We start from the raw sequence: 57,671 nt of genomic DNA on the forward strand, positions 1-57,671 counted from the left end.
AGGATCAACCATGCAATTTCCAAAAGCCTTATTACATTCATCATTCTTTCTACCTTTATTTTTATCTTTTTGTATTGCTGAAGAAAATGGGGCGTATGCGAGCGTGGGTTTTGAATATTCTATCAGTCATGCCATCCAACACAACAACCCCTTTTTGAATCAAGAACGCATTAAAACCATTTCTAACGCTCAAAATAAAATTAATAAGCTCAATCAAGTCAAAAATGAAATCACCAGCATGCAAAACACCTTTAACTACATCAACAACGCTTTAAAAAACAACTCCAAATTAACCCCCACTGAAATCCAAGCCGAGAAATACTACCTCCAATCCACCTTTGAAAATATTGGAAAAATAGTGATGATTAGCGGTGGCGTTTCATCTAACCCCCAATTAGTCCAAGCGTTAGAAAAAATACAAGAACCCACCACTAACCCTTTAGAATTTGAAAAAAACTTAAAAAATTTAGAATTGCAATTCACCCAATCCCAAAACAACATGCTTTCTTCTTTATCTTCTCAAACCGCTGCAATTTCAAATTCCCTAAACGCGCTGGATCCCAACTCTTATTCTAAAAACATTTCAAGCATGTATGGGGTAGCTTTGAGCGTAGGTTATAAGCATTTCTTCACCAAGAAAAAAAATCAAGGGTTGCGCTATTACTTGTTCTATGACTATGGTTACACTAATTTTGGTTTTGTGGGTAACGGCTTTGATGGTTTAGGCAAAATGAACAACCACCTCTATGGGCTTGGAATAGATTATCTTTATAATTTCATTGATAATTCACAAAAACATTCTAGCGTGGGTTTTTATGCGGGCTTTGCTTTAGCGGGGAGTTCGTGGGTAGGGAGTGGTTTGAGCATGTGGGTGAGCCAAACGGATTTTATCAACAATTATTTGACGAATTATCAGGCCAAAATGCACACGAGTTTTTTCCAGATCCCTTTGAATTTTGGGGTTCGTGTGAATGTCAATAGGCATAACGGATTTGAAATGGGCTTGAAAATCCCTTTAGCGGTCAATTCTTTTTATGAAACGCATGGCAAAGGGTTGAACACTTCTTTGTTTTTTAAACGCCTTGTCATGTTTAATGTGAGTTATGTTTATAGTTTTTAGGGGGTTATGGGAACAGACACCCCTTAAATGTTAGCACACCGCAACCTTTGAATTTTAAAAACTCTTTAGTTTTTTTGCCTCAAATGATGGACGCTCTCGCCCCCAAGACCATAATTATTAGAATCCACCTCATCTATAATGACCACAACAGAAGCCTTGTTTTTGTTTAACACCTTAACCATCAAATCTGAAACCTCTTCAATCAATTGCTGTTTTTGCTCGTTTGTTGGCCCTCCATTTTCTGGCACAAGTTTGATATTGATAAGCGGCATATTTATTCCTTAAAATTGAGATAACGCATGATAGCGTTTTTATTTAAACGCTTGATGAGCACTTTTTCATATTAAACCCTCTTTTAAAAAACAATAAAAGCCCTTTTAGTGGCTTTCAAGTCAAGTTAAGTTTGATATACTAACAAAATGAATACTTATAAAAACAGCTTGAATCACTTTTTAAATTTAGTGGATTGTTTAGAAAAAATCCCCAATGTGGGTAAAAAGTCCGCCTTTAAAATGGCGTATCATTTGGGTTTAGAAAACCCCTATCTGGCGCTCAAAATCACGCACGCTTTAGAGAATGCCCTAGAAAACCTTAAAACATGCGCATCTTGTAACGCGCTCAGTGAGAGTGAGGTTTGTGAGATTTGCTCTGATGAGAGCCGACAAAATTCTCAGCTTTGCATGGTTTTACACCCAAGAGATGTGTTTATTTTAGAAGATTTAAAGGATTTTTTAGGGCGCTATTACGTGTTAAATTCTATAGAAGAAGTGGATTTTAACGCCCTAGAAAAACGCCTGATTGAAGAAAACATTAAAGAAATCATTTTTGCTTTCCCTCCCACTTTGGCTAATGATTCTTTAATGCTTTATATTGAAGATAAATTACAGCATTTCCATCTCACTTTCACTAAAATCGCTCAAGGCGTGCCTACTGGAGTGAATTTTGAAAACATTGACTCAGTTTCGCTCTCAAGGGCGTTTAATTCAAGGATCAAAGCATGAATTTACATTTTATGCCCCTATTGCATGCTTATAACCATGCGAGCATTGATTTTCATTTCAATTCTAGCGCTAGGGATTTTTGCGTGCATGAAGTGCCTTTGTATGAATTCAGTAACACAGGCGAACATGCCGTTATTCAAGTGAGGAAAAGCGGTTTAAGCACTTTAGAAATGCTTCAAATTTTTTCTCAAATTTTAGGGGTAAAAATCGCTGAATTGGGTTATGCGGGCTTGAAAGATAAAAACGCGCTGACGACTCAATTCATCTCACTCCCTAAAAAATACGCCCCTTTATTAGAAAAAAATACGAGCAACTTTCAAGAAAGAAACCTTAAAATCCTGTCTTTGAATTACCATCATAATAAAATCAAATTAGGGCATTTGAAAGGGAATCGCTTTTTTATGCGTTTTAAAAAAATGACTCCCCTAAACGCTCAAAAAACGGAGCAGGTTTTAGAACAAATCGCACAGTTTGGCATGCCTAATTATTTTGGATCGCAACGCTTCGGGAAGTTCAATGACAACCACCAAGAGGGTTTAAAAATCTTACAAAATCAAACGAAATTCGCCCGTCAAAAATTAAACGCTTTTTTAATTTCAAGCTATCAAAGTTATTTGTTTAACGCGCTTTTAAGCAAACGATTAGAAATCAGTAAAATCATTAGCGCTTTTAGCCTAAAAGAAAATTTAGAATTTTTTAAACAAAAAAATTTAAGTATCAATTCAAACACCCTAAAAGCCCTTAAAAACCAAGCCCACCCCTTTAAAATCTTAGAAGGCGATGTGATGCGCCATTACCCTTATGGGAAGTTTTTTGATGCTTTAGAATTAGAAAAAGAGAGCGAAAGGTTTTTGAAAAAAGAAGCTGTGCCTACGGGGTTACTAGACGGCAAAAAAGCTCTTTATGCGAAAAATTTGAGTTTAGAAATTGAAAAAGAATTCCAGAATAACCTTTTAAGTAGCCATGCTAAAACGCTAGGATCTAGGCGGTTTTTTTGGGTGTTTGCAGAAAATGTAACTTCTCAATATATAAAAGAAAAAGCGCAATTTGAATTAGGATTTTACTTGCCTAAAGGGAGTTATGCGAGCGCGTTGCTCAAAGAAATCAAGCATGAGAAAGGAGAGAATAATGACGAATTTTGAAAAAATTATCGCGCAAAACAGACTCAAAACGAACGCGGTTTTAACCACTTATTGCGTGATTTTTGCTTTTATTGGGTTGTTGGTGGATGTTATTAGAATTAATGCTAATGATTTAAGAATAGCTCTTTTTAAACTCATGACTTTTCAAATTTTTCCTACAATTACCATTATCATGTTTTTAGCGGCTTTTGTCATTATTGTTGTTTGTATCCAAAATTTCAGCTCTATCATGTTAAGCGGTGATGAATACAAGCTTATTGATAAAAGTAAGGTTTTAAGCTCTAAAGAAAATCAAATCCATCGCCTTTTGTTAGAGCTTTTAGAAGAGGCTAAGCTTCATTTTGAACCTAAACTTTATATCATTAACGCCCCTTACATGAACGCTTTTGCGAGCGGGTGGAATGAATCTAACTCCCTTATCGCTCTTACAAGCGCTTTAATAGAAAGGTTGGATAGAGATGAATTAAAAGCCGTGATCGCTCATGAGCTCAGCCATATCAGGCACAACGACATTCGCTTGACCATGTGCGTGGGGATTTTAAGCAATATCATGCTGTTAGTGGCTAATTTTAGCGTGTATTTTTTCATGGGGAACCGCAAGAATAGTGGGGCGAATTTAGCCCGAATGATTTTATTACTCTTACAGATCGTTTTGCCTTTTTTAACGCTTATTTTGCAAATGTATTTGAGCCGCACACGAGAATACATGGCCGATAGCGGGGCGGCGTTTTTAATGCATGACAATAAGCCCATGATTAGAGCTTTACAAAAAATTTCTGACGATTATAAAGAAAACGATTATAAAGATACAGATAGAAATAGCACCCGATCGGCGGCTTATCTTTTTAGTGCTGAAATGTTTAGCACCCACCCTAGCATTAAAAATCGTATCCAATCTTTATCAAGGTGCGTCATTTAAATGGAAAATTTTTTCAACCAATTTTTTGAAAACATCGGCGAAGACAAGAACAGAGAAGGCTTGAAAGAGACGCCTAAAAGGGTTCAAGAATTATGGAAATTCTTGTATAAAGGCTATAAAGAAGATCCTAGAGTGGCTTTAAAAAGCGCGTATTTTCAAGGCGTTTGCGATGAAATGATAGTGGCTCAAAACATTGAATTTTACTCCACTTGCGAACACCATTTGCTCCCTTTTTTGGGGAATATCAGTTTAGGATACATTCCTAAGGAAAAGATTGTAGGCATTAGCGCGATCGCTAAACTCATTGAAATTTATAGCAAACGCTTGCAAATCCAAGAAAGGCTGACCACTCAAATTGCAGAAACCTTTGATGAAATCATAGAGCCAAGGGGCGTGATTGTGGTTTGTGAAGCCAAGCATTTGTGCATGAGCATGCAGGGGGTGCAAAAGCAAAATGCGATCATTAAAACAAGCGTTCTAAGAGGCCTCTTTAAAAAAGACCCTAAAACCAGAGCTGAATTTATGCAACTCTTAAAATCTTAGGTTATAATTCTAGGCATGAATAGCCCTAATTTATCCTTTTACTATAATGAGTGCGAGCGTTTTGAAAGCTTTTTAAACCGCCATCATTTACACCTTGAAAGCTTCCACCCTCATTTGGAAAAAGCCTTTTTTGAAATGGTGCTTAATGGGGGTAAAAGGTTCCGCCCTAAGCTTTTTTTAGCCGTGCTTTGTGCGTTAGTGGGTCAAAAGGATTATTTTAACCAACAAACAGAATATTTTAAAATCGCTTTAAGCATTGAATGCTTGCACACTTATTCGCTCATTCATGACGATTTGCCATGCATGGATAATGCCGCTTTAAGGAGAAACCACCCCACTTTACACGCCAAATACGATGAAACCACAGCCGTTTTAATCGGCGATGCGCTCAACACTTACTCTTTTGAATTGCTTTCAAATTCTTTATTAGAAAGCCATATTATTGTGGAATTGATCAAAATCTTAAGCGTTAATGGGGGGATTAAAGGCATGATCTTAGGGCAGGCTTTGGATTGCTATTTTGAAAACACGCCCTTAAATTTAGAACAGCTCACTTTCTTACACGAGCATAAAACCGCTAAATTGATTAGTGCAAGCTTGATGATGGGGCTTGTTGCGAGCGGTATTAAAGATGAAGAGCTTTTTAAATGGCTTCAGGCTTTTGGGTTAAAAACGGGTCTTTGTTTTCAAGTGTTAGACGATATTATAGACGTTACACAAGATGAAGAAGAAAGCGGTAAAACCACGCATTTAGACGGCGCTAAAAACAGCTTTGTGAATTTATTGGGGCTAGAGAAGGCAAGCGGTTACGCTCAAACTTTAAAAACAGAGGTTTTAAACGATTTAGACCTATTAAAACCCGCTTATCCTTTATTGCAAGAAAATTTAAACGCGTTATTGAACACTCTATTTAAAGGCAAGACATGAAAAAAATTTTACTCACTAATGATGATGGCTACCATGCAAAAGGCATTAAAGCTTTAGAACAGGCTTTAGAAGAAATGGCAGAAATCTATGTGGTCGCCCCCAAGCATGAAAAAAGCGCATGCTCGCAATGCATCACGATCACCGCACCTTTAAGAGCGGAGAAAATTAAGGGCAAAGAAGGCAGGCATTATAGGATTGATGATGGCACGCCAAGCGATTGCGTGTATCTGGCGATCAATGAGCTTTTTAAACATGTTTGTTTTGATTTAGTGATTTCAGGGATCAATCTTGGATCTAACATGGGCGAAGACACGATTTATTCTGGAACGGTGGCCGGAGCGATTGAAGGCACTATTCAGGGCGTGCCTTCCATTGCGATTTCTCAAATCCTTTCTCCTAAAAATAAAAACGCTCCCCTAAGTTTTGATCTGGCTCAAAAGATCATCCAGGATTTAGTCCAAAACATTTTCAAAAACGGCTACCCTTTAAAAGGGCGCAAACTCCTGAATGTGAATGTCCCTAATTGCTCCTTACAAGAATATAAGGGCGAACGCATCACCCCTAAAGGCTACCGGTTGTATAAAAAAGAAGTGCACAAACGAACAGACCCCAAGAATGAAAGCTATTTTTGGCTAGGGCTACACCCTTTAGAATGGCAAAAGCGCGAAAATGAAGACAGGCTCTCTGATTTTGACGCTATCGCTTCAAACCATGTTTCTATCACGCCTTTAAATTTAGACTTGACCAGTTATGATGATTTGAAAAGCTTGGAATCTTGGCATGAGGGAATGTTAAAGTGAGTAAAAATCACCGCTTGGCTTTTTTAGGGCTAATTGTTGGGGTTCTATTCTTCTTTAGTGCGTGTCAGCACCGCTTGCGCATGGGGTATTATTCAGAAGTTACAGGGGATTATTTGTTCAACTATAATTCCACTATCGTGGTGGCTTATGACAGAAGCGATGCGATGACTTCTTATTATATCAATGTGATTGTTTATGAATTGCAAAAATTAGGCTTTTACAATGTCTTCACGCAAGCGGAATTCCCGCTAGATAAAGCCAAAAATGTGATCTATGCGCGCATTGTCCGTAACATCTCAGCCGTGCCGTTTTACCAATACAATTACCAACTGATCGATCAAGTCAATAAACCTTGTTATTTTCTTGGGGGGCAGTTTTATTGCTCTCAAACCCCTACCGATTACTACGCTATCAATGGCTTTAGCGAGCAAATTTTAATGAGCGCTAATTCGCATTTCATTTTGGATTGGTATGATGTGGTGCTGCAAAAACGGGTTTTATATGTAGATGGGAGCGTGAGCGGGAGGACTTGCGGCTATCAAATGCTTTATAGGGATTTGATTAAAAGCACGATCAAGCGCATTGATTTTAACCGCCCTGAACGCTACTACTATAATTTAAGACTGCCTCTCTATCAGCCATGTTATAGGCAATGAGCAATGGTTATCAGACGATTGTATAAATTTTGCGCTAGCCATGTGGTGCGCAATTGCTCTTCTTTAAAATGCGCTCAAAATATCCATGGGCATAATTATGAAGTGGAAGTCTTTATTGAAACCAACCGCTTAGACAGCGCGAACATGGCGTTAGATTTTGGGCTGATGCAACAAGAGATGCAAGTTTTCATTGAGTCGTTTGATCATGCCCATCATTTTTGGGACAAAGAAAGCGATGAGTTCCAGCGTTTTATAGAAAATCATTGCGTTCGTTATGTGAAATGCTCGTTTAATTTGAGCGCGGAGAGTTACGCTCTCATGTTTTTATACTACCTGACAAGGATTTTACAAAAAAGCGTTTTTTCTAATAACGAAGGGGAGTTAAGAGTCTCTAGCGTGCGCGTGCATGAGACTAAAAACGGCTATGCGGAAAGCTTTTTAAAAGATTTAGAAAACCCACACTTTAAATCTTTAGTGCATCAAAATTGCGTCTCTTTCTCGCAGGGCATTCAAAATTTGTGGCAAGATAAGGATTTTTTCAATAAAATCATCAGCGATGAAAAGCAATGCTTTTTCCACGCTAAACCCTTACATCAGATCCCATGAAACTCCCGGTCGTTGAGAGCTTTTTTTCCTTACAAGGTGAAGGAAAAAGGATAGGCAAGCCCAGTCTTTTTTTACGCTTAGGAGGGTGTAACCTTTCATGTAAGGGCTTTAATTGTAAAACCTTATTGCATGATGAAATTCTAACAGGTTGCGACAGTTTGTATGCGGTGCATCCTAAATTCAAAGAAACTTGGGATTATTACAATGAGCCTGAATCTTTGATTGAACGATTAGAGGGTTTAGCCCCTAATTATGAGAATTTTGATTTCATTCTTACAGGCGGGGAGCCAAGCTTGTATTTTAATAACCCTATTTTAATCAGCGTTTTAGAGCATTTTTATCGCAAAAAAATCCCTTTATTTGTAGAGAGTAATGGCTCTATTTTTTTTGAATTTAGCCCCATTTTAAAAGAATTGCATTTCACCCTAAGCGTCAAACTCTCTTTTTCTTTAGAGAAAGAAAGCAAGCGGATCCATCTTAAAGCCTTGCAAAATATCTTAAATAACGCTAAAAGCACGCATTTTAAATTTGTATTAGAGAGTCAAAACGCTATTCAATCCATCGTAGAAATCCAAAACCTTTTGAAACGACTCTCCTTAAAAAATAATGAAATCTTTTTAATGCCCTTAGGCACAACGAATAAGGAGCTAGACAAAAACCTCAAAACCCTAGCCCCCCTAGCCATAGAGCATGGTTTCAGGCTGAGCGATAGGCTCCATATCCGCTTGTGGAACAATCAAAAAGGGTTTTAAAAAATTAATCATGACCATCAAAGTTTTTTCGCCAAAATACCCTACTGAATTAGAAGAATTTTATGCTGAGCGCATCGCTGATAACCCTTTAGGGTTTATCCAACGCTTGGATCTTTTGCCCAGCATTAGCGGGTTCGTTCAAAAATTGCACGAGCATGGCGGGGAATTTTTTGGAATGAGAAAGGATAAAAAGCTCATTGGGATCTGCGGGCTTAATCCTATCAATCAAACAGAAGCAGAGCTGTGCAAATTCCACATAAATAGTGCTTATCAATCCCAAGGGTTGGGTCAAAAACTCTATGAGAGCGTGGAGCGATACGCTTTTGTTAAAGGCTATACTAAAATCTCTCTGCATGTAAGCAAAAGCCAAATCAAGGCATGCAACCTCTATCAAAAGCTGGGTTTTAGGTGCATCAAAGAAGAGGATTGCGTGGTTGAGTTGGGCGGAGAGACTTTGATTTTTTCTACTCTTTTTATGGAAAAGATTCTGTCTTAATTAGCGCATCAATTTGAAACGCACCCAAGCGATAATTTTAACTACCAAACTTTCATTAACACAGCCTAATTAATGCTAAATTAGCTCTAAAACAAACGCTTGTTTTAAAATTTTGTTTTTCAAGCGCTTCGCAAAGTTTTAGAAGCCCTATTTTAGGGGTTAACGCTAAAATAGGCTATCAAAACTACTTTAATGATTTCATAGGGTTGGCTTATTATGGCATCATCAAATACAATTACGCTAAAGCGAGCAGTGAGAAAGTCCAGCAATTGAGCTATGGTGGGGGGATAGATTTATTGTTGGATTTCATCACCACTTACTCCAATAAAAATAACCCTACAGGCATTCAAACCAAAAGGAATTTTTCATCATCTTTTGGCATCTTTGGGTTAGGGGGTTTTCTAAAAACCCACCAGTGCTATCGGCTAAGTTTTGATTGAATGACTCAAAGGTTTGTGCTCATGTTATGGGCGGCACTTCGTGTTGGGTGTTGGATTGGTTGTAAATTGGCGCCATTAAAAGCGATACGATAAAAGCAATTAAAGCAACCACAAAAATATAAAAGCTTAGACCATAACTTTGCAAACTTTCAGGTGCCGCTATAGCTTTTGCGTTTAACCAGCTTGAAAGTTGAGGGGTAAAGCCAGCGGTTATAGCATAGGCTATGTTATAAGCGAAGGAAATCCCACTAAAACGGATTCTAGCGCTAAACACATCGCTCATAAAAATAGGGCAAAAATTCATAATACCCGCGCAAAAGCAAGCTAAAAAGTATAAAACTATGGTATTTACTAAACTTGGCGCGTTAGAATAAAATTCTCTAAAGAATAAAAAGCCAAAAAAGGCAAAGGCCACACTAAAAGCCATGCAAACTTTGTGCGGTTTGATTTTATCGGCCAAAAACCCGGTTAAAATAATAGAACTTACAATACCAACAAGTCCTAAAATTTGAAAATAGGTTTTTTCAAAAGGAGTGAAATTAAAATTAGGATGCATGAGGGTAAAATTGGGGACAAAAAGGATAAAAATCAAAATACAAGCGGTTAAAACCCAAGTGATAAACATGGAGATTGATAGGCCAAAGAGAGAGCTTTTAAACACCTCTTTAAGCGGGAACTTGACTAAGGCATTGTCCTGCTTCATTTGCTGAAAAACAGGAGTTTCTTCTAAAAAGCGTCTCAGATAGACAGAAATGATGCCAAAAATCCCTCCAAGCCCAAAAGCAACCCTCCAAGCCCAATCCTCAACAACAGGCTTGTCAAAAACCGTATAAATCCCAATATAAACCAAACTCCCAAGCAAAATCCCAGAAACTACAGAAGCGGTTAAAAAACCGATATAAGTGTTTTTTTGGCCTTGCGGAGCATGTTCATGGACAAAAACCCAAGCGCCAGGCAATTCACCACCCACAGCAACGCCTTGACAAATCCTAACAAACACCAAAAAAACAGGTGCTATGTAACCAAGATAATGAGCGTTTTTTAGGCTAATCCCCATGCTATCAACGCCAAAACCCACAAAATGATTAAAAGTTGGCATCAAAGCGAGCGCAAAGGTTGGGATCACCATCAATAAAATGGAGAGCATGAACATGTTTTTACGACCGAATCTATCCCCAAAGTGGGCCATCACTATGCCGCCAAGCGGGCGCGCCAGATAACCTGCAGCAAAGATACCATAAGTGTTGATTTCAGACCAAATAGGGCTGAGCGTGCTCGGGAAAAAGTGTTTGGCAATGATACTCGTAAAAAATACAAAGATGATAAAATCATAAAATTCTAAAGTCCCCCCAAGCGAAGATAACCCTAAGGTTCTTATCTCTTTTTTGCCTAAATGTTTTATGGATTATCCTTTCACTAAGGCTATCGCCCTTTTAAATTTTTCATTTTGAAACTAAGATGGATAAGATTGATTTGATATAACCACCTTAATGGCATTTTTTAGATAATAAGCGTTAAATGAAATTTGATTAGCGTTCAAAAAGTGAATCATTTTATCTTTTTTATCATTAAGCATGACTTAAACGAGTCTAAATTTTGTTTTACCCATTTTGTCAAAACGCTTTACCCGATTATACCAGCTAAAAAAAACACTCCTATGAAGACTTGGGTAATAACGCTTCCTTTAATTTTTCAATGATGGCTTTTTCTCTTGTTTTGCGGAATTCCTTTATATTTTCCCATTCTAATTTTAGGGTAGGGTCAATATAATTTCTTTTTTTATACTCTTCTATGGCTTGCTCATTTTTATATTCTTCTTTGAGCCACGCTTCAGGGTCTTTATCCTTTTTGGCGCTATTTTCTTTGCCTTCTAAAAGCTGGAGGTTGTATAAATGGTTCCCACATTCATAGAAATCTTTATCCAATTTTTTATTTCTCTCTTTAAACTTGGACTTTGGATAAATATGGTCTATATGAAAAGTGGTGGTTTTATGGTTCAGATTGGGGTATAAGATTCGTAAAATAGGAAAGACTCTAGCATCGCTACTAGAATACATCATGTCTTCTATAGCATCGTTAGTGATTTTTAAAGGGGTTGTTTCATGTCGGGATAAATTGTGGTTGAATTCTTCAAAGGTTCGCACTCCTTTGATGCTATGAGCGATGATGCTTAATTTTGTATCCGTTGAAGGAGTAAAATAACTCGTGATTTGAGCGTTGCGGACAAATTTTAGGGCTTGTTCTTCATCGTTTTTATCCATTTTTGGATTTAAAAAATAAAAATAGGCTAAACTGGATAGAATATAAGCTGAACCCAGATAGCCGGCATAACCAGAAGTTTCTAATAGTTTTGCAGCGTCACAGATGCTTTCTGTAATTTTTTCCCAATTTTCTTCAATCTCTTTGACATTATTTTTATTAAAATTTTTTAATTCAAAAGTCGTGTCTTTACCAATGAGAAGCAAGCAAGTTTTTAGCACCTGGTCTTGCCCCACATTTGGAAAGCCTTTGTCTTTTAAAGCATCCACTAACGCATTCATTTTTGTTCTAATATCGCTTGAAAAGCTTGCTGTCAAAATAGACATCAATAAATCCGAATAGCTTAACTTTTCCCCGCCGCTATTGACACGGATAAAGATATTCAAAACTTTATTAAGATTTTTTTCTGTTTCTTCAAAAAATGAAATGAGTTGTTTGTTGTGAAAAGCGTCTTTTAGCTTTTCCAGTAAGTCCAATTCAATTCTTTTTTAAACCATGTTCGCTCACATAATCTAAAACACCATTTTCCAACTCTAAAATATCCCCCACCTTAAACCAAAAATGCTTTTTATCGTTTTCAGGCGTTTTGGCATGGAATTCAAACTGGTAATTGTCTTCTGGATTGTCCATGTTTGGCTGGTGCTTCAAATTCAAATACAAACGCTTCTCTTCATAAGCGTTAGGGTTGTTGATTTTAGCGTTCTTTTTCTTAAGCGTTCTAGTGCCTTTAAGCCCGATGTAAAGCGAGGTTAAGCGCTGTTGACCATCTAGGCAAATATACAAATCATCACGCTTGATTTGTTCAATACGGATTTTTTCATTGTGAGGCTTTCGCTCATCGTAATTTGTAATGAATTGATAGAGTTGGAAATTGAGTTTATCGCTATCTTGTTCATCGCTCTTGGCTATATCCTCTTTTTGTAATTTCCAAAATAAAAAAGAGCCAATAGGATAGCCCCTAAGAATGGAGTCAAACAATTGCTCTATCTTTTTGTCATCGGCTTTTTTGAGCCACACATATTCACGCTGAATGTCAGGCAAAAAATAACGAATGTTCAATTCATCTACCACATCTTTAATGCTCTTATCCAAAAACACACCCATGAGAACTCCTTATTTTTATTCAGGCTATATTATCATCAAATATTAAAAAAAATTAGATTAAAGCCAACTTAATTTAAGATTTTTTCCACGCGCTTTTGGACCGCTTCTAAAACCAAGCAAAAAAGCCAGTAAATCAAAGCGGCTTCCAAGTAAATAGGCAGAAAGTCATAACTGGCGTTCGCTTTTTGCTGCGCGATTCTAAAAACCTCTGCGATCGTTACCACAGAAGCTAAAGAAGTTTCTTTAAAAAGGCTGATGAAAGTGTTACTCAGGCTTGGCGTGGCGACTTTGAGCGCTTGAAAAAAGATGACATGCCAAAAGGTTTGCAAGTAATTCAAGCCCAAACTCAAGCTTGAATCCCATTGATCTTTAGGGACAGAAAGAAAGCTAGCCCTCAAAGTCTCTGAAGCGTATGCTCCTACATTAAAAGAAAACGCAATAATGCCTGCCGGGATTGGATCAATATAAACCCCAAGGGCGGGCAAACCATAAAACACCACCACAATTTGGACCAATAAAGGCGTGCCTCTAATGAGCGAGACATAGAAATTCACGCCCGCTAATAAAGCCTTATGAATGAAACGTTTAGGGGGCACGATTTTAATGAGAGTCACAAAAACAGCAATGAATAAGCCCAAAACAAAAGAGATGATCGCTAAAGGCAAAGAAATGCAAAAAGCGGCTTTTAGCATGGGGTAGAAAGCCTCTAATAATAATTCCAAACGCTCCTTGCTCAAATCTAAAGACTCAAAAAACAAAGACAAATTACGGCTGGCTGACATCTTTTCCAAAAAATTGTTCGCCTAAGCGTTTTAAAACCCCTTTATCTATCAATCTTTGCACCGCCTGGTTGATAAGCTCTAAGGCTTTTTCTTGGTGCTTGTTGATGACAAAGGAAGCGCCCCCATCTTTTTCTTTGGACTCCCATGCGATTTTAAAGGGGTTGTTTTTGTGGGTGTTTAGGTAGTTTAAGATCGCTAAAGAACTATTTAAAGTCAAATCGGCTCGTTTTTGCGCCACTAACAACAAGGCTTGCGCCATAGAATCCACCGAAACGATTTGAGCGTCGTATTTGGAAGCGATTTCCCCATAAGTGGAGCTTAAAGTGTTAGCCGCTCTCAAACCCTTAATGTCTTTGATGTCTTTAATGCGGTTTTCATCTTTTCTAACTAACATGATTGTGCCTGAATAGCTATAAGGCAAGCTTTTATCAAAAGCCGCCTGGCGTTTTTTAGTCGTCAAACTCACTTGATTAGCGACCATATCAAAACGCCCCGATTTCAAGCCCGTAAGCATAATATCCCATGAAGTTTCGTGGAATTTGATTTTCACGCCAAGCTCTTTAGCCAACTCCCTGGCCACTTCCACATCATAGCCGGTGAGCTTGCCTTCTTTATTGTGGTAAGTGAAAGGGGGGTAAATGCCTTCTGTGCCAACGCTGATCGTTTCTTTATTGATAAGCCTTTCATACAAGCTAGAAGCGTTCAAAAAACCCTTAAAAAAGCTTATCACCAGTAAAAAGAGAAATAAAACTTTTTTCATTTTTTAATCAATCCTAATCATTATTTTTCGCGCATTCTAGCGCAAAATAAAAATTTTACATGGTTTGATTTTAAATATAGACGCGCTCCAAGCGTTTGGATAGGGTGCTGATGGTTTCATAAGAAATGGTGTTTAAAAGGGTAGCGATTTCGCTTGCATCGTTAGCCTTAGCGCTTTTATCCCCAAACAAAATGGCCTCATCGCCCTCTTTGGCTTGAATATTATTGAGTTTGACAAAACATTGATCCATGCACACCTTGCCAATAAGGGGGGCTAATTGGTTATTGATCGCTACTTGAATGCGATTGCCTAAAGCGCGCACTAACCCGTCCGCATACCCTAGGGCTAAAACACCCACTAAAGTCTCTTCATTGGTATAAAAATGCTCGCCATAGCCAATAAATTCACCCTTTTTAACGCTTCTGATTTGAACGATTTGGGCTTTTAAACTGATAACATTTTTTAAGATGGTTGGGCATGATTCTTTCATTCCATTAGAAGGGTAAAAACCATAGAGCATGATGCCTGGGCGGTAGAGGTTTAACAAACGATTTTCATTCCCGTTACACAAAGAAAGGATACCGGCGGAATTGTAGGCATGGCGGTATTGAAACTCTATTTTTTGTTCTAAAAGCTGCTCTAAAAAAGCGTTAAAGGCTTTCATTTGGTTTTTAGCATGGGTTTTAATCTTAGCATCAGCGTTGCTTAAATGCGTGAATATCCCCTCTATTTCCAAGCCCTTTAAAGCGCGGATTTTTTTAATGATTTCTATGCTTTTAAAATTAGGCTCTAGTCCCAAGCGGTGCATGCCGGTATCAATTTTGAGGTGCACTTTTAAGCGTTTTTGAGATTTTAAAGCCATTTGAGAAAAAACTTCCGCTTGTTCAAGGCTAAAAATCATAGCGCTCAAATCGTTATCAATCAGCATGGGAGCGTTAGAATTAGGGCTATAGCCTAAAATCAAAATGGGGGTTTTAGAAAAATGAGAGCGCAACTCTAAAGCTTCATCTAAGGCCGCTACCCCTAAATAATTAGCCCCTTCTTGTAAGAAAATTTCACTCGCTTTAATTGCGCCTGCCCCATAAGCGTTCGCCTTGACAACCGCCATGATGTGGGCGTCTTTAGGGACAATACTTTTGACTGCACTAAAATTATGCCTTAAAGAAGCGGTATTCACTTCTACAAAACTCGCCCTTTTTAACATGCCATCTTACTTGTTAGAATACTTGCTAAAATACCAACGAGTTTCAGAATAAACCACTTTATGCAATAAAATCAAAGCGATCAAATTAGGGATAGCCATAAGCCCGTTAGAAAGATCCGCTAAATTCCACACAAAATCAATTTTAGCCATAGCCCCCACCATCACGCTCGCTAAAAAGATCAAGCGGTAATATTTCACTTTTTTTTCACCAAAGGCGTATTCAGTGCATTTTTCCCCATAATAAGCCCAACCAATAATCGTAGAGTAGGCAAAAAAGATCATGGTTAAAAAAATCACCACCGTCCCTAATGAGCCTAGAAAATACTCCGTGCTTTTTAGAGTGAGCAAATTAGCGCTTAATTTTTCCCCATTAGGGAGCAAAGTGTTGTATTCTGGCGCCATTAAAATCACGCTCGCTGTTGCCGAACACACTATTAAGGTTACAATAAAAGTTTGGAGCATGGACACTAAGGCTTGGCGCACCGGGTGGCGCGTTTGAGCGCTTGCGGCAATAATGGCTGAGCTCCCCAACCCCGCTTCATTAGAATACAATCCCCTAGCCACGCCCGTTTTTATCATTGTCGCTACCAAAGCGCCGCTCGCTCCGCCCACAACGGGTTTAGGGTTAAAGGCTTCTTCAAAAATAAGCTTGATCGCTTGAACGGCCAAATCAAAATGGCTGACAATGATATAAATAATAGCGATCAAATATAAAAGCACCATCACAGGAGCTAAGTAAGAAGTGAATTTACCAATGGATTTAATCCCCCCTATGACAATGAAAGCGGTTAAAATCGTGAGCAATAAGCCTGAAACCCAAGTGGGCAAGTTCGCTTGTTCGCTCAAAATGGAAGAAACCGCATTAGATTGCGTCATGTTACCGGTGCCAATGCTTGCAATAATCGTAAAAATCGCAAACGCCATGGCGAGTTTGGGCATGTTAAGGCCGTTTTTGATGTAATACATAGGCCCTCCGTTGTATCCAAACGCCCCTTTTTCCCTGTATTTCACCGCTAAAATCCCCTCAGAATACTTAGTCGCCATGCCAACAAGCCCAGTAACCCACATCCAAAACACCGCTCCTGGTCCTGCAATGCTGATAGCAGTCGCTACGCCCACGATACTCCCAATGCCTACAGTCGCCCCTAAAGAGAGCATGAGAGCGGAAAATTGCGAAATGTCGCCCTTAGATTGGGACTCTTTGTCAAAAAGGATTTTGATCGCATAAAAAATCTTACTGAATTGCAAACCCCTAAGATAGAAGGTTAAAAACAAGCCGGTGCCTACTAATAAAATTTGCATGGGAATCCCCCACACAAAATTAGATAACAAACGCACCACCAAATCAATCGTTTCCATAAAAACTCCTCAATAAACTAGGGTTTAAAAAAGAAATTCCTTAATCCCTAAAAAAGGCAGAAAAAAGCATAATATCGGCATTTTTTTCATTCGCTCCGTCTTGGCTTAAATCAGCGATGATTTTACCAATGGCCGGACCAAAAGTGATACCAAGCCACCCCAGCCCTGTCGCATGGATTAAGTTTTTATAGCGTTTGTCAAACCCTAAATAAGGAATGTCATTAGGGGTTAAGGGTCTGAAACCGCACCACTCTATGGCGTCTTTCATTTCAAAAGGCTGCGTGAAAGCGGCTAAATTCTTTTTCATGTTAGCGATTTGCTCTTTATCAATGAGGGCGTTGTTGGTGTTTAATTCCAGTTTAGAAGTGATCCTAACGGTGTCTCTTCGTGGGGTCATTGCCATGAAAATATCCGCAAATAAAGAAGAGGTTTTGGGCTTTAATTCTTCAGGCATTTTAAAGGTGATGCTATAGCCTTTAGCCCCCATCATTAAAAAATCGTTCTTGGTTTTTTTAATGAGAGCGGGGTTAGCCCCGGTGGCTAGAATAATCTTTTCTGCTTGGATTTTTTCCTTATGCGTGATAACGCCATCAATGAGGTTGTTTTTAAACTCAAAATCGATCACTTCTTCATTATAAAGAAACTCCACGCCCGCATTTTGTAAATATTCTTGCAAAGAGCACACCACTTCGCCCGGATCCACATGCGCGTTTTCGGTTAAAAGCACGCTCCCACAGATATTGTCATTAACAACGGGCATGTATTCTTTGGTCTCTTTAGCACTAAGGATTTTATAAGCACCGCTGTCATCGCAAGTTTTAAGCTTTTTTTCAAAACTTTCTTCTAGAGTGTAGATCATTAAAAGCCCGTCTTCTTTATACCAAAAGTCCATGCCGTCTTTTAGCATTTGATGATACATATCAACACTCAGCCACCCGTAGCGTTCAAACAACGCCATGGTGCGGTGCGTGGATTTGGCGTTCGCGCTTTTTACAAATTTTAAAATCCATTGATAGAGCTTTAAATTAAGCCCAAAATGGAATTTTAAAGGGGCTTGGTTTTTGAGCATGAGCTTTAGGGTGTCTAACACCACACCAGGGCATGAGAGTGGGGCTTTTTTAAACGCAGAAATAAGCCCGGCATTCCCAAAAGAAGTGCCGTTTGCACCATCGCTTTTTTCAATCACGCAAACCTTATGCCCTAATTTATGCATAGAATACGCACAAGAAAGCCCTACAATCCCACCGCCTATGACCACGACTTCTTTTTTCATGCTGATAGTCCCTTTAATAGAATTACTTAATGGCTATCGCTTCAATTTCTACTAAAGCGTCTTTAGGCAATTTAGCCACTTGAAAGGTCGCTCTAACCGGATAAGGCTCTGTAAAATAACTCCCATAAATTTCATTCACCACCGAAAAATCGTCTAAACTTTTCAATAAAATAGTCGTTTTAACCACGCTATCCATCCCTAACCCTGCTTCTTTTAAAATCGCTTTGATATTTTCCATTGACTGCGTGGTTTGAGAATGAATGTCCGCGCCTTTAAATTCGCCGGTGCTCGCATCAATGCCTAATTGCCCAGAGACAAAAACAAGATCGTTAGTAGCGATAGCTTGAGAGTAAGGGCCTATCGCTTTTGGGGCTAGCGTTGAATGGATGACTTCTTTCATGATTGAAACTCCTATGATGATGTGTTATGTCAGCTATTATTATGCAATCAAATTAATAAAGAAATAAAAAATGAGTGCAAAACGCCATGAATTTTCATCTTATTATAAGGTATTGTATATTTTTTACCCATATTTAGAAATTCTTAAACGGGTTTTGTTTGAATGGAAACTCAAAACATTATTGTTCATTTTTTAAATAAAAGGGGTTTTGGCTGTTTTTGATTGGTTTTAAAATCAGTTTTGAAATTTTTCATAAGCCCTTGACTTTTATTATTGAGTTTAGATACAATAACAATCGTCTTTTTGAATAAAGAGTGCGGGAATAGCTCAGTGGTAGAGCACGACCTTGCCAAGGTCGGGGCCGCGGGTTCGATCCCCGTTTCCCGCTCCATATTTTGATTTAACTTCTAGAGCATGGTTTCTATTTAGTTTGCCCAGGTGGTGGAATTGGTAGACACAAGGGACTTAAAATCCCTCGGTAGCAATACCGTGCCGGTTCAAGTCCGGCTTTGGGCACCATCATTGCAAATTAAACCAAATTAAATTAAACATGGTTTAATTTTGTTATCTCAATAGACGCACTATTGTTAAATTTAAGGCGACATAGCCAAGTGGTAAGGCATGGGTCTGCAAAACCTTGATTCCCCGGTTCGAATCCGGGTGTCGCCTCCATAATTGTAGTCATTTAGGGACTTTTATGAAAATAGCGGGAGATGGCTGAGTGGTTGAAAGCGGCGGTCTTGAAAACCGTTGAGGGTCATACCTCCGGGGGTTCGAATCCCTCTCTCCCGGCCACTTGATTAAAATCTTTTAAGCGATTTGTTTTGGCAAATTCATCTCTTCTTTTAACAAAGAATTTTGTGAATATTGATTGTCTCTTTTAATTGAAATTTAAAGATTAGTTTAAAGGATTTTATTCGGTGGGATTGTCAGCATCAAGCCTTATTGTTCCTTTTAGTGTTATTTTAATGGTGGTTTTCACTAAAAGAGTCGCGCTCTCGTTGTTTGTAGGCATTTTAGTAAGCGCTGTTTTAATGCATTCTTTACACCTTTCCCAACTTGTAGAATATATTTATCATAAAATCACTTCCGTTTTTTACACTTATGAGCCAATAAAAGGGCTTCATTTCAATCTGTCTAATCTCTATGTTTTTGGGTTTTTAATCTTTTTAGGCGTCTTAAGCCAAGTGATTTTAAAATCCGGTAGCGTGCAAAACTTTGTCAAAAAAGCCAAAAAATACTCAAAAAACGCCAAAACCCCTGAATTTATCGCCTTTTTTTCAGGCATCATTATTTTTGTAGATGATTATTTTAACGCTCTGACCGTGGGGCAAATCTCAAAGTCTTTAAACGACGCTCATAACTCCACACGAGAGCGCTTGGCTTATATTATAGACTCCACTTCAGCGCCGGTGTGCTTACTAGTCCCCATTTCTAGTTGGGGGGCATATATTATGGGGATCATGAATAACGACAGCTCGCCCTTATTAAAAGATAGTTTTTCAGTGCTTGTGCAAAGCTTAAGCAGTAATTATTATGCGATTTTTGCGCTCATTGCAGTCTTTCTCACTATTTTGTGGCAAATCAACCTCCCTAGCATGAGAAAGTATCAAAACATAGGCGTGAAGGATTTTTATAGCGAACAAGAAGAAAGCTCTTCAAAACTAGCCCCCTTGAGTTTGTTACCCCTTTCTATTTTATTATTGATTGTGTCCATTTCATCATTGATTTTTTATACCGCAGTGATCTTAAAAAACACTGATGCGAGCTTTTCGCTCTTTTATGGAGGGCTGTTTTCGCTCATTGTCACTTATCTTTTAGCTTATGAGTTTTTAGAAAAAGGGAGCTTTTTTAAACTCATGTTGGATGGCTTTAAGAGTGTGGGGCCGGCGATACTGGTTTTAACGCTCGCTTGGGCTATTGGGCCTGTGATTAGAGATGACGCTCAAACAGGGCTTTACTTGGCCGACATTAGCAAGGGGTTTTTAAATAGTGGGGGAGGCGTGTATATGCCTTTAATCTTTTTTTTAATCTCTGGGTTTATCGCCTTTTCTACCGGCACAAGCTGGGGAGCGTTTGCGATCATGCTTCCCATTGGAGCGGGCATGGCCAATGAAAGCGATATTATTTTGATCGTTTCAGCGATCCTCTCAGGCGCGGTTTATGGCGATCACACAAGCCCCATTTCTGACACGACTATACTATCGGCTGCAGGGGCAGGGTGTTCGGTGCAAAGCCATTTCATCACACAACTCCCTTATGCGACCATTGCGATGCTTTGCAGCGCGGTGAGTTTGGGGGTGGCAAGTTTTATGCATTCGCGCTCGCTCGCTCTTTTAATCGGTGTGGCTTTGCTTGTGGGGGTGTTTTATCTTTTAAAAAGGTTTTATGGTGAAAATCTAAAAACTTGAATATTGACTGAAATAAAGCTTAAAAATCCCATTTTTTAAAATTAAAATAAGGTTTTAGCGATTCACATTTGACTAAAAAAGAATCTTATTTTATTACCAATCAATTAAAAAAAGTTATTCAAAAATAACCATCAATTATAAAAATCTCCACAAATCTCTAAAGAGTAACGCTTTTTAAAAAAATACATTTTTTTTAATTTTTTAATCAACCATTAAGGTGTTTTAAGTTAAATTTCCTTATCTGTGAAACGGATAATGTTATATCTTAAGGAAAGAAAATGGGGTTAGGACACTAATAAGTTTAGGGATTTTGTTAAGCGTTTTGAGTGGCGATGATCTGAGATTGTATTCAAAACCTTTAGTCTATTCGGCTGGAAGTGGGATTATTGGGATTGATATTGACAAACGGACATTTTACAAACGAGCGTTCGCTTTCACGATGAAATCGTTGTTCGGTGAAAACTTGCTTCTGTTTGTCAAATTGAAGCGTTCTGCGTTAACGAGCAAACACATGAAAGGGCCTTTGGAAAACCGCCACCATCATTCTTTCACTAAAAATTATGAAAAAGCGATCAATGGTTGTCAAAAGTATTTTCATATCAAATTGCCTGAAGGCGCTCCTAGCAACTTCAAATCAGGCTCATACATGGCCACTATGGTGGTGCGTTTTTGAGGCGTTGTTTGGGGTATTTTTTAATACCCTTATTGTCTTTTAAAAATACAAATTTATTTTTTAGCCTTTTTTTAAATCTTCTTAGGACTCTTCATGTTGATTGAGTGGAGTGTTTTCAAGATATGGATAAAAATTCGTAGAAGAAAAATAAAAAGGCTCTGTTTTCATCAAATACGGGTTACTAAAACTTTTTATGGTGGGTTATAGCGTATTTTGGCTTTAGTTGTTTCTTTTAGGACTAGTTTTATCAAGGTTTAAAGGATCAGTCTCTTTTCTCTCATTATTTGGTGCTAAAAACGACTCCATTAGCCCGTTCCTTGAATTTTTTGTAAAACAAAACCCCCTACAAAAACGCTTCTAGTTTATAAGCTTTTTTATGCTCTTGTTTCAAATCCATGTAAGCGTTTAAAAGCATGTATTCTTCAAAGGATAAAACCGCTAGATGCTCCTTAGCGAGATCATTCATTTCTAATTCTAACAACACGAATAAAAAGGCTTTTTGCGCCTTATCGTCTTCTTGGCTTAAAACCTCAAAAAACTGGAACCATTGATCGGGGACAAGAAATTTTTGCGCTTTTTGTGCGAGCTTTAAATAATCATTCTTGTCATAACCCACCTTTTTGCAAAGCTCTGAAATTTTTAAAGTGTCTGTGTTTAAAGATTTTTCAAAAAAGGCTTTTAAAAAAGACTTCACGCACTCTTTATCCAAGTTCTCTTGCATCGCATTCAAAGCCTTTAAAACCTCTTTTTTGTTGCCTTTTTGGGCGATTTCTATAAAAGCGTAGCGGCGTAATTCCAAAGGGATTTGCGCGTTTGTTAAAACTTCAAAGGCGTTTTTTAAATCGTTATGAATGAAAGCTTTCAAACGTTTAGAAAAATAAGCATGCTCATAAGCTAGCGAATGCTTAGCGTGATCTTTAGGCTCAAGGGTGTTGTTTTCTATATTGTGGTAATGCTTAAAAAGGTTGTCCACTTTTTCGCACCCGCTATTTGGCGTGTTTAAATCAGCCTTTAAATCATAGCGGGCTAAGATTTGAGAGAGGTTTTTAGCGAGATCGCTTTTAAATTTCGTTTTTAAAAAAGTCTTTTGAGTGTCTTGGGATAGGATTTGTTTGAGCAATTTGTCAAAATCCCTTTTTTCATGGTATAAGCGGATTTTATGGCTGAGGTTGTGCTTGAATAAAAAAACCCATGAAAAAAAAGCGAACATGCCTAAAACGCCCATAAGCCATACCGCAATGGGAAAATTGAAGCTGTAGCTCCCTAAATTAAAGGCGTAAGCTTGCGGATCAATACTATAAACAAACACACCAAAACCCACAATGAACAAAAATGTAAAGATAATGTAAAAACGCATGCGCACCTCCTATTTATGGTATGGATGCTTAAAAATAATGCTTAAAGCCCTATAGATTTGCTCGCATAAGACAATCTTAGCCACTTCATGGCTAAAAGTCATCTCGCTCAAACTCCAAGCTTGACAATCCTTTAAAAAATTTTCTTCAAACCCATACGCTCCAGCGATAAAAAAATTAATATTAAGATGATTTTCTAACATTTTACTAAACGCAAAGCTATCGCCCCTTTGAGCTTTAGGGTGTAAGGCAATATTTTTTGCCTTAGGGTTTAAATACGGCTCAAAGGCTAGAGAATAGCTTTTTTGAGCGAGTTCTTTAGAAACTTTTTGAGCGTTGGCGGTATTTTTAGGGAATAAATCCACTAATTCCAGCTCGCAATCAAATTGCCTGCATTGCTTTTGATAGATTTTCACTAACTCTAAAGGCGAGCTTTTAGCGATAGAATACACCACGCAACGCATCAATATTAAAACTTTAAAAAATCTTTGAAGTCTTATGCGTCATCATAGCGATCAAATCGCTCAAAGTTTTTTTCAAATCCTTCCTGTGCACAATCATATCAATCAAGCCATGCTCTAATAAAAATTCCGCTGTTTGGAAGCCCTCAGGCAAATCCGCCCCTATAGTTTGCTTAATCACTCTAGGTCCTGCAAAACCTATCATCGCCCCAGGCTCTGCGATAATGAGATCCCCTAAAAAAGCAAAAGACGCGCTAACGCCCCCATAAGTGGGATCGCTTAAGAGCGAAATGAAAGGGAGTTTGGCCTCACTCAATCGGTTCAAAGCCGCGCTCGTTTTAGCCATTTGCATGAGCGAATAAGTGGATTCTTGCATCCTAGCCCCCCCACTCGCTGAAACAATCAATAACGCTTCTCTTTTAGCGACCGCACGATTGATCGCTCTTACAATCTTTTCGCCTTCCACAGAGCCTAAACTCCCCCCCATAAAGCTAAAATCAAACACCACGATCTGCAAAGGCATGCGGTTGATTTTAGCCTCACCGCTGATCACTGAGCTTGGGCGGTTAGTCCTTTTTTCGTATTTTTTAATGCGTTGTTTATAGCTCTCTTTATCCACGAAATTCAAAGGATCATTAGGCCGTAAATGCTTGTCAAACTCTTCAAAACTCCCCACATCGCACAGAAATTCAATCCTTTCAGCCGCGTTCATGCGGAAATGGTAATGGCATTTCAAACACACGCTGTATTTACTAAACACTTCTTTATGATACATTAATGCATAACATTTAGGGCATTTCACCCAATGGCTTGGCTGTTCTTCCTTACTTGGTGCTGTCCGCAATTTATTGATCTTAAAATTTTTAAAGAAATCTGCAAATCCCATGTTTTTCCTTAATTTTGCAGTTTTATTAGGATTATATCCAAGTTTTGCTTATAATAAACAAAATTAGCTTAAGAGTAGTGATGCAAGGGTTTCTTTTACAAACACAAAGCATAAGAGATGAAGATTTGATCGTGCGCGTTTTAACCAAAAACCAGCTCAAAACCCTCTATCGTTTCTACGGCAAACGCCATAGTGTGCTGAATGTGGGGCGTAAAATTGATTTTGAAGAAGAAAACGATGATAAATTTTTACCCAAGTTAAGGAATATTTTGCATTTAGGCTATATTTGGGAAAGAGAAATGGAGCGCTTGTTTTTTTGGCAACGCTTTTGCGCTCTCTTGTTCAAGCATTTAGAGGGCGTGCATTCTTTGGATAGTGTCTATTTTGACACTTTAGATGATGGGGCTAACAAACTCTCCAAACAGCACCCCTTAAGAGTGGTTTTAGAAATGTATGCAACGCTTTTGAATTTTGAAGGGCGCTTGCAAAGTTACAATTCTTGTTTTTTATGCGATGCAAAATTAGAGCGTTCTGTCGCTTTAGCGCAAGGGTTTATTTTAGCACACCCCTCTTGTTTGAAAACTAAAAGCCTGGATTTAGAAAAAATCCAAGCTTTTTTTCGCACTCAAAGCACGATTGATCTAGAAACAGAAGAAGTGGAAGAATTATGGCGCACGCTGAATTTAGGGTTTTGAAAGGTTAAAAATGAAATTTAAATTTTTGAATATGGATAATGAGAGCGGTTTTATTTTGATTGAAAAAGAATTGAAACGATTGAACGTTCTCGCTCAAGTCAAAGAAGATTGCATTGAATTAAAAGGCGGAAATATCCAACAAGCGAGAATCTATCTTAAAACGCTTTTTAACTCCAATATTGTGGAATTAGACGATCACAAAAAAAGCACAAACGCTTTAATAGAGCGCTTGAAATCTTTAGATTTAAAAATTGCGGTGGCTGAAAGCTGCTCTGGGGGGCTATTATCGCATGCATTCGCTTCCGTTAGCGGGGCTTCAGCGGTTTTTATGGGGGGCGTTGTGTGTTACAATGAAGAGGTGAAGCGCGAATTATTGAAAGTTAATGCCACGACTTTAAAAGTCTTTGGGGTTTATAGCGAAGAATGCGTGAAAGAAATGCTATCAGGCGTGTTTTTGAATTTTAAAGTCAATTTAGCGCTTGCGATCAGTGGGGTGGCTGGCCCTAATGGGGGGAGCAAGGCTAACCCTGTAGGCACGATTTATATTGGCACGCAAAAGTTAGGATCTCAAGCTTTAATTGATCGCTGTTTTTTTGAAGGGGACAGAGAAAGCGTTCAAAATAAAAGCGTAGAGCATGCCCTAAACATGCTCGCTAGAATGCTATAACACTACCTTAACGCACAAACGCTACCAAACTCTTTTTGAGCGACCTTAGCGATGTAAGCGATTTCATTATCATTAAGGTTTTCAACGCTCGCTTTCAAATACCTTTTGATTTGCTCAATCTGGCAACCCACTAGCTTGATTTTCACCACAGCCACCTCCGATTTTAAATTTGTGTAAGTGTCGGATACCTGAATCTTAGTCGCTAGGTAATTATAGATAGCGTAGCTGATATTCGTAACCGTTTTCTCGGACTCATGGAATTGCTCCATGAAGCGTTTTTTATACTTCAACATGATTTCATGAAAAACCACAATCAAGCTCAATTTAGCGTTTAAGGTCGCTTGCTCAATCCCTAAATATTTATTACTAACGGGGATATACGCCACGCCCATTTCTTCATAGGGGACTTTAGGGTCTTCAAAAACCCAAGCAGGAGCATCAGAGAGTTCTGATTTCATGCCCTTTAAATCAGAGACTAAAATCCCATCATCTCTTAAAAGACTCTTAGCGCTTAATGAAACGCTTGAAAACACCCCTAAAAGAGCGATTAAAACCATTCTTTTAAACAAAATACCACTCCTTAAACTTAATTTAGGTTTGATTATAGTTAAAAAGTTTTTAATTTCGTTTAATCACAACCAAGTAATTGCATCAATCTTTGATTTTCTTGATTTTTGGCTCGCTTCTGCCACCCTCTTACCCAAAGCGATCAAGCATGCGATTTTAGGCTTATTGATACGCTCTTCTAAAACCTCGCCCACTTTTAAAGGATCAAAGCCTCCAATAATGCAGCTATCCAATCCCATTAAGCTCACGCCCATGCAAATTTGCCCCACAGCGATATAGCATTGCTCTAAAATATAGCTTTCCAATTTTTGCATGCTGTGGTTGAATCTCACGCCAAGCATTTGAGCAAAAGAGGGGATCACTCTAACTTTATAAGACTCCGAATAAAGGTTTTGCATGTAATGGCCCGTGGGCAACAACTCGCTGGGTCTCAAAGAGCATACCACCATTAACGCTGAAGCGCTTTTAATCATTTCTTCATTAAAATAGCTGTGCACTGCAATTTGATTTTTTAAATCCTTGTTAGTAACCATCACAAAATGCCATGGCTGCGTGTTGTAAGAGCTTGGCGATAGCCTAGCGATTTCAGCGATTTCTTCTAATTCTTCGCTAGAAAACTCATAATGGCTATCAAACATCTTGCAAGAATGGCGCTCATTTAGCAATTGTCTTCTTTTTTCTTGATCCAAAAATTTCATTGATTTTCCTTTATTTTTTAGAATTTTTTGTAGCATACAATAAAATCCCTAACGAAACGATTACCATAAGTAAGCTTAAAATCTGCCCCATGCTCAAATTTAAAAAATAAACCCCTAATTGACTATCCGGCTCTCTGTAAAATTCCGCAATAAAGCGCATCAAGGAATACCCTAGGCCATAAACCACAATCAGCAACCCATGCGTTTTGGTGTGTTTTTTGGCCCACATTACCATTAAAAACACGATAACCCCCTCTAAAAACGCTTCAATCAATTGGCTGGGATAACGCAATTGATGATCCACCATAATGCCTATGATTTGCCCTAAATGGCTGTCTTTGGGGACAACTCTCCCCACAAGCTCCTGATTTAAAAAATTCCCAATCCTCCCAAAAACATACCCTAAAGGCAAACTAATCGCAATCAAATCCAAATAAATCAAAAGCTTTTTCAAATCCTTACGGCTATAAAGATACGAAGCGATCAAAAACCCCACCAATCCCCCATGATAGCTCATCCCACGAATGCCTACAAAATTCCCATGGCTGTCAAAAGGGTTAAAGATTTGCCAAAAATGCGTCAAATAATAGCTGGAATTAGGTTCATAAATAAGAATGTATCCTATCCTTGCCCCTAGCACAATGCCAAGCTCCGCCCATAAAAAATAACTCTCAAATTCCTTCCTTTCAATGGGGAATCGCTTGGGGTCTTTTTGGATCATTCTTAACGCTATATAAAAAGCGCTAACAATCGCGCACGCATACGCCAAACCATACCAATGCACTTCAATACTGCCAAGACTAAAAGCGATGGGGTTAAATTCATCATAAATCGTATTCCAAGCGTTCATGCTCAATCCTTAAATTTCAAATTCTTTAGGGGGGATCGCTTCAAATTCATACCCTAGTAGCGCGATTTTATGCGCATGGAGCATCAAGCGTTTGGCTGAACTTGGCTCATTATTATAAAGCGTATCGCCTATAATGGGGTGGTTGATGTGCTTTAAATGGACTCTGATTTGGTGGGTTCTTCCGGTTTTGATTCCCACTTTTAAAAGGGTTTTTTTGTTGATGATTTTTAAGGGCGTGATTATCGTAACCGCTTCTTGCCCTTTTTTAGAGATTTTGCTGAAAGCTTTAGTGGTTTTAATCGTAAGAATGGGAGCGTTGATTTCTTGTTCTTCTTCTATAATGCCTTGAGCGAGCGCTAAATACTCCTTTTTAACCGCCCTGTCTTTAAAAGCCTTTTTAGCTTTTAAGTGGAATTCTGAATTTTCTTTCACCAATAAAACCACCCCGCTTGTTTCTTTATCCAAGCGGTGCAACAAAACCCAACCTTTGAAAAAAGAAACTAAATCATAGCTCTCTATAAAGGGGGGTTTAAAAAGGGCTAGAATGTTTTCATCTTCAAAAATCACGCTGGGTTTTTCAACCTTTTGGATGTTAAAATGCGTGTTTTTGGGCAATTCTTTTCTGGCGACCATCAATTTCTTCCCCCCTACACTCACTAACCCCAAATCAATCAAAGCTTTGGCTTTTTTATGCGAAATGTTTTCTTGAACGCTCAACATTTTATAAGCTTTTTCCATGTTTATCCTTTATCCTTTTTAATGTTTAATGAAAGCGAGCAATTCGTTTAAATCATGCCCGTTTTCTAAAAAACGCACCACGCCTAAATTTTTGTAATCTAAAAGAGCGTCTAACAGATCCTCTTTTTGAACGATTTTATAAGGCTTGATTAATTCAAACAACGCTACTTGGTTGAAAATATACTCCCCTGTGATTAAGCGCGTATTAAAAAACGCCGGCTCTAAAGGGTTATGCCCCCCCATTTTGACAAACGAACCCCCTAAAATGACAATGTCTGCGATTTTGTAGAAGTTATTCAATTCCCCCAAGCGATCCACCAACAAAATATCGCATTCCACAAAACCCTTTGAAGAAAAACACTCCCAACTAAAACGAGTCGTTTTTAAAGCGTCTTGCAATAAATTCTGCACGCTTTTAAAACGCTCAGGGTGGCGCGGCACGATAAAAAGTCGTGCGTTTTTGAAAGTCTTTTTCAATTCTAAAAACGCTTTTAACCCTAATTTTTCTTCGCCCTCATGCGTGCTGGCTAAAACAATGTTTAAAGCGCTTGGGTTTTTAGGATAAAACGAAACGATTACAGGCTTTGAAAAACGCTTGATATTCAAAAAATCCACCACTTTTTTAGCTCCTAGATCCAATAAACGCTTTTTATCGTCCTTGCTTTGTGCTAAAATCAAATCAATGCGTTTGAATAAGAGCGCATAAAAAAAAGAAAAACGCTGATACTTGGGGTAAGAACGAACGCTGATGCGAGCGTTAATGAGCATGGTTTTTGCCCCTAATTTTTGAGCCGTATCAAACACATTAAACCACAATTCCGCTTCTGTAACCACCAAAGTTTTTAAGCGTTTTAAGTTTTTTTTCCATGCAAATAATAGGGTTTCAAAAGGCAAGTAACGCACTTCTATACGCTCCAAATGCCGATAAGTTTGAGCGGCTAATTCAAAACCGGTATTAGTGGTAACGCTGATTAAAATCGGCTCTTTTAAAGCTTGAATGATCGGCTCTAAGGATTTAACCTCCCCATAAGAGCATGCATGAAACCAAAAAATCGGCTCGCTTTTTAAAAGATTGTCTTTGAGAAAAAAACGGGCTTTTAAAGAATGGCGGTATTTTTCCTTAAAGCTCCAAAAAAAGATGAAAGGCGCACCAAAAAGATGCCCCAAAGTTAACAATAAAAGGTAGAAAAACTTAAACAATCAAACTAATTCTTGGCTTTCTTCTTGGCTTTCTTTTGGAGGTTGAGCGCTGTTTTCATACGCGCCCTCAGCGTATAAAATACGCCCGCAATACGGGCAAGTGATCATATCCCCACTCGTTAGCACTTCGGTATAAATCTTATCATTCAATCTAATAAAACAACCCCCACAAGCCTGTTTTTTGATCGTTACAATGCTCGTGTTTTTCGCCCATCTTCTGATCCTTTCATAAAAACTATAGATTTTAGGCTCAGTTTTTTCCACGAGTTCTTCTTTCTTTTTAAAGATGATTTGTTGGGTTTCTTTGATGTTTTTGACTTCGTTTTCCACTAAGCTTTCCAATTCCAGCACTAATTTTTCAAGCTCTAGCATTTCTTTTTTCAAATCCTCTTGTTTTTCGCTTTTGTGCTTGATTTCATTTTGCAGGTTTTCAATTTCTCTGTTAGCTTGGTTGGATCGCTCTTTAGCAATATCTTCTTCAATGTTCAAAGAGCGCAACTCCCTTTCGGATTTGATCTCGCTCATTTTCTTTTGGATACTGGCGATTTTAGCGTTCGTGTCTTGTAGGGTTTGCTCGTTTTTAGAAACCTGTAATTTTAGGGCTAATTTTTCCTCTTCTAAATTCAAAATCGCTTTATTTTTAGCTTCTTTATCATTCAAGGCTTTATCCAAGTCCTTTCGTTTTTCTCTGATCAATGGCTCTAGGGAGTCAATTTCTTTATCCAAATGCGAAATTTCAATCAATTGTTTGAGATGGGTGTTCATCGCTTTCCTTTAAATGATTTGCAAGGGGTTTTTAAAATTCTCTATTGTAACCAAATAATTGAAAGAATGCAAAATTTCAGCCACAATCAGCGCAAAACCCCTTTCGCTATAATAATGCGTGGCGTCAATCAAGCTTATCCCTAAAGATTGAGCGATCATCGCGTCATGGTATTTCACATCGCCTGTAATTAAACAGCTTTGCGCTTTTAAAGAAGAGAACATGGACGCTCCCGATCCGCACACAAACGCTAAATCTTTAACGATTGGAGAGCTTTTGACACACGCTAAGGATCCCACCCCTAAAGAAGATTTGATTTTTTTCACCAACGCATCAAATTCCATATTAGCGTTTTCTTTCACTAACATAAGGCCTTTTTCTTTCAAATTATCAAACCCTAAAAGCGTGCTAGCGAAATGCTTGTTTAAATGCGTTTTGTCAAAATTCGTGTGCATGCTAATGACTGAAATGTTTTTTTGGATCAAGATTTTTAAAAGATTGCCCGGATAAGCCTCACCATTAAGCGTTTTTAAGGGCTTGAAAATTAAAGGGTGGTGCGTGATGATTAGGGCGTTTTGTGGCGCGTTTAGAGCGATTTTAAGCGTGATTTCTAAACATGCGATAATCTCGCTAAATTCATGATTTTCACTCCCCACATTCAACCCGCTGTTATCCCATGATTCTTGGAGTTCAAAAGGCGAAAGGCGATTCAAAACTCCCAACACTTCCTTAACTAACGCCATTTTGATCCTTTGTTAAAGCGTTTTTTAAACGCTCTTCCCTTTCTTCTTCTTGCTCTTTATAAAGAATGGCGCACCCTTTCGCTAAATCCCTGATTTGTAAAATATAATTTTGCCTTTCAGCCACCGAAATCGCTTTTCTGGCGTCTAAAATGTTGAAAAAATGCGAACACAACATCACAAAATCATAAGCCGGCAGCGGGAGCTTGTTTTCCAAGCAATGCAAGGCTTCAGCTTGAGCGTTTTTAAACATTTCTAACAGCCTTTTCACGCTTGCTGTTTCAAAATGATACTTGCTGAATTCGTATTCGCTTTCTAAATGCACTTGCGCGTAATTCACGCTGTCATGATTGTTTTTAGCCCATTCAATCTCTAAAATATTTTCTACTTTTTGGACATACATTGCTAATCTTTCTAAGCCGTAAGTGATTTCTACAGGGATAAGGCTACAAGGAATGCCCCCCACTTGCTGGAAATAAGTGAATTGCGTAACCTCCATGCCATCAAGCCACACTTCCCAACCAAGCCCCCATGCCCCCAAAGTCGGACTCTCCCAATTGTCTTCTACAAATCGTATATCATGCTCATTAAGGTTTATCCCTAACACTTCTAAGCTTTTTAAATAGAGTTCCTGGATATTAGAGGGGCTAGGCTTGATGACTACCTGAAATTGGTAATAACTCCCCAAGCGGTTAGGGTTTTCCCCATAGCGCCCGTCTGTTGGCCTTCTAGAGGGCGCGACATACGCCACATTCCACGGCTTTTTATCCAAACTCCTTAAAAGCGTGGCCGGGTGGAATGTCCCAGCTCCTGCAGGAATATCATAAGGCTGGATCACCAAACAGCCTTGATTCTTCCAATACTCTTGTAATTTTAATAATAAACTTGAAAAATCTTGCATGCTCTCTTTCCTTTTAAGCGCGTCTGATCAAATCGTTCATGCTCTCTAGCACACTCTTACCCTTTAAAAGCAAGGCTAATTCGCTCGCAATGGGCGTATAAATGCCGTATTTTCTAGCGATTTCCACAATGGCGTTGGTCGTTTTCACCCCTTCAGCCACTTCGCCCAATTCTTCTAAAACCACCTCTAAAGGCTTGTTTTGGGCTAGCCCCAAACCCACACGATAATTCCTAGATAAAATGGAATTAGCGGTTAAAAACAAATCCCCAGCCCCAGAAAGCCCTAAAAAAGTCTCCGTCTTGCCCCCAAAGAACGCCCCAAAGCGTTGCATTTCCACCAAACCCCTAGACAATAAACTCGCTTTAGCGCTATTGCCTAATTTCAAGCCATCACAAACCCCCCCAGCAATGGCGATCACATTTTTATACGCGCCAGCGATTTCACCCCCTATGATGTCTTGTTGGGCGTAGGCTCTGATAAAAGAGGGGGTTTTATTGGCAAATTCTAGCGCTAAAGCTTGATTATTGGAATGAATGACTAGCGCGCAAGGCAGGCCTTGAATGATTTCAGCCGCAAAACTCGGGCCCGCTAAAAAACACAAAGAATTAGGATCGATAAAATCCTTTGCGATCTCGCTCACAAACGCCCTGTTTAAAACCTCTATCCCTTTAGAAGCGATTAAAACCTTAGCGTTTTTGGGTAAAGAAGCGTTTTGAAACCATTCCCTTAGATGCTGCACGCTAATAGCGATGACATAGAGCGCTGCTTTTAAGCCTCTTTGTAAATCCACTTGCTCTATGGGGGCAGAACCTTTAGAAATCAAAGCGTCATTGAGCTTTTTTAACGGCTCGTTTAGATCGCGCCTTGAAATGATTTTGACTTCATTCTTTTCTCCAAAAGCAAAGGCTAAAGCCCTCCCCCACGCCCCGCCACCAAATACTGCAATTTCCATTAAATTCCTAATCTCATTGATTGTAAAGCTCACCATTTTACAATAATAAGTTTAAAATAGCCCTTATGAGCCAATTCTTTGGCGCGGGCATGCGGTCTTTATGCACGGACTATCTTTTTGATCTCCTCCACTTCCGCAATTTTTTTTGGAGCTTTTTATTATTTAAGAGATTTTCATAATCTTTTTCATTAACTTCTTTAAAACTCCTAAATTCATAAAAATTTTCTGGTGAATTGCGTAGTTGGAGCATGTTATTATGGCGAACTATTCCTTCTGAATAATCTTGGATTTCTTTTTGGCTTAGACTATAGTCGTTTTGTATAGAAAACTCTTGAAAATCTCTGAAGAATAATATCATCTCTTTGATTTCTTCAAACTCCCTTTCGTTTAAATCCCTCCACTCCCGCAAATCGTTTTGAAGCTCCTCATCGTTTAAGGACTCTTGATAGAGATCGCTTAAAGCTTCTTTATATTCCCTAAGCGTCTGCAAGTTTTTTAAAGAATAGTCTAGTTGGAGAAATTCATTATTATAATCCACATTTTCTCTCCATTCTTGGATTTCTTGTTGGCTCAATTCATACCAATCCAAATAAAACAAACTGCGATCCCTAAAATACAGCACCATTTCTTTGATTTCTTCAAACTCCCGGTAGTTTTGTTCATCGTCGTTTTATTCTTTGTATTTTTCAAAAGTAAAAGCGCTCACACGATCAAAAACCTTATCAATGCTTTCTTTAAACAAACTGATCACTTGGTTGAGTTGCGCTAAATTCTCTCTTTTGGATTGCTCTTTATCAGAAAATTCTTTTTTGAGCGATTCTATTTTATTAAAAGTGTCATCATTGAAATCATCAAAGCCCTTTTGCAATAAATCCAATTTGATAGAGTGCAAAGCCTTTTGGTAGCGTTTGAATTGGTTAGCGTCTTGCTCAATAGCCTTTTCATACGCCAAACGCACATTGTATAAAACGCTTAAAATTTCGTTTTGTTTCTCGCCTTTCTTGTCCAAAGAGTGCAAAAATCCCTCAAGCGAGTCAAAAACATGGCTTTTTTCACTGAACTCTTTAATTTCTTGATACCTTGTAGCGCTATAGGCGCCAATCCCCAAAAACTCAATGCCCCTATCTTCTAAAATCTCTTTAATTTTAATAGCGACTTCTTCTAATTGTCTTTTTGTGCGCCTATCAGCCCTACTCACTACGATAAAAACCTGCTTGCCTTCTTCGTATAATTCTTGCAAATACTCTAAATCATCGCTTTCAATACCCCCACGCTCGCAACTAATGAGCCATAAAACATTTTGGGCGTGCTTTAGGGATTCTTTAGAGGCTTGTTTGTCCCCACCCGTGTAGCCTTGATTGGAAGGGTTATAGCCAGGCGTGTCTATGAAGCATAAAAATTCAAAAGGCACGCTAGGAGTGCTTAAAAGCATCAAAGGCATGATCTCTTTAAGGTTGAAGCCAAGGGAGTCTAAAAAGTTATGGTCAAAAGTGAGATGGGGTAATTCCACCATGCCCGCATTTTGAGAAAACCCCATCAAAACTTCTTTTTTACCCTTGAAGCAATAAGTGGGGATCGCTGTAGTGGGAAGCGTGTCTTCAGGGAGTTTTAATTTCAAACCCAACAAGTTGTTTAAAAAAGTGGATTTGCCCGCGCTAAACCCTCCCCCTACTGCGACCATGTTTTTATGAAACAAACTAGGGTAGCTCGACTAATTGCAATTCTTTTTTAATTTCTTGGAGCGTTAGTAACGCTATTTCCTTTTCTTTGAGCGAATCCACGCCGCTAGCGAACTCTAAAAACTCGTTGTCTAAAATCTGCTGGTATTCTTCTAGCCCTTCATTTTTCATTTTAGCGTTTAAAATACGAGCGATCAAATCGTAGCGCTCTTTTAATCCCACTACATTCTTTTCAACCTTGCTAAAGGGGTCATTCAAAGAATCAATACCCATTAGATCTCTCTCAAAGCTTTGATTTTTGCGTCTAATTGAGCGATGGATTGCTCTTTGTTTTGAACTTGATTTTTCAGGTTTTGCATGTCGTTTTTAAGCTTTGAAAGCACCCCATTAGCAAAATCTTGTTTTTCTAGATTCTTTTCTAAATCAGTGCAGTATTCTTTCACATCGTTTTTAGCCTCATTTTCAAAATCCCTCAAATGCGTTTCCACGCTTTGTATGAATTGAAGGGCTTCATCGCCTTCTAAAAGGCCTGTCTGTCCTTTTATCTCGCTAGGAAGCAAATCGGTATAATCAAACTCTTCAAATTTGATTTTATCCGTAACGGCGTTCACGCTCTTTTTGAAAGCGTATGGATCAATCAAACCATTATCATGGATAATTTCGCGCAATTTAGAGAGAATTTTTTCGTAGAGTTCTTTCTTAAAAACGCTTTTAAAACCATCAGCGTTTCTGTTTAAAGCTTTTACACACTCATCATGCATCTCTATTAAAAGACCTATCACCGCTCCGGCTTTGATTTCCTTTCTTTTTATTTTTACATGGTATTTCTTTTCATCATAGCCCCAACTACTTTCACCCCAAAGATTACCAAAAAATCTTGCAACGCTTCCAAAAGGGCCATCTTTTTCAGTTTTTTCGACTCTCATACCGCTATCTTCCTTCTCTATTTCAAGATTTTTGCTATTCTCTTCAGCATTTTCTGCAAATTCCTTTAATGTCTTATTCAAGTCATCTTCAACCTTGTTGATAAAATCAATAACAAATTTTTCATACACATCTTTAAAGTCTGTCTTAATTTTGTCAGAGAGTTTTTCATACTCTTTCATCTGCTCAAAGATCTTCTTCAGATCAGCCATTCTAATCCTGTCTTTCTCTAACTCCAATTCTTCCAAGAGTTTTTCCACCAATGAAGAGAGGTTGTTCGCTTGGCTTTGTGCATAATCTTGCAATCTTTGAGAAACGATCTCTTCTTTCCTTTGAGTGGCTTTTTCTAAACGCTCTTTAATCGCATCCATATTGCTTAAGAGCAGCAGGCTTTCTTTGGATTTATCACCGCTGTTAAAAGCGTCAGGGTAAGCGTTGGTTAAATTCCGCCATGCATTGTAATACTCTTCTTTTTTGCTTTCCCAAGAAGCTTGGTTTTTGAAATCCTTATACATGCTAAAGCAAACCCCTGAAGTCAAAATGACGCCGTTTTTGATTGCTTTTTCAAAAATCCCTCGTTGGTTAGGGTAATCTTTAATCAACGCTTCCATGGTTTGATCTAAAGAAGATGAAAGGGATTTTTGCGCGTTTTCTAAGGCTGTGGGGAGGTGGCGGTCCGATTTTGCCGCTACACTCATCTCGCAAGCAACGCTGTCTGCTTGGCTTCCCACAAAATAAATTTCTTGAAGGCCTTCTTTATTAGAAACCCTGTCAAACAAACCCATATCGCTCCCCGTTAAAAACTGACCAGAAGGGCTTATGATAAACACCACATGGCAATCTTTCAACAAGGCTTTGGTGCGCTCTTCTCGTGAGACGATCGGATCGTTCACGCCCGGGGTGTCAATCACTTCCAAATCTTTAAGGTTGGGGTTATTCAAAGAAATTTCCACCGCTTTAGTGAAAGGCATATACTTCCCATTTGTGCCCACGAATTGAAGCAATTTTTGATTAAGCTCTTCTAAGCTATTGGCTTGAATGTGCGAATTCAATTTTTCAGTGTTGGTTAGCCCGCTCTTTTTTATTTTTTCGTATTGATCGTATAATGAAAAGAGTCTCGTATCCTCTTTTAATATATTTTTAGCAGTTTTTCTAGCCTTTTCTAATATTTCTTCATCGCTTGAAATCCTCTCTTTGGGCGCTTCTTTATCGCTTTTGTTTATGCTAAGAAATTTGCCAAACTTATTTAATCTCTCTTTAAATCTCTCTTTAGCCCTATTTGCCAAACTCTGTTTTTGTTCTTTGACTTTTTCACCAACCATTCTTTGAAATTCCCTTTCATACTTTGCATGTTCGTTTTTAAGCTCTTCAATATCCTTTTGGCTGTAAAACTCCACTTGAGCACTCAGGGTTTTTGCGTATTTTAAAACAGTGAGGCTAAAGGCTTCGCTCTTTCTTGCAAGCCTTGTTTTTGAAGCGTTTTTTCAATTAAAGCGCTTTTTGAATGATTTCTTGCGTGTTCATTTTAATCCTTTAAATATTGTTGTTCTAAAGTGCTTAAAGCGTTGATCTTATTTTCTAATGCTTGTTTTTGCGCTTCTAGATCGTTTAGGTGTTTTTCTTTTTCTGTTTGAGCGAGTGCGATTTCTTGTTTCTTGTGCGTGATTTCTAATTCGCACCGATCTTTTAAACCTTTTAGGGAATTTTCCAAGCACTCATTAAACAAGCCTGGCAAAACTTCTTTAAGCTTGCGTTGGACCTCTGGAATCACTTTTATTTCAATCAAATTTTCTAATTTCGCCCGCTCTTTTTCTTCATTCCTAAAAAATGCAGCGATGAGATTAGGCAACAATGTCAATAAATCTTTTAAAAGAGGTTTTAACTCTTGTAAAATCAGCGCGAACGGACTTGTAACCGGGTTTTTGGATAGAAACAAGCTTAAAGCGTTGATCCCTAATTCAAGGTTATGCTCTAAACTCACAGACAAGTCGCTAGAAAGCTGCGTGTTGTTCAAGCTTTCAAATTCCGCATGAAAATCTTTTGAAAAGGAAAGGTTGATCTTTTCAATCTCTAATTTCGTGTTTTTGATCAAGCTTTGTTGCGTGATGCTTTCTATTTCGCTATTGAATTCGTTAGGCTTGTTGATTAAAGAGGCTAAATAAGGCTTTTGATCCCTCACATCTTCTAGCACTTTTTTAACCACCGATCCCACAGCCACGCTGGAATACTCTTCTTCTAAATTAGCCCTTAATTTTTCATAGGTTTTTTCAATGTCTTTAACGCCCAAATCCAAAGCTTTGATCTCTTCTAACGCCTTTTCTTTGGAGTAATCAAAGCTTTCAATCACGCTTTTTAGGCTGTTTTGTAACCGGGCGTTCAAAAACTTCAATCGTTCCAAATACAAAGAGCTAAAAAGCTTTTCAGCGTCTATTTTATCCGCCACCTCTAAAAGAGCGTTATTGTCTTTATCAGAGCGGATAAGACGCGTTGTCAAATCAAGGTGATCCTGGATTTGCTCTTCAATATAATGAGAAACCTCTTCTGCTTGCGAAGGCGTTCTTAGATTCGTTTTACTCAAAATAAAGCTAAGGCCTTTGTCAAACTCTAAAAGGTTTTTCAACTCCCTAACCATGCGTTTAGTGAGGCTGCCCTCTTCTACGCTTGTGAGAATGACAAAATGCGCGCCTCTTTCTAAATATTCCAAAATGGCATGGGTGTGGCTTGAAATAGGGCTATCAAAGCCTGGCATATCCACAAACACTAAAGGAAGCGCTGTTTTCAAAGCTTCATTATTCAAATAAACCTTAAGGTAGGAATACTTCGTTGCATTCTCTTTAATCACCTCAAAACTTTGCTCATTCAGTTCAAAACTTTCTGCTTTTTCATCATTGTTTGAAAAAGCCTCTATGCGTTCATCAACGCTATAGTGCAACTCAGTGGCTAAAGAAGTCTCTGGTGTGATACCGGTGGGCAAAACGCTCTTTTCTAAAAAGCGGTTTAAAAGCGTGCTTTTCCCTGCGCTAAAATTCCCCACAACGGGTATGACAAGCTGTTGTTTTTGAACGCTTTCTAAAAGCGTATAACATTCTGTTTTATCGATCTCCACTCCTTTTAAAACTTCTAAAACCTGTTCTAAAAACTTTACAAAATCCGTCTGTGCGCATAAAACCATCATCAATCCTTTATAAATAAAAATTAAAAATTAAACAAGACGCAAAAATCCCCAAAAAATCCCTAAAAAGGGGTTATATGGGTATAAGTTTATATGGGGGTGAAAAGATAAAGCGGCTGACTAGAGAGAGAGAGAAAAAGAAAGCGAATTTTTAAGAATAACAATCATTACAAACTCCTAGCACCATTTAGAGACTCTTATTATACCTGATTTTACAAAACAATTTTAATCGCTGGCATTAAATCGTTGTTTTCTTCTATTTTTAACATTCTGACATCTTTAACGCAGATCGCAAAACTTGGTATTTGCTTGGCTAAAATTTGCACCGTAGCGACGCAAGTAACAGCGTTGATGGTTTCATCGCCAAAATACACGCTACCTTGTTGCCATTTAAAGCCATGTTGTTCCATGAATTTACGAATATCCGAATAAACTTTTGAGAGATTCATTGCGTTTTCGTTCAAGCAATTGGTGTCAAGGTCAAAGGTTACAGCATACATCTTAATTCCTTTATTGGTTTGTGTTATAGCGTATTTTACTGAGAATTTCGCTTGATTGGTGCATGCTTTTTACAACCCATGCGTTTGAGAATAAAACAATTTCATCTCTTTAGAAGCGAAGTGATCTTTGAGCGCTTTTGCTAAAGATAAAGCGATCTCATCGCTTAAAAAAAGCTTGAATTTAGCGTAATCTTTGCGCCCACTCACCTGCTCTTTTTGGCTTAAAAGCAGCGAAGAAGCGGCGTATTTATAGCATTCCACATAAAAAAAATCATCAAAGCCTTTTTCAAATAAATAATCTATTAAAGCGTCTTTCAAGCAAATATCAATATAAATTTCTAAAGCGAGCATGTGAAATCCCTTAATTGATTTTAATCTTTTTAGCAATGAGCATGAACATGGGCGGCAGTAAGAGTAAGGTTAGAGCGCTTGAGGTGACTAATCCCCCAAGCACCACGATCGCTAAAGGTTTTTGGACTTCTGATCCCACGCTGTGAGAAAATAATAAAGGTATCAAACCCAAACCGGCAATGCAAGCGGTCATTAAAACCGGCCTCAAACGCCTTTTAGCGCCCAATAAAACGCATTCTTCTACGCTTTTTCCTTGTAAGAGAAGCTCTTTGAAATAGCCTATCATCACCACGCCGTTTAAAACCGCAATCCCAAAAAGAGCGATAAAGCCTACGCTCGCTGGCACTGAAATATACTCCCCTACCGCAAACAACGCAATAAGGCCTCCAGTAACCGCAAAAGGGATATTCAAAAGAATGAGCAAGGCTAAAGGAATGCTTTTAAAAGTGAAAAAAAGAATGAAAAAAATCGCTAAGATGCTTAAAGGGATAACGGTGGAAAGCCTTTTATTGGCCCGTTGCTGGTTTTCAAACTGCCCCCCATAAGTGATATAGTAGCTAGAAGGGAGTTTGATGTTTTGAGCGATCACTTTTTTAGCCTCTTCTACAAAAGAGTTCAAATCGCGCCCCACCACATTACTGCGAACCACGCTCATGCGCATTGAATTTTCACGCACGATAGAAACAGGACCATCCACTTCTTCAATTTTAGCGATAGAAGTGATAGGCACTAAAACGCCATATTTTGAAGTCAAGGCTAAACTTTTGATTTTAGTGATAGAGCTTGCAAAATCGCTCTCTTGGCGGATCATTACCGGGGTTCGTGAAATCCCTGTAGGGATCACATCTACAACTAAGCCCTCTAAAGCGGATTTTAAAAACTTGGAAAATTCATCGCTAGTGATCCCCACATTCGCCATCGCTTCTTTATTGGGGGTTACATACAAATAATTCACGCCCTCATTGAGCGTGGTTAAAACTTCACTAGATCCCTTAATCCCTTTTAGAGCTTGCGCGATTTGAAAACTCAATTGATTCAATTCGCTAATATCATCTCCAAAAATCTTAACCGCTAAATCCCCCCTAACCCCTGTAAGCATTTCAGAAATCCTCATTTCAATGGGTTGGGTGAAAGAAAAGTTAATCCCCTTAAAGTCTTTTAAAGAATCTATGATTTTTTCCAATAATTCGTCTTTAGTTTTAACGCTCCATTCTTTTTTAGGGATGAAAGAAATAAAAGTATCGGTTTGATTCAAGCCCCCTAAATCCAGCCCCAATTCATCGCTCCCTGTGCGCGCGACAATGCTTTTAACTTCCTTGACATGCTTTTTAATCGCGCTCTCAATGTTTAACATGAGATCCCTAGATTGATCTAAAGAAACAGAAGGGGTGGTTTCCACGCTCAAAACCACATCGCCCTCATCTAAAGCGGGCATGAAATTCTTCCCCACAAAAGGGAATAAAGAAAGGCTTGCGATTAAAAAAACAAACGCTCCTAAAATCACTTTTTTAGGGTTACGCACAAAAAATTCCAATAAAGGGGCGTAGATTCTGTTTAAAAACCTCGTTAAAAAGGTTTCGCTATGGGGTGTGGCTTTTAAGACAAGAGAGCTCACTACAGGAATGATAGTGATGGATAAAACTAAAGTGCCTAAAAGCGCATACACAATGCTTTGCGCTAAAGGTCCAAACATCTTGCCCTCTAACCCCTGTAAGGTTAGAATCGGCACAAAAAACACAATAATAATCACCACCCCGCTCACCACTGAAACGGCGATTTCTTTGCATGAACGATAGATCGCATGGAGTTTAGTGGTTTTAGTGTTAGCGCTCAATTTTTCAAAAGCGTTTTCCACCACCACCACGGCTGAATCAATGAGCATGCCTATAGCGATAACCAACCCCCCTAAACTCATCAAGTTTAAAGTCAGATCGCTAAACTTGATAAAAATAAACGCCACAGACAAGCTTAAGGGTAAAATCACCCCCACAGCCACGCTCGCCCTCAAATTCCCTAAAAATAAAAAGAGCGTGATGATGATTAAAACAACGGCTTCAATGAGGGTTTTAGAAACGGTGGCAATGGCTTTTTGCGTGAATTCAGAGCGATCATAAAAAACATTAATGGACACGCCATTCGGTAAAAAGGGTTTTAATTCTTCTAGTTTTTGATACACTTGAGTGATGATTTCTTTGGTGTTGGCTTCTTTTAAAGAAAGCACCAAGCCCTCTGTGGTCTCACCCACGCCATCTTTAGTGACAAACCCTAATCGGGTGCGAGACTGGCTGATGACTTTCGCAAAATCCTTAATGTGCAAATGCCCTAAATTAGTGGAAACGGTGATTTTTCCAATGTCTTCTAAACTCAAAGAAGCGGTTTGGATTTTGACTAAAAAGGTTTCGCCATCTCTATCCACGCGCCCCGCTCCGCTGTTTCTTAAATTCACTCTTACAGCCGCTTCTAAATCAGAAATACTCACCCCAAGCCTTGCCATGTCGTTAAAATCCGGCACAATCACAAACGCTCTGCTAAAGCCTCCAATAGAATTGACATCCGCCACGCCGCTAATCATTCTCAATTGCGGGCGGATCACAAAGTCTAAAAGCTGTCGTTTTTCTATCTCGGTGATATTGCCATCAATGGTGAACATAAAGATGTCTGACAACGGCGTAACAATGGGCGCCATGCCCCCTTCAACCCCCATGGGTAAATCTTTCATCACGCTGCTCAAGCGTTCATTAACAATGTTTCTCGCTAAATAAATATCCACGCTGTCATCAAAATCTATCGTGATGTCTGAAATAGAATATTTGGAAATGCTTCTTAAAGATTTTTGCCCTTTCAAGCCTAAAAGCTCCAATTCTAAAGGGCGCACGATGTTGTTTTCCATTTCTTCAGGGCTAGAGCCAGGGAGTTTTAAAATGATTTTAACTTGAGTGGGCGAAATATCCGGGAAAGCGTCCACTGGAGTGTTGATAAAACTATAAGTCCCAAAAAACAAAATAAGAATCGCGCCAACAATCACGATCACCCGCTGGCGTAAGGAAAATTCAATAATGGAAGCGAGCATTATTCTTCCCCTAAATTGTTGATCATGCCTTTTAACCCTATCAATGACCCCACTGCCACGCTGTCATTAGGGTGTAAATTTTGAGCGTTCACGATAAAAATCTTGCTGCGCTCTTCTAAAACTTGAACCACCACAGGCCTAAAACCTTTAGGCGTTCTCACAAACACCAGGTAATCCTTCCCGTTTCTGATTAAAGCGTTTGAAGGGATCAAAACCGAGCCTTTAGGCTGTGAGCCTTGAATATACATTTCTACCATTTCCCCCACATGGTAATTGCCCTCATCTAATAAAGCGGTGGCTAAAATCGTGTTAGAGCCTTTGTCTAACACCACCGAAACGCTTTGAATCTTCCCGATTTTTTCCCCCTCTTCATTATAGACCGGCGAATCTCTTCTAATGGATTTAGAAACGCCTACAGGCAATTTGATTTGAGCGATCAAATCATCGCTTTTTGAAATACGCACATAGCTAGTGAAAGCTAAAATCTTCTCGCCCACATTTTTAGGCGCTAACGCTAAAAGACCGCCGTCTCTAGCCACAATCCTAAAACCATACTGCCCTTTAGGGTTTTTGGGATCCACGCCAAAGCTTTTAAACGCGCTCTCTAATTGTTCCACCTTTAAGCCCATTTCTTCACTGGTTAGAAAGCTCGTTTGATACTCCCTTTTAGGGATCACCCCGGCCCTATAAAGCTCTAAATCTTTTTTAGTAATATCTTTAGCGATTTTTAATTTATTTTGGTTGTTTTGCAATTCAAAATACAAATTGCCCAAATCAATGGAGCTCACTTCACAGATCACATCTCCAGCCTTCACCTGCTCGCCCTCTCTTTTATAAACCGCAACCACAGACGCATCAAAACTCAAGCTCTGCACCACAGAGCTTTTACTATCAAAATCAATATAAGCGTTAAAAGGAAGCCCTTTACTAAAGATTTCTTTATCTAATTTAATCACCTTTAACCCCATGGGTTGCAAGTTTTTTTCTTCCAAAACAATTTCTGGATACTCTTTGGCCTCCAAAAAAACACCCATTGAAGAAACGCCCATTGAAAAAACACCCATCAACACAAGCCACAATAACGCCCGCTTCAACGCAATTCTCCTAACCTGGTCAAACTCTCCCCTAAAGTCTCTTCTAAAAGCGCGCTAATATCAATGTATTCAATCTTGGCTTCCGCCAGAGTGATGAGAGCGTCCATGTAAGAATTTTGATAAATCAAGTATTCAAAAAGCCCGATTTTTTGGGCTTCATAAGCGATGCGCCCCATTTCCATCAAACGCTTTTTGTTGGCAATGGCTTCTTTTTGGGTTTCAATGTATGCTTCTTTGGTTTTGAGCTGGTTTAAGTAGGAGTTGGCGTTGATTCTAATGTTTCGTTTCATCACTTCATTTTGCGCGAGCGTCCCGCTTTGCAAATCCAAGAATTTACGCTTTTGATAGATGTTTTTAGGCGTTACTGGTAAAGGGATACGCACTTCCACGGAAAGGTTGGTTGAAGAGTTATAGCTTTCAGAGCCAATCCCGAATTCAAAGGCATTAAACACATCTCTGTTAGCCAATTTCGCATTCACCTGATAATCTTTAGCCGTCAAATCCAAAATATCCACATACAACGAGCGATCCAATTTAAACTTTAAAGCTTCAGGTTCTAGGCGCACGTATTCAAAATCCAAACCGATCACCTTAACATCATGCAAATGGTCTAAATAAGTGTCAAAATGCGCCCCCTCTTTGACCGGATCCACAATCGCTAGCATCGTGTCTAGCATTTTTTCTAAATCTATGAGTTTGGTTTCCACATTGGTTTTAGCGAGTTTGGATTCCAAATAAGAGTTATTAAAGTTGATATAATCTTTTTCGCTCATGCTGCCGGCTTTGACTTTTTCTTTAGCGATTTTGAGCTGCGAATAAAAGTTCGCTTCTCGTTGCACATACACCTGATACTTTTCTTTAGTCATCACGTAAGTCAAATAAAGGCGTTTAGCGCCAATAAAAGCGAGATTTTTATTTAATTGATAGCTTTTATCGTATTGAATGGTTTTGATAGAAAGGCTTTTGGATAAAAGCGAGCTCACCCATGGGAGCTTGGGTCTTACTATTAAAAGGGTTCTGGGTTGCGCTTCTATGATGCCTTGGAAGTTTTTCACCATAGAGGTTTCATTATCAATATAGGGAAAATCCCATGCATTGATTGAACGCTGTTCGTTCAGACGGCTTTTAAAATCGGCTTTTTTGCCGATCAACTCCATAGAGTTGGTTTCCACTTCTTTAAAAAACTCTTGTAGGGTAAAGGTTTTCGCATCAAGCGCGCCCGCACCGCTTATTAAAAAAGCTACCCCCAAACAAAAACGCTGGACTTTGCGTTTGAAAGAACTAATTCGCAATTTCTTTAATATCCCCAATTTCTAAGAAACTTTGATACACGCCCCACAAGAAATTTTTACGATTTTTTTGGATTTCTATGTCTTTATCCATGACTAGCACGCTTTTAAAATATTCTTCTAAAGGCGCATGCAAACCAAAATAAGCCTCTATTTTGCTATCCAAACTCTCAAAAGCGCTTGATTTGATCGCATTGAACGCTTCAAAAAGGGCATGCTCTTTTGGCTCTTTAAAAAGACGGGCAGAAAACTCGCTTGACTCGTTAGGGTTTCTGTCTTTATTGATATTGGCTAGGCGTTTGAAAGCGCTAAAAAGCAACTCTTTTTTTTGAGCGTTCTTGGGATCGTCTAAAAAGCGTTTTAAGGCTTTGACTTTTTGAATGATTTTAACAATGTCTCGCTCGTTGGTGTTTAACACGCTCCTTATAATAGAGGGGTTACAATCTATTAAATTGTTAAAGCGCTCCAGTAAAAACTTCTCCAAAATCTCTAAATCAAAGCTTTGATAAACGCCCACTTTTTCAAAGAGGTTTTTCAAATCCGCTTTCAAATCAAACTCTAACCCATAATGCGCGATAATTTTCAATAGCCCAAAACTCAAACGCCTTAAAGCAAAAGGATCTTTAGATCCGCTAGGGATTTTACCCGCGCTAAAAAGAGAAAACAGGCTGTCTAATTTCAAGCTCAAAGCCACGATCGCGCTAAAAACGCTAGAGGGCAAGGGAGCGTTTTCGCTTGCGGGCAAATACTGCTCTTTCACGCTCAAGGCGACTAACTCGTTTTCGTTTTGTTTTAAAGCGTAGTAATAGCCCATGATCCCTTGAAGCTCGCTAAATTCATACACCACTTCACTGAGTAAATCCGCTTTAGCGATTTTAACGGATCGGCCAATCAATTCAAGGGATTTTTCTAAAGGCATGTTTAAAGATGAAGCATATTTTTGCGTCAAGTATTGAGCGATGGTTGCTTCTCGCTCCATTTTATCCTTTAAAGTCCCTAAACCTTGCACAAAAACCACGCTCTCTAAAGGGGCGTTATCTAAAGGCTTTTTGAGATCGTTTTCATAAAAGAAAACCGCATCGCTCAAGCGGGCTTTTAAAACCTTTTGATTGCCTGCAATAATTTTTTGCTTGTCTTTATTGATAGCGTTACTCACCACAATAAAGCCGTTGTGTAATGTTGGGCTTTCTTCTTGGCTTTTTTGACAAAAGGTTGCAAAATAGCGCTGGTTTTCTTTCATGGAAGTAATGATGATTTCACTGGGTAATTTTAAAAACGCCTTGTCAAACTCCCCTAAAAGCGCGCTAGGGTATTCCGTGATCGCTACAACCTCATCTAATAAATCCCTATCTATTTCTACGATGATGCAATGCTTTGTTTCTAATTCTTTAATTTCTTGTAAGATTTTAGCTTCGCGCTTTTTAGGGTCTAAAATGACATGGTTTTTTTCTAAAACTTCAAAATAGGCTTTAGGGCTATCCACCTGGATAAAATCAAAACCCTCTTGTCGGTGCACTTTGGTGGCTTGTTTGGTTTTAAAGCCATACTCTTTGACTTCAATACCGTTAAAATTTTCCCCATTAAACAACACGCAAATATTATGAATGGGCCTGATAAAGCTTTTTTCCACGCTGCCCCAACGCATAGACTTCCCGAAATTCAAACCCTCTAAAAACTCTAACACAATGGGCATGATTAAGTCTTTTGTAGGCTCTTTCGCATGGATTTTAGCGTGATAAAGCACTTCTTTATTGTTTTTAAACGCTGTTTGGAAATGCTGGTGATCCTTTAGTCCTAATTTTTGATAAAACCCTAAACCTAATTCGTTCAGCCCTTGCGTTTTATCTTGATGATTGCATGCGATTTTAACGGGAGGCCCAAAAAATTCCTCTTTGGTTTCTTGGGTTAAAAGAGGAAAATCTTTAACGAACAAACACAAACGCCTAGGGGTGTAAAAAACCTCTATATTTCCCACTTCTAAAGCGTGCTTTTGAAAAAGAGCGTGGAGTTTTTTAGGCATTTCTTTATATTCATTCAATAACGCTTGCGCGGGCAATTCTTCAACCAAAATCTCTACTAACAATTCATCTGAATGCAAAATCTCAATTCTCCCTAAAAAACAAAATCACTTTTAAGACTAAATCATGTTAGAATTATACTTTAATTTATTCTTAGTTTAGTTTATTTCTTAAATACAAAAGGTAGGCGTTTTGAAACATTTAACCCCACTCACTCACACCATCTTTAAAGCCTTGTTGCTAGGCACAGCCTTAAGTGCATCTTTAAGTTTAGCCGCAACAGAAAGCCCCACTAAAACAGAGCCTAAGCCCGCTAAGGGGGTTAAAAACAAACCCAAATCGCCCGTTACTAAAGTCATGATGACCAATTGCGACAATATTAAAGATTTTAACGCTAAGCAAAAAGAAGTTTTAAAAGCCGCTTATCAATTCGGCTCTAAAGAAAATTTAGGCTATGAAATGGCAGGCATCGCATGGAAAGAGTCATGCGCAGGGGTTTATAAAATCAATTTTTCGGATCCGAGCGCGGGCGTGTATCATTCTTATATCCCAAGCGTTCTAAAAAGCTATGGGCATAATGATAGCCCCTTTTTGCGTAATGTGATGGGGGAATTGCTCATTAAAGACGATGCGTTTGCTTCTGAAGTGGCTTTAAAAGAGTTGCTCTATTGGAAAACACGCTACCATGACAATCTAAAAGACATGATTAAATCTTACAACAAGGGCAGTCGTTGGGAAAAAAACGAAAAATCTAACGCTGATGCTGAAAAATATTACGAAGAGATACAAGACAGGATCAGGCGTTTGAAAGAATCTAAAATCTTTGATTCGCAGTCTAGTAATGACCAAGAATTGCAAAAAAGTGCTAATAGTAACCTGGATTTAGACCCTATCGGCAACGCCATGCCTCAAACTTTAGCCACCAAAGAAACTCAAACAGAGAAAACCCAAGCAGAAAAATCCCAAGAAATGAAAGAGACAACTAGCGAGCAAACAAAGAGTAAGCCAGAAAAAGCAAAAGATAAACCCATGTATTTGGCTCAAATCAACAGCACTGATTTCACACCCGCCAAAAAAAGCCCCAAAAAACCGGCTAAAGTGAGTCCAAAACGCTCCCCCAAAAATAATATAAATAATATTAAAAGCAACACCAAAACCGCTTCCAAAAAACAAGAAGTGTGCAAAAATTGCTCTCCAGGGCAAAGAAACGCGATTTTAGCTAACCACATCACTCTCATGCAAGAGCTTTAAAAAGTCCTAAAAATGGCGCAAAAAACTCTTTTGATCATCACTGATGGCATCGGGCATCGTGAAGATAGCGATCATAACGCATTCTTTCATGCTAAAAAACCCACTTATGACTTGATGTTTAAAACCTTGCCTTATAGCCTAATTGATACGCATGGCTTGAGCGTGGGCTTACCTAAAGGGCAAATGGGAAATTCTGAAGTGGGGCATATGTGTATTGGGGCTGGTAGGGTGCTCTATCAGGATTTAGTTAAAATTTCTTTAAGCCTTCAAAACGATAACTTAAAAAACAACCCCGCTTTTTTAAACACGATCAAAAAAAGCAAAGTGGTACATCTTATGGGTTTAATGAGCGATGGAGGCGTGCATTCACACATTGAGCATTTTATCACTCTGGCTTTAGAGTGTGAAAAATCCCAAAAAAAAGTCTGTCTGCATTTGATCACCGATGGGCGCGATGTGGCTCCTAAAAGCGCTTTAACTTATTTAAAACAAATGCAAAATATCTGCAATGAAAACATTCAAATCGCTACCATAAGCGGTCGTTTTTATGCCATGGACAGGGACAAGCGCTTTGAAAGGATTGAGCTTGCGTATCATAGCTTAATGGGGCTTAACAACACGCCTTTAAGCCCTAGCGAGTATATCCAAAGCCAGTATGATAAAAATATCACCGATGAATTTATCATGCCCGCTTGTTTTAAAAATTACTGCGGCATGCAAGAAAATGAAAGCTTTATTTTTATCAATTTCAGGAATGATAGGGCTAGAGAAATCGTGAGCGCTTTAGGCCAAAAGGAATTCAGTGGCTTTAAGCGCGAAACTTTTAAAAAACTCCATATCGCTACCATGACGCCTTATGATAACACTTTCCCCTACCCTGTTTTATTCCCCAAAGAAAGCGTTCAAAACACGCTCGCTGAAGTGGTCTCTCAACACAACCTGACCCAAAGCCACATCGCTGAAACTGAAAAATACGCGCATGTAACCTTTTTCATCAATGGCGGAGTGGAGGCGCCTTTTAAAAATGAAAACCGGGTGCTTATCCCAAGCCCAAAAGTTACCACTTATGATTTAAAGCCTGAAATGAGCGCTAAAGAAGTAACCCTTGCGGTGTTAGAGCAAATGAAACTAGGCACGGATTTGATCATTGTGAATTTTGCTAATGGCGATATGGTGGGGCATACGGGGAATTTTGAAGCGAGTATCAAAGCGGTAGAAGCAGTGGATGCATGTTTAGGGGAAATCCTTTCACTAGCTAAAAAATTGGATTACGCTATGCTTTTAACCAGCGATCATGGGAATTGCGAACGCATGAAAGATGAAAACCAAAACCCCTTAACCAACCATACCGCTGGGAGCGTGTATTGCTTTGTTTTAGGGGATGGAGTCAAATCCATTAAAAACGGAGCCTTAAACAATATCGCTAGCAGCGTGTTAAAACTCATGGGCCTTAAAGCCCCAGCAACGATGGACGAACCCCTATTTTAAACTAAAGGAAAAGAATGCAAATTGATGACGCATTATTGCAACGCTTGGAAAAATTGAGCATGTTAGAGATTAAAGATGAGCATAAAGAGAGCGTTAAAGGCCATTTAGCGGAGGTTTTAGGCTTTGTAGAAAACATTTTCGCTTTAGAAACTAGTGCGCTAAAAACAGATACAGAGCTATGCACCCCTTTAAGAGAAGATGTGCCCAAAAGCCAACCTAACATAGCCAAAGAGATTTTAAGCCAAAACAAACACAGCCAGGATCATTACTTCGTTGTGCCTAAAATCATTGAATAGGTTTTATTGAAATAGGTTTCATATCAAGTTAAAAACTTTTGAAATCAAACAGACAGAAAAAAGCTGTCGCTTGATCCAATTCAAGCTTTTTACTATTTTATTTTTAAAAACGCTTTCAGCCTTTTTTTAATTCATCAAGGGTTTCCACTAACCCCACAACCGCCTTTTTGACTTCTTCATGCGTGATAATATAAGGGGGCATGAGGTAAATGGTGTTGTTTAAAGGGCGTAATAACAGGCCTTTGGTTAGAGCTTTTTTAAAAACCGCCAAACTCAAACGCTCTTTGGTTTGAATAAAAACTTCAAAGGCAAAAACCATGCCCAAATGCCTTAAATGAGACACCACTTGTTGCTCTATCAAGGGTTTTAATGCGTTTTGGAGCGTATTAAAAATAAATTCGCTTAAAGCCTTATTCTTTTCAATAACATTTTCTTTTTCAAAAATATCCAGCGTAGCGTTCGCGCATGCGCATGCTAGGGCGTTTCCTGTGTAGCTGTGCGAATGCAAAAACGCTTTATTTTCTTCATAGGGAGCGTAAAATTGGTTATAGATTTCATTGCGGGTTAATAGTGCGCTTAAAGGCAAATACCCCCCACTAATCCCTTTAGACAAGCATAAAAAATCCGGCTCAATCCCGCATTGTTCATAAGCAAACATGCTCCCTGTGCGCCCAAACCCGGTAGCGATTTCATCAAAAATAATGTGGATGTTTTTTTGCTTGCACAATAAAACGGCTTGTTTTAAATATTTTGCACTATAAATATGCATATTCCCTGCGCATTGTAAAAGAGGCTCTGCAATGAAGGCGCAAATTTCTTCATGATGCTTATCCAACAAACGCTTTAAAGCGTTCAAACTATTTTCTGTTTCATTGTCGTTTTTAGGCACGGGTGTGGTGAGATTCTTGAGCAATAAAGGGGTGTAAGTGTCTTTATAAAGTTTCACATCGCCCACGCTTAAGGCTCCCAAAGTCTCGCCATGATAGGAATTAGAGAGCGATAAAAAAAGCTTTTTGTGGCGCGTTTGATTCTTTAAAAAATGGGCGTGGTAGCTCATTTTCAAAGCGATTTCAATACAAGATGAGCCGTTATCCGCATAAAAGCATTTGTCCATATGGGTGAGCTGGCAAAGCCTTTGAGAGAGCGTGATAATGGGCTTATGGCTGAAAGAAGCCAAAAGGACATGCTCCAAACTATCAATTTGATTTTTAAGCTGCTGGCTGATGTAGGCGTTATTATGCCCAAAAAGATTCACCCACCATGAGCTGATTAAATCCATGTAAGCGTTATCATTAAAATCGTAGAGGTAAATCCCTTGAGCCTTTTTAATGGGGGTAATGGGGAAATTTTGATGCTCTTGCATTTGCGAGCAAGGGTGCCAAAGATATTCCAAATCCAAAGCGGCTAAATTTTCTTGAAAATTCATGTTAAAAACTCTCTATAATAAGGATAATTTTAATAACCTTTGGTTAAAATAGGGTTATTTGATTTTACTATAAGGTTGTTTAAACCTGAATTTCACATTTTTGATTTTTTAAAAGGGATTAGAGTTCTTATGATTGAATGGATGCAAAATCATAGAAAGTATTTAGTGGTTACAATATGGATAAGCGCGATCGCTTTTATTGCTGCCGGGATGATAGGTTGGGGGCAATACAGCTTTTCTTTAGATAGCGATAGCGCTGCCAAAGTGGGACAGATTAAGATTTCTCAAGAAGAATTAGCCCAAGAATACCGCCGCCTTAAAGACGCATACGCTGAGTCTATCCCTGATTTTAAAGAACTCACTGAAGATCAAATCAAAGCCATGCATTTAGAAAAAAGCGCTTTAGATTCGCTCATCAATCAAGCCCTATTGAGAAATCTCGCTTTGGATTTAGGGCTTGGCGCTACGAAGCAAGAAGTGGCGAAAGAGATCCGAAAAACGAGCGTTTTTCAAAAAGATGGCGTTTTTGATGAAGAATTGTATAAAAATATCTTAAAGCAAAGCCATTACCGCCCCAAGCATTTTGAAGAAAGCGTTGAAAAGCTTTTAATCCTTCAAAAAATCAGCGCACTATTCCCCAAAACCACTACCCCTTTGGAGCAATCCAGCCTATCGCTTTGGGCAAAATTGCAAGACAAATTAGACATTCTTATCCTAAACCCTAATGATGTTAAAATTGCTCTTAATGAAGAAGAGATGAAAAAATATTACGATTCCCATAAAAAGGATTTTAAAAAGCCCACACGCTTTAAAACACGCTCTTTATATTTTGACGCTAGTTTGGAAAAATCCGATTTGAAAGAATTGGAGGAATACTACCATAAAAACAAGGTGTCTTATTTGGATAAAGAGGGGAAATTACAGGATTTTAAAAGCGTTCAAGAGCAAGTCAGGCATGATTTAAGCATGCAAAAAGCGAATGAAAAAGCCTTAAGGAGTTATGTCGCTCTAAAAAAAGCGAACGCGCAAAACTACACCACGCAAGATTTTGAAGAAAACAACTCCCCCTATACTGCTGAAATCACGCAAAAACTCGCCGCTCTCAAGCCCCTTGAAATCCTAAAACCAGAGCCTTTTAAAGATGGTTTTATTGTGGTGCAGCTCATCTCTCAAACCAAAGACGAATTGCAAAATTTTGATGAAGCTAAAAGCGCTCTTAAAACCCGCTTGACTCAAGAAAAAACCCTTACGGCGTTGCAAGCATTAGCTAAAGAAAAACTTAAGGATTTTAAAGGGAAAAGCGTGGGCTATGTAAGCCCTAATTTTGGAGGCACTATTAGTGAGCTTAACCAAGAAGAAAGCGCTAAATTTATCAACGCCCTTTTTAACCGCCAGGAAAAAAAGGGGTTTATCGCTATTGGTGATAAAGTGGTGCTCTATCAAATCACAGATCAAAATTTCAACCACTCATTTAGCGCAGAAGAAAGCCAGTATATGCAGCGTTTAGTCAATAACACTAAAACGGATTTTTTTGATAAAGCGTTGATAGAAGAATTGAAAAAACGCTATAAGATAGTCAGATACATTCAATAAATGCAAGGGGAAATCATGGAACATAAAGAAATCGTTATAGGGGTTGATATAGGCTCTAGAAAGATTTGCGCGATAGTGGCTGAATTTAAAGAAGGGGTTTTGCGCATCATTGGCACGGCCCATCAAGACTCCAAAGAGATCACTTCAAAAGCCATTAAAAGAGGGCGTATCAATAGCCTTTCTCACGCTTCTAGCGCCATTAAAGAAGTGATCAATAACGCTAAAAAAATGGCGGGTTTGAACGCTGATGGCGATAAAAACAACCCCATGCCCCATTTTGGGGAATACCACCCTAAAACTAAAGCGATTGTTTCTTTTTCTGGGGCTTATACTGAAAGCATTAGAGACGTTACCGGTGTAGCGAGCACCAAAGATAATGTGGTAACCATTGATGAAATCAGCCGCGCTATCAATAACGCATGCGCTAAAGCAGGCTTGGATAACGACAAACACATTTTGCATGCCCTCCCCTATCGCTTCACTTTAGACAAACAAGAAGTGAATGACCCTTTAGGAATGAGCGGGACTCGCCTAGAAGTCTTTATCCACATTATCTATACAGAAAAAAACAACATTGAAAATTTAGAAAAAATCATGATCCAATCTGGAGTAGAGATTGAAAACATCGTGATCAATTCTTATGCAGCCTCGATTGCCACCTTGTCTAATGATGAAAGGGAATTGGGCGTGGCTTGCGTGGATATGGGCGGAGAGACATGCAACCTTACGATTTATAGCGGCAATTCCATACGCTATAACAAATACTTACCCGTAGGCTCCCACCATTTAAGCACGGATTTGTCACACATGCTCAACACCCCATTCCCTTACGCTGAAGAAGTTAAGATCAAATACGGGGATCTTTCTTTTGAAAGCGGCGAAGAAACGCCCTCTCAAAATGTCCAAATCCCTACCACCGGATCAGATGGCAATGAAAGCCATATTGTGCCTCTTAGTAAAATCCAAACTATCATGAGGGAAAGGGCTTTGGAAACTTTTGAAATCATCCACAGGAGCATTCAAGATAGCGGTTTAGAAGAGCATTTGGGTGGGGGCGTGGTTTTAACCGGAGGGATGGCTTTAATGAAAGGGATCAAAGAGCTGGCTAAAGCCCATTTCACTAATTACCCCGTGCGTTTGGCCGTTCCTATGGAAAAATACAACATCATGGGCATGTTTGAAGACTTGAAAGACCCTCGCTTTTCAGTCGTGGTTGGCTTGATTTTATACAAAGCAGGGGGGCATACCAATTATGAAAGAGACTCTAAAGGGATTATCCGCTACCATGAAAGCGATGATTACACAAGAGTAGCCCATCAATCAAGCCCTACCCCCCATATCTCGCCTACAGAAAGGAATTTGAGCGATTTAAAAACCCCTAGCGCTCCTTTAAACACCGCTAAAAACGATGATTTTTTACCCATAAAAACCACCGAACAAAAAGGTTTTTTTAAAAGTTTCCTTGATAAGATTTCTAAAATCTTTTAAGATACAGCCATTTCTTTATGCGATAAAAACGCCTTAATAGTTATCAAAAGCCAGAAAACCATGGTATAATCCCTTAGAGCTATTTATCAAAGTTTAAGATTTGCAAAAATCGTATCTCAAGGGGAATGTGGCTATGGTTCATCAATCAGAGATGGAAAATTATAATATTGGTCAAGCAAGCATTGAAGAAGTAAGCGATCCAGCTTATAAAGGGGCTAAGATTGTCGTCATCGGTGTTGGAGGTGGGGGGTCTAACATGATTAAACACCTGGTTGAATACGGCGTGCATCAAGATGTTACCCCCATTGCAACGAACACTGATGGCCAACACCTCAAAAACAATCCCGCTCCGGTTAAAATCCTTTTAGGCAAAGAATCCACTGGAGGTTTAGGCGCTGGAGGAGTTCCTGATATTGGCAGAAAAGCCGCTGAAGAAAGCGCTAATGAAATTAGAGAAGCGATTAAGGACGCTAAATTAGTCATTATCTCTACAGGGCTTGGAGGAGGGACTGGGACTGGAGCCACCCCTACTATCGTTAAAATCGCAAAAGAAGTGGGAGCGCTCACGATTGCTATCGTTACTAAGCCTTTCAAATACGAAGGGAGTCAAAAAAGAAAGAGGGCTGAAGAGGGATTGAGAGAATTGGAGCAATCTAGCGATTCTATTTTGGTTATCCCTAACGACAAGATCCTTCTCACCATGAAAAAAAACGCTAGCACCACGGAATGTTACAGGGAAGTTGATGATGTCTTGGTTAGGGCTGTGAGTGGCATTTCTACCATCATCACTAAACCCGGTAATATCAATGTTGATTTTGCCGATTTAAAGAGCGCTCTTGGTTTTAAAGGCTTTGCGTTAATGGGTATTGGTGAAGCCACTGGCGAAGGTTCTGCTAGAACAGCGGTGGAAAATGCGATCCAATCGCCTCTTCTTGATGACGCTTCTATTGAAGGGGCTAAGAGCATTATTGTCTTTTTTGAACACCACCCTGATTATCCTATGATGGCTTATTCTGATGCGTGCGATTTTATTCAAGAACAAGCCCATCAAGATGTTGACGTGAAGTTTGGCCAACACACGAGCGAGAATATCCCCATTGATCATGTGCGCGTTACTATCATTGCGACCGGTGCTGAAAGAAACAGCACTGGATCGAGTTTGGAATCTATCGCTACGCCCTCTCAGCCTGTGGTGAAACAAACAAGAAAAGTGGGTAATAGCGATTTTTTAAGAATCCCTACTGAAGAAGAACTATCCACACCCACAGCCATAAGGATCCAGCAAGATTAATTGCAGGTCTTGCTTTTCTCCCCTATTTTTATAGGGCTATAATAAAGCAGTTTGTTAGGTTCGCTCTCATTCGTTTTTTAGAATAAATTAAAAAGCTTTGATTTTAATGGGTGTGCTAGTTTTTAGAGCGTTTGGGGGATTTTAAAGTGCTTTAAAGGGGGAAATTATCCCAAAAACACCCCATAGTTAATGAAGCGCTAGAAACTCATTTGGCAAAAACCAAGGGCTTTCATGCTTGCGTAAATTCATAAACTCCGTTATAAATTTGGTAAGTCAATACATTTTTACTTTGATTGAACCTCACATCTCATCAAATACAGATTATTTTTCCCATCAAAATAATTGATAATAGCAATGATTTTATCAGACAAGTCATCACTTTCTTTGATAATCTTTTTTCAAAAGATCGCATGCATCAGTGAAAAACTCTCGCTCATTGGCTTTATGAGTCTTCTAACACGCTCGCAACAAGACCAACGCTTACGCTCGGCTTTGTCTTGTTTCATTCTTTGCTCGCCCTTTTTTTCACTCCTGATTGACTTGCTCTGATTTGACAAGATCAATAATCAACGCTTCTAATGTTGATTTTAGATTATGTGCTTCCATGTTTTCTAAACTCCAAGATGATACCGCCCAACTACCACAATTATCTATTAAATCAATACTTAAACATAGCTCTTAATTAAAACATAGCTCTTGCTCTCTGTTTATACCAACAGTGTCATGGTCTTATTTGCTCCTTTAGTTTTATCTTGTTTTTTGTTTTCTTTGCTTATTATAACAAAAAAAGGTCATGGTTTTACCAACGCCCCGCGTTCTTTTTAGGTTGCTTAAAACGATAATAAGCCCTCATGCACCCTATTTTGCTCTATTTGTTTTTTATAGTCTTCATAGGTTAATCCTAGCTCCAACGCCTCCTTTTGTAGCTTTTGTTTCTTTCTGGGTCGTCCATTTTGTTTCTTGCTGCGGCGCATTCTAACAATTTCTCTCTTAATGTCTCATAGCTTAAACCATGATAGTCTAGGATCTCAATACGCTTGCCATTCTTTCTTAAAAAGCAAATGGCAGGCGTGTTAGTTTTGCTGTTTTCCACCCCAAGAAGCTATGCTAATGGCCATGAGATGAGAAAAAATTCCAACAATATTTCAGGGAAGCGTCGTGTAAGCGGTGGGGTATGATGTTCATTGTAGCGGTTTTAATGCTGGCGTTTTTAATCTTTGTCCATGAATTAGGGCATTTCACGATCGCTAGGATTTGTGGGGTGAAAGTAGAAGTCTTTAGCATTGGTTTTGGTAAAAAACTTTGTTTTTTCAAGCTTTTTGGCACTCAATTCGCTCTGTCTTTGATCCCGCTTGGGGGCTATGTGAAATTAAAGGGCATGGATAAAGAAGAAAATAAAACGAATGAAACCCATCAAGCGAATGACAGCTACGCGCAAAAAAGCCCTTTTCAAAAGCTATGGATATTGTTTGGCTAAAACTTTCAGCATGTCCGCTATTGGGCATGAGAGCGATTTTTTATTGAGCGATTTAGTGGCGGATTTAAGGGCTTCTACGCCTTCAAACGCGATGGAGATTTTGCTCCCTAATAGCGATGAATGGTTGCAAAAACTTGATGGGTTTAATGTGAAATTGCACCGCT

The 57,671-nt window shown here is 38.9% G+C and carries 51 protein-coding genes, 4 tRNA genes and 5 pseudogenes (1 of these 60 running past the window's edge); 29 read left to right on the top strand and 31 right to left on the bottom strand.

Going from position 1 to position 57,671, the window contains the following annotated elements:
• Window positions 1–10: 10 nt before the first annotated feature.
• Entirely contained in the window at window positions 11–1,120 is a 1,110-nt protein-coding gene (gene hopJ / locus DV63_RS12245) for a Hop family outer membrane protein HopJ/HopK (RefSeq protein WP_001160287.1), read from the top strand.
• A 65-nt stretch (window positions 1,121–1,185) separates the two neighbouring features.
• On the opposite strand, the gene DV63_RS12250 is transcribed toward hopJ, so the two are convergent.
• Window positions 1,186–1,392 (bottom strand): 2-hydroxymuconate tautomerase family protein, encoded by a 207-nt coding sequence (locus DV63_RS12250; protein WP_001128387.1) that lies wholly within the window; start codon window positions 1,390–1,392, stop codon window positions 1,186–1,188.
• A 147-nt stretch (window positions 1,393–1,539) separates the two neighbouring features.
• Between DV63_RS12250 and recR the strand changes: the two genes are divergently transcribed.
• From recR to DV63_RS18510, 11 genes and pseudogenes are all read left to right on the top strand, one after another.
• A complete protein-coding gene (gene recR / locus DV63_RS12255) occupies window positions 1,540–2,121 on the top strand; it encodes a recombination mediator RecR (protein ID WP_001099598.1) in 582 nt (193 codons plus the stop codon).
• The gene (gene truD / locus DV63_RS12260; RefSeq protein WP_001048633.1) at window positions 2,118–3,263 is read left to right on the top strand and encodes a tRNA pseudouridine(13) synthase TruD; all 1,146 of its coding nucleotides are present in this window, start codon (window positions 2,118–2,120) and stop codon (window positions 3,261–3,263) included. Before recR ends, truD begins: the two co-directional genes overlap by 4 nt.
• Window positions 3,250–4,182 (top strand): zinc metalloprotease HtpX, encoded by a 933-nt coding sequence (htpX, locus tag DV63_RS12265; RefSeq protein ID WP_000180970.1) that lies wholly within the window; start codon window positions 3,250–3,252, stop codon window positions 4,180–4,182. The genes truD and htpX overlap by 14 nt, the downstream gene beginning before the upstream one ends.
• The gene (gene folE / locus DV63_RS12270) at window positions 4,183–4,725 is read left to right on the top strand and encodes a GTP cyclohydrolase I FolE (protein WP_000426975.1); all 543 of its coding nucleotides are present in this window, start codon (window positions 4,183–4,185) and stop codon (window positions 4,723–4,725) included.
• Between the two features lie 15 nt (window positions 4,726–4,740).
• Window positions 4,741–5,652 carry a polyprenyl synthetase family protein gene (locus tag DV63_RS12275; RefSeq protein WP_001087926.1) on the top strand — a complete coding sequence of 304 codons (912 nt, stop codon included), beginning with the start codon at window positions 4,741–4,743 and terminating at the stop codon, window positions 5,650–5,652.
• Entirely contained in the window at window positions 5,649–6,452 is an 804-nt protein-coding gene (gene surE, locus DV63_RS12280; RefSeq protein ID WP_000722468.1) for a 5'/3'-nucleotidase SurE, read from the top strand. Before DV63_RS12275 ends, surE begins: the two co-directional genes overlap by 4 nt.
• Entirely contained in the window at window positions 6,449–7,108 is a 660-nt protein-coding gene (locus tag DV63_RS12285) for a hypothetical protein (RefSeq protein WP_000041801.1), read from the top strand. The genes surE and DV63_RS12285 overlap by 4 nt, the downstream gene beginning before the upstream one ends.
• Before the next feature lie 3 nt (window positions 7,109–7,111).
• Complete coding sequence (locus DV63_RS12290; RefSeq protein ID WP_000236825.1) at window positions 7,112–7,714, top strand: 6-pyruvoyl trahydropterin synthase family protein; 603 nt, start codon at window positions 7,112–7,114, stop codon at window positions 7,712–7,714.
• On the top strand, window positions 7,711–8,466 hold the full coding sequence (locus tag DV63_RS12295; protein ID WP_000775637.1) for a 7-carboxy-7-deazaguanine synthase QueE: 756 nt from the start codon (window positions 7,711–7,713) through the stop codon (window positions 8,464–8,466). The genes DV63_RS12290 and DV63_RS12295 overlap by 4 nt, the downstream gene beginning before the upstream one ends.
• A gap of 10 nt (window positions 8,467–8,476) precedes the next feature.
• The gene (locus DV63_RS12300) at window positions 8,477–8,962 is read left to right on the top strand and encodes a GNAT family N-acetyltransferase (protein ID WP_000153359.1); all 486 of its coding nucleotides are present in this window, start codon (window positions 8,477–8,479) and stop codon (window positions 8,960–8,962) included.
• Window positions 8,963–9,078: 116 nt separating this feature from the next.
• Window positions 9,079–9,351 (top strand): annotated as a pseudogene (locus DV63_RS18510) (outer membrane beta-barrel protein); the annotation flags it as partial.
• A gap of 70 nt (window positions 9,352–9,421) precedes the next feature.
• On the opposite strand, the gene DV63_RS12305 reads toward DV63_RS18510, so the two are convergent.
• From DV63_RS12305 to DV63_RS12340, 8 genes and pseudogenes are all read right to left on the bottom strand, one after another.
• Window positions 9,422–10,804: an MFS transporter gene (locus tag DV63_RS12305; RefSeq protein ID WP_080220026.1), complete on the bottom strand. Its 1,383-nt coding sequence runs from the start codon at window positions 10,802–10,804 to the stop codon at window positions 9,422–9,424.
• A 253-nt stretch (window positions 10,805–11,057) separates the two neighbouring features.
• Window positions 11,058–12,765: pseudogene (locus DV63_RS18240) on the bottom strand (DUF262 domain-containing protein).
• Between the two features lie 68 nt (window positions 12,766–12,833).
• Window positions 12,834–13,547 carry an amino acid ABC transporter permease gene (locus DV63_RS12315; protein ID WP_031202316.1) on the bottom strand — a complete coding sequence of 238 codons (714 nt, stop codon included), beginning with the start codon at window positions 13,545–13,547 and terminating at the stop codon, window positions 12,834–12,836.
• Complete coding sequence (locus DV63_RS12320; protein ID WP_000756417.1) at window positions 13,531–14,307, bottom strand: amino acid ABC transporter substrate-binding protein; 777 nt, start codon at window positions 14,305–14,307, stop codon at window positions 13,531–13,533. Before DV63_RS12320 ends, DV63_RS12315 begins: the two co-directional genes overlap by 17 nt.
• Before the next feature lie 70 nt (window positions 14,308–14,377).
• Complete coding sequence (alr, locus tag DV63_RS12325; RefSeq protein ID WP_000917993.1) at window positions 14,378–15,511, bottom strand: alanine racemase; 1,134 nt, start codon at window positions 15,509–15,511, stop codon at window positions 14,378–14,380.
• 6 nt (window positions 15,512–15,517) lie between these two features.
• The gene (locus DV63_RS12330; RefSeq protein ID WP_000447544.1) at window positions 15,518–16,870 is read right to left on the bottom strand and encodes an alanine/glycine:cation symporter family protein; all 1,353 of its coding nucleotides are present in this window, start codon (window positions 16,868–16,870) and stop codon (window positions 15,518–15,520) included.
• Window positions 16,871–16,910: 40 nt separating this feature from the next.
• Complete coding sequence (locus tag DV63_RS12335; protein WP_000712538.1) at window positions 16,911–18,143, bottom strand: NAD(P)/FAD-dependent oxidoreductase; 1,233 nt, start codon at window positions 18,141–18,143, stop codon at window positions 16,911–16,913.
• Between the two features lie 22 nt (window positions 18,144–18,165).
• Window positions 18,166–18,543, bottom strand: a complete 378-nt coding sequence (locus DV63_RS12340; RefSeq protein WP_000665795.1) for a RidA family protein — start codon at window positions 18,541–18,543, stop codon at window positions 18,166–18,168.
• Window positions 18,544–18,859: 316 nt separating this feature from the next.
• On the opposite strand from DV63_RS12340, the gene DV63_RS12345 reads away from it, so the two are divergent.
• The 6 genes from DV63_RS12345 (at window position 18,860) to DV63_RS12370 (ending at window position 21,627) form a co-directional block, all read left to right on the top strand.
• A tRNA-Gly gene (locus tag DV63_RS12345) sits at window positions 18,860–18,934 on the top strand.
• Between the two features lie 41 nt (window positions 18,935–18,975).
• A tRNA-Leu gene (locus DV63_RS12350) sits at window positions 18,976–19,062 on the top strand.
• Window positions 19,063–19,140: 78 nt separating this feature from the next.
• Window positions 19,141–19,215 (top strand) — tRNA-Cys (locus tag DV63_RS12355).
• A gap of 35 nt (window positions 19,216–19,250) precedes the next feature.
• Window positions 19,251–19,338 (top strand) — tRNA-Ser (locus DV63_RS12360).
• Between the two features lie 125 nt (window positions 19,339–19,463).
• Window positions 19,464–20,954 (top strand): Na+/H+ antiporter NhaC family protein, encoded by a 1,491-nt coding sequence (locus DV63_RS12365; protein ID WP_000524386.1) that lies wholly within the window; start codon window positions 19,464–19,466, stop codon window positions 20,952–20,954.
• A 310-nt stretch (window positions 20,955–21,264) separates the two neighbouring features.
• Window positions 21,265–21,627 carry a hypothetical protein gene (locus DV63_RS12370; RefSeq protein WP_000953828.1) on the top strand — a complete coding sequence of 121 codons (363 nt, stop codon included), beginning with the start codon at window positions 21,265–21,267 and terminating at the stop codon, window positions 21,625–21,627.
• Between the two features lie 343 nt (window positions 21,628–21,970).
• On the opposite strand, the gene DV63_RS12375 is transcribed toward DV63_RS12370, so the two are convergent.
• From DV63_RS12375 to accD, 3 genes are read right to left on the bottom strand one after another with little or no spacing between them, the layout of a single operon-like run.
• Complete coding sequence (locus DV63_RS12375) at window positions 21,971–22,984, bottom strand: LapA family protein (protein ID WP_001213422.1); 1,014 nt, start codon at window positions 22,982–22,984, stop codon at window positions 21,971–21,973.
• A 9-nt stretch (window positions 22,985–22,993) separates the two neighbouring features.
• A complete protein-coding gene (gene rlmH, locus DV63_RS12380; RefSeq protein WP_001203889.1) occupies window positions 22,994–23,446 on the bottom strand; it encodes a 23S rRNA (pseudouridine(1915)-N(3))-methyltransferase RlmH in 453 nt (150 codons plus the stop codon).
• A gap of 13 nt (window positions 23,447–23,459) precedes the next feature.
• Window positions 23,460–24,329 carry an acetyl-CoA carboxylase, carboxyltransferase subunit beta gene (gene accD / locus DV63_RS12385; RefSeq protein WP_000505057.1) on the bottom strand — a complete coding sequence of 290 codons (870 nt, stop codon included), beginning with the start codon at window positions 24,327–24,329 and terminating at the stop codon, window positions 23,460–23,462.
• 80 nt (window positions 24,330–24,409) lie between these two features.
• On the opposite strand from accD, the gene recO reads away from it, so the two are divergent.
• Together recO and DV63_RS12395 are read left to right on the top strand one after the other, a co-directional pair.
• A complete protein-coding gene (gene recO, locus DV63_RS12390; protein WP_017179803.1) occupies window positions 24,410–25,024 on the top strand; it encodes a recombination protein RecO in 615 nt (204 codons plus the stop codon).
• 10 nt (window positions 25,025–25,034) lie between these two features.
• Window positions 25,035–25,691: a CinA family protein gene (locus tag DV63_RS12395; protein ID WP_000669275.1), complete on the top strand. Its 657-nt coding sequence runs from the start codon at window positions 25,035–25,037 to the stop codon at window positions 25,689–25,691.
• A 2-nt stretch (window positions 25,692–25,693) separates the two neighbouring features.
• On the opposite strand, the gene DV63_RS12400 is transcribed toward DV63_RS12395, so the two are convergent.
• The 18 genes and pseudogenes from DV63_RS12400 to glyS all read right to left on the bottom strand — a co-directional run bounded on the left by DV63_RS12400 (window position 25,694) and on the right by glyS (window position 47,277).
• Window positions 25,694–26,260, bottom strand: coding sequence for a hypothetical protein (locus DV63_RS12400; protein ID WP_000476731.1), 567 nt, complete (start codon window positions 26,258–26,260; stop codon window positions 25,694–25,696).
• Between the two features lie 63 nt (window positions 26,261–26,323).
• Entirely contained in the window at window positions 26,324–26,956 is a 633-nt protein-coding gene (gene rdxA, locus DV63_RS12405) for an oxygen-insensitive NAD(P)H-dependent oxidoreductase RdxA (RefSeq protein WP_000670084.1), read from the bottom strand.
• A gap of 10 nt (window positions 26,957–26,966) precedes the next feature.
• Entirely contained in the window at window positions 26,967–27,806 is an 840-nt protein-coding gene (gene lgt, locus DV63_RS12410; RefSeq protein WP_000995040.1) for a prolipoprotein diacylglyceryl transferase, read from the bottom strand.
• Between the two features lie 9 nt (window positions 27,807–27,815).
• Entirely contained in the window at window positions 27,816–28,544 is a 729-nt protein-coding gene (locus tag DV63_RS12415) for an RluA family pseudouridine synthase (RefSeq protein ID WP_000409679.1), read from the bottom strand.
• Between the two features lie 18 nt (window positions 28,545–28,562).
• On the bottom strand, window positions 28,563–29,744 hold the full coding sequence (waaA, locus tag DV63_RS12420) for a lipid IV(A) 3-deoxy-D-manno-octulosonic acid transferase (RefSeq protein WP_000472207.1): 1,182 nt from the start codon (window positions 29,742–29,744) through the stop codon (window positions 28,563–28,565).
• Window positions 29,745–30,509, bottom strand: coding sequence for a zinc ribbon domain-containing protein (locus tag DV63_RS12425; RefSeq protein ID WP_001091790.1), 765 nt, complete (start codon window positions 30,507–30,509; stop codon window positions 29,745–29,747). It abuts the gene before it with no gap.
• A gap of 9 nt (window positions 30,510–30,518) precedes the next feature.
• Entirely contained in the window at window positions 30,519–31,250 is a 732-nt protein-coding gene (locus tag DV63_RS12430) for a GTP cyclohydrolase I (protein ID WP_001229785.1), read from the bottom strand.
• On the bottom strand, window positions 31,237–32,148 hold the full coding sequence (gene glyQ / locus DV63_RS12435; protein ID WP_001150939.1) for a glycine--tRNA ligase subunit alpha: 912 nt from the start codon (window positions 32,146–32,148) through the stop codon (window positions 31,237–31,239). The genes DV63_RS12430 and glyQ overlap by 14 nt, the downstream gene beginning before the upstream one ends.
• A gap of 13 nt (window positions 32,149–32,161) precedes the next feature.
• On the bottom strand, window positions 32,162–33,100 hold the full coding sequence (locus DV63_RS12440) for an NAD(P)H-dependent glycerol-3-phosphate dehydrogenase (protein ID WP_000401705.1): 939 nt from the start codon (window positions 33,098–33,100) through the stop codon (window positions 32,162–32,164).
• Between the two features lie 109 nt (window positions 33,101–33,209).
• A pseudogene (locus tag DV63_RS12450) lies at window positions 33,210–35,052 on the bottom strand (dynamin family protein).
• A complete protein-coding gene (locus DV63_RS18245; protein WP_000232672.1) occupies window positions 35,052–37,025 on the bottom strand; it encodes a P-loop NTPase family protein in 1,974 nt (657 codons plus the stop codon). The pseudogene DV63_RS12450 and the gene DV63_RS18245 overlap by 1 nt, the downstream one beginning before the upstream one ends.
• Before the next feature lie 203 nt (window positions 37,026–37,228).
• On the bottom strand, window positions 37,229–38,875 hold the full coding sequence (locus DV63_RS12460; RefSeq protein ID WP_000242036.1) for a dynamin family protein: 1,647 nt from the start codon (window positions 38,873–38,875) through the stop codon (window positions 37,229–37,231).
• A gap of 212 nt (window positions 38,876–39,087) precedes the next feature.
• Entirely contained in the window at window positions 39,088–39,375 is a 288-nt protein-coding gene (locus tag DV63_RS12465; protein ID WP_000271446.1) for an endoribonuclease VapD, read from the bottom strand.
• A gap of 69 nt (window positions 39,376–39,444) precedes the next feature.
• The gene (locus DV63_RS12470; protein WP_000880302.1) at window positions 39,445–39,726 is read right to left on the bottom strand and encodes a DUF3240 family protein; all 282 of its coding nucleotides are present in this window, start codon (window positions 39,724–39,726) and stop codon (window positions 39,445–39,447) included.
• A 10-nt stretch (window positions 39,727–39,736) separates the two neighbouring features.
• Window positions 39,737–42,796, bottom strand: coding sequence for an efflux RND transporter permease subunit (locus DV63_RS12475; RefSeq protein WP_000881273.1), 3,060 nt, complete (start codon window positions 42,794–42,796; stop codon window positions 39,737–39,739).
• Window positions 42,796–43,890, bottom strand: a complete 1,095-nt coding sequence (locus tag DV63_RS12480) for an efflux RND transporter periplasmic adaptor subunit (RefSeq protein WP_000816828.1) — start codon at window positions 43,888–43,890, stop codon at window positions 42,796–42,798. Before DV63_RS12480 ends, DV63_RS12475 begins: the two co-directional genes overlap by 1 nt.
• A complete protein-coding gene (locus DV63_RS12485; protein WP_001223001.1) occupies window positions 43,887–45,182 on the bottom strand; it encodes a TolC family protein in 1,296 nt (431 codons plus the stop codon). Before DV63_RS12485 ends, DV63_RS12480 begins: the two co-directional genes overlap by 4 nt.
• Window positions 45,172–47,277 carry a glycine--tRNA ligase subunit beta gene (gene glyS / locus DV63_RS12490; protein ID WP_000555198.1) on the bottom strand — a complete coding sequence of 702 codons (2,106 nt, stop codon included), beginning with the start codon at window positions 47,275–47,277 and terminating at the stop codon, window positions 45,172–45,174. The genes DV63_RS12485 and glyS overlap by 11 nt, the downstream gene beginning before the upstream one ends.
• Window positions 47,278–47,389: 112 nt before the next feature.
• Here glyS and DV63_RS12495 point away from each other — a divergent pair, with 112 nt between their 5' ends.
• The 3 genes from DV63_RS12495 to gatC are packed head-to-tail and all read left to right on the top strand — an operon-like array spanning window position 47,390 to window position 50,232.
• Window positions 47,390–48,448, top strand: coding sequence for a hypothetical protein (locus tag DV63_RS12495; protein ID WP_000681998.1), 1,059 nt, complete (start codon window positions 47,390–47,392; stop codon window positions 48,446–48,448).
• Window positions 48,449–48,460: 12 nt separating this feature from the next.
• A complete protein-coding gene (gene gpmI, locus DV63_RS12500) occupies window positions 48,461–49,936 on the top strand; it encodes a 2,3-bisphosphoglycerate-independent phosphoglycerate mutase (protein WP_000057643.1) in 1,476 nt (491 codons plus the stop codon).
• Between the two features lie 14 nt (window positions 49,937–49,950).
• Entirely contained in the window at window positions 49,951–50,232 is a 282-nt protein-coding gene (gene gatC / locus DV63_RS12505; protein ID WP_001165213.1) for an Asp-tRNA(Asn)/Glu-tRNA(Gln) amidotransferase subunit GatC, read from the top strand.
• 115 nt (window positions 50,233–50,347) lie between these two features.
• On the opposite strand, the gene DV63_RS12510 is transcribed toward gatC, so the two are convergent.
• A complete protein-coding gene (locus DV63_RS12510) occupies window positions 50,348–51,658 on the bottom strand; it encodes an adenosylmethionine--8-amino-7-oxononanoate transaminase (protein WP_001010896.1) in 1,311 nt (436 codons plus the stop codon).
• Window positions 51,659–51,787: 129 nt separating this feature from the next.
• Between DV63_RS12510 and DV63_RS12515 the strand changes: the two genes are divergently transcribed.
• The 6 genes and pseudogenes from DV63_RS12515 to DV63_RS18250 all read left to right on the top strand — a co-directional run.
• The gene (locus tag DV63_RS12515; RefSeq protein ID WP_031202317.1) at window positions 51,788–53,251 is read left to right on the top strand and encodes a peptidylprolyl isomerase; all 1,464 of its coding nucleotides are present in this window, start codon (window positions 51,788–51,790) and stop codon (window positions 53,249–53,251) included.
• Window positions 53,252–54,739: a cell division protein FtsA gene (gene ftsA / locus DV63_RS12520; RefSeq protein WP_172635379.1), complete on the top strand. Its 1,488-nt coding sequence runs from the start codon at window positions 53,252–53,254 to the stop codon at window positions 54,737–54,739.
• Between the two features lie 133 nt (window positions 54,740–54,872).
• On the top strand, window positions 54,873–56,030 hold the full coding sequence (gene ftsZ, locus DV63_RS12525; RefSeq protein ID WP_020982402.1) for a cell division protein FtsZ: 1,158 nt from the start codon (window positions 54,873–54,875) through the stop codon (window positions 56,028–56,030).
• A 1,037-nt stretch (window positions 56,031–57,067) separates the two neighbouring features.
• On the top strand, window positions 57,068–57,208 hold the full coding sequence (locus DV63_RS18355) for a hypothetical protein (protein ID WP_162967235.1): 141 nt from the start codon (window positions 57,068–57,070) through the stop codon (window positions 57,206–57,208).
• Window positions 57,205–57,504, top strand: a pseudogene (gene rseP, locus DV63_RS12530) (RIP metalloprotease RseP); the annotation flags it as partial. The gene DV63_RS18355 and the pseudogene rseP, both read left to right, overlap by 4 nt.
• Before the next feature lie 13 nt (window positions 57,505–57,517).
• Window positions 57,518–57,671 (top strand): annotated as a pseudogene (locus tag DV63_RS18250) (exodeoxyribonuclease VII large subunit); its annotated part runs 5 nt beyond the window's last position; the annotation flags it as partial.

It is taken from the genome of Helicobacter pylori FD535 (assembly GCF_000296015.2).
Lineage (GTDB): Bacteria > Campylobacterota > Campylobacteria > Campylobacterales > Helicobacteraceae > Helicobacter > Helicobacter pylori_CT.

Coding starts and splice junctions, on each gene's coding strand:
- ftsZ (WP_020982402.1), top strand. CDS start 54,873: ATGGTTCATCAATCAGAGATGGAAAATTATAATATTGGTCAAGCAAGC.
- DV63_RS12330 (WP_000447544.1), bottom strand. CDS start 16,870: ATGGAAACGATTGATTTGGTGGTGCGTTTGTTATCTAATTTTGTGTGG.
- surE (WP_000722468.1), top strand. CDS start 5,649: ATGAAAAAAATTTTACTCACTAATGATGATGGCTACCATGCAAAAGGC.
- DV63_RS12430 (WP_001229785.1), bottom strand. CDS start 31,250: ATGGCGTTAGTTAAGGAAGTGTTGGGAGTTTTGAATCGCCTTTCGCCT.
- DV63_RS12440 (WP_000401705.1), bottom strand. CDS start 33,100: ATGGAAATTGCAGTATTTGGTGGCGGGGCGTGGGGGAGGGCTTTAGCC.
- DV63_RS12460 (WP_000242036.1), bottom strand. CDS start 38,875: ATGGTTTTATGCGCACAGACGGATTTTGTAAAGTTTTTAGAACAGGTT.
- rlmH (WP_001203889.1), bottom strand. CDS start 23,446: ATGCGTTGCGTGGTGTATTCTATCGCTAAAAGCTCGCCTTTAGAGTTA.
- glyQ (WP_001150939.1), bottom strand. CDS start 32,148: ATGCAAGATTTTTCAAGTTTATTATTAAAATTACAAGAGTATTGGAAG.
- DV63_RS12465 (WP_000271446.1), bottom strand. CDS start 39,375: ATGTATGCTGTAACCTTTGACCTTGACACCAATTGCTTGAACGAAAAC.
- alr (WP_000917993.1), bottom strand. CDS start 15,511: ATGTTAAAAAGGGCGAGTTTTGTAGAAGTGAATACCGCTTCTTTAAGG.
- DV63_RS12515 (WP_031202317.1), top strand. CDS start 51,788: ATGATTGAATGGATGCAAAATCATAGAAAGTATTTAGTGGTTACAATA.
- DV63_RS12295 (WP_000775637.1), top strand. CDS start 7,711: ATGAAACTCCCGGTCGTTGAGAGCTTTTTTTCCTTACAAGGTGAAGGA.
- DV63_RS12475 (WP_000881273.1), bottom strand. CDS start 42,796: ATGCTCGCTTCCATTATTGAATTTTCCTTACGCCAGCGGGTGATCGTG.
- DV63_RS12375 (WP_001213422.1), bottom strand. CDS start 22,984: ATGCGTTTTTACATTATCTTTACATTTTTGTTCATTGTGGGTTTTGGT.
- DV63_RS12340 (WP_000665795.1), bottom strand. CDS start 18,543: ATGAAAGAAGTCATCCATTCAACGCTAGCCCCAAAAGCGATAGGCCCT.
- accD (WP_000505057.1), bottom strand. CDS start 24,329: ATGGGATTTGCAGATTTCTTTAAAAATTTTAAGATCAATAAATTGCGG.
- recO (WP_017179803.1), top strand. CDS start 24,410: ATGCAAGGGTTTCTTTTACAAACACAAAGCATAAGAGATGAAGATTTG.
- DV63_RS18245 (WP_000232672.1), bottom strand. CDS start 37,025: ATGGTTGGTGAAAAAGTCAAAGAACAAAAACAGAGTTTGGCAAATAGG.
- rdxA (WP_000670084.1), bottom strand. CDS start 26,956: ATGAAATTTTTGGATCAAGAAAAAAGAAGACAATTGCTAAATGAGCGC.
- DV63_RS12335 (WP_000712538.1), bottom strand. CDS start 18,143: ATGAAAAAAGAAGTCGTGGTCATAGGCGGTGGGATTGTAGGGCTTTCT.
- folE (WP_000426975.1), top strand. CDS start 4,183: ATGGAAAATTTTTTCAACCAATTTTTTGAAAACATCGGCGAAGACAAG.
- htpX (WP_000180970.1), top strand. CDS start 3,250: ATGACGAATTTTGAAAAAATTATCGCGCAAAACAGACTCAAAACGAAC.
- recR (WP_001099598.1), top strand. CDS start 1,540: ATGAATACTTATAAAAACAGCTTGAATCACTTTTTAAATTTAGTGGAT.
- gpmI (WP_000057643.1), top strand. CDS start 48,461: ATGGCGCAAAAAACTCTTTTGATCATCACTGATGGCATCGGGCATCGT.
- DV63_RS12470 (WP_000880302.1), bottom strand. CDS start 39,726: ATGCTCGCTTTAGAAATTTATATTGATATTTGCTTGAAAGACGCTTTA.
- truD (WP_001048633.1), top strand. CDS start 2,118: ATGAATTTACATTTTATGCCCCTATTGCATGCTTATAACCATGCGAGC.
- DV63_RS12395 (WP_000669275.1), top strand. CDS start 25,035: ATGAAATTTAAATTTTTGAATATGGATAATGAGAGCGGTTTTATTTTG.
- gatC (WP_001165213.1), top strand. CDS start 49,951: ATGCAAATTGATGACGCATTATTGCAACGCTTGGAAAAATTGAGCATG.
- DV63_RS12300 (WP_000153359.1), top strand. CDS start 8,477: ATGACCATCAAAGTTTTTTCGCCAAAATACCCTACTGAATTAGAAGAA.
- ftsA (WP_172635379.1), top strand. CDS start 53,252: ATGCAAGGGGAAATCATGGAACATAAAGAAATCGTTATAGGGGTTGAT.
- DV63_RS12510 (WP_001010896.1), bottom strand. CDS start 51,658: ATGAATTTTCAAGAAAATTTAGCCGCTTTGGATTTGGAATATCTTTGG.
- DV63_RS12415 (WP_000409679.1), bottom strand. CDS start 28,544: ATGGAAAAAGCTTATAAAATGTTGAGCGTTCAAGAAAACATTTCGCAT.
- DV63_RS12290 (WP_000236825.1), top strand. CDS start 7,112: ATGGTTATCAGACGATTGTATAAATTTTGCGCTAGCCATGTGGTGCGC.
- DV63_RS12320 (WP_000756417.1), bottom strand. CDS start 14,307: ATGAAAAAAGTTTTATTTCTCTTTTTACTGGTGATAAGCTTTTTTAAG.
- DV63_RS12315 (WP_031202316.1), bottom strand. CDS start 13,547: ATGTCAGCCAGCCGTAATTTGTCTTTGTTTTTTGAGTCTTTAGATTTG.
- hopJ (WP_001160287.1), top strand. CDS start 11: ATGCAATTTCCAAAAGCCTTATTACATTCATCATTCTTTCTACCTTTA.
- DV63_RS12250 (WP_001128387.1), bottom strand. CDS start 1,392: ATGCCGCTTATCAATATCAAACTTGTGCCAGAAAATGGAGGGCCAACA.
- DV63_RS12275 (WP_001087926.1), top strand. CDS start 4,741: ATGAATAGCCCTAATTTATCCTTTTACTATAATGAGTGCGAGCGTTTT.
- DV63_RS12425 (WP_001091790.1), bottom strand. CDS start 30,509: ATGAACACCCATCTCAAACAATTGATTGAAATTTCGCATTTGGATAAA.
- lgt (WP_000995040.1), bottom strand. CDS start 27,806: ATGAACGCTTGGAATACGATTTATGATGAATTTAACCCCATCGCTTTT.